Source organism: Cupriavidus sp. 01L415 (assembly GCF_056400065.1).
Genome location: NZ_JBFTSP010000002.1, coordinates 115,344 through 173,014, shown reverse-complemented (window position 1 = coordinate 173,014; position 57,671 = coordinate 115,344). Strand labels below are relative to the sequence as shown.

47 protein-coding genes and 1 tRNA gene (2 of these 48 cut by a window edge) are annotated in these 57,671 nt (G+C 64.1%); 8 read left to right on the top strand and 40 right to left on the bottom strand.

The genetic code is table 11. The features are described from left to right. The 12 genes from ccoN to ugpB form a co-directional block, all read right to left on the bottom strand. Nucleotides 1-604, bottom strand: partial view of a cytochrome-c oxidase, cbb3-type subunit I gene (gene ccoN, locus AC1DOX_RS06070; RefSeq protein ID WP_441621689.1) — the start only. It extends 845 nt beyond the left edge of the window; 604 of the gene's 1,449 nt are visible here — the first part of the coding sequence; the start codon lies at nt 602-604; the stop codon falls past the left edge of the window. 171 nt (nt 605-775) lie between these two features. Further along, nucleotides 776-922, bottom strand: a complete 147-nt coding sequence (ccoS, locus tag AC1DOX_RS06065) for a cbb3-type cytochrome oxidase assembly protein CcoS (RefSeq protein ID WP_441621687.1) — start codon at nt 920-922, stop codon at nt 776-778. Further along, the gene (locus AC1DOX_RS06060) at nt 923-3,589 is read right to left on the bottom strand and encodes a heavy metal translocating P-type ATPase (RefSeq protein WP_441621685.1); all 2,667 of its coding nucleotides are present in this window, start codon (nt 3,587-3,589) and stop codon (nt 923-925) included. A 137-nt stretch (nt 3,590-3,726) separates the two neighbouring features. Continuing rightward, nucleotides 3,727-4,824, bottom strand: a complete 1,098-nt coding sequence (gene zapE / locus AC1DOX_RS06055; RefSeq protein ID WP_092134211.1) for a cell division protein ZapE — start codon at nt 4,822-4,824, stop codon at nt 3,727-3,729. Nucleotides 4,825-4,938: 114 nt separating this feature from the next. Next, complete coding sequence (gene lpdA, locus AC1DOX_RS06050) at nt 4,939-6,363, bottom strand: dihydrolipoyl dehydrogenase (protein ID WP_441621682.1); 1,425 nt, start codon at nt 6,361-6,363, stop codon at nt 4,939-4,941. A gap of 93 nt (nt 6,364-6,456) precedes the next feature. Further along, nucleotides 6,457-7,716: a 2-oxoglutarate dehydrogenase complex dihydrolipoyllysine-residue succinyltransferase gene (odhB, locus tag AC1DOX_RS06045; RefSeq protein ID WP_441621680.1), complete on the bottom strand. Its 1,260-nt coding sequence runs from the start codon at nt 7,714-7,716 to the stop codon at nt 6,457-6,459. A gap of 87 nt (nt 7,717-7,803) precedes the next feature. Next, a complete protein-coding gene (locus AC1DOX_RS06040; RefSeq protein ID WP_092134216.1) occupies nt 7,804-10,656 on the bottom strand; it encodes a 2-oxoglutarate dehydrogenase E1 component in 2,853 nt (950 codons plus the stop codon). A gap of 281 nt (nt 10,657-10,937) precedes the next feature. Beyond that, the gene (ugpQ, locus tag AC1DOX_RS06035) at nt 10,938-11,675 is read right to left on the bottom strand and encodes a glycerophosphodiester phosphodiesterase (RefSeq protein ID WP_441621711.1); all 738 of its coding nucleotides are present in this window, start codon (nt 11,673-11,675) and stop codon (nt 10,938-10,940) included. A 32-nt stretch (nt 11,676-11,707) separates the two neighbouring features. Further along, nucleotides 11,708-12,826 (bottom strand): sn-glycerol-3-phosphate import ATP-binding protein UgpC, encoded by a 1,119-nt coding sequence (locus tag AC1DOX_RS06030; RefSeq protein WP_441621677.1) that lies wholly within the window; start codon nt 12,824-12,826, stop codon nt 11,708-11,710. Nucleotides 12,827-12,843: 17 nt separating this feature from the next. Continuing rightward, the gene (gene ugpE, locus AC1DOX_RS06025) at nt 12,844-13,692 is read right to left on the bottom strand and encodes a sn-glycerol-3-phosphate ABC transporter permease UgpE (protein ID WP_092134218.1); all 849 of its coding nucleotides are present in this window, start codon (nt 13,690-13,692) and stop codon (nt 12,844-12,846) included. Between the two features lie 12 nt (nt 13,693-13,704). Beyond that, the gene (gene ugpA, locus AC1DOX_RS06020; protein ID WP_092134220.1) at nt 13,705-14,586 is read right to left on the bottom strand and encodes a sn-glycerol-3-phosphate ABC transporter permease UgpA; all 882 of its coding nucleotides are present in this window, start codon (nt 14,584-14,586) and stop codon (nt 13,705-13,707) included. Between the two features lie 151 nt (nt 14,587-14,737). Next, nucleotides 14,738-16,048, bottom strand: a complete 1,311-nt coding sequence (gene ugpB, locus AC1DOX_RS06015; protein ID WP_092134221.1) for a sn-glycerol-3-phosphate ABC transporter substrate-binding protein UgpB — start codon at nt 16,046-16,048, stop codon at nt 14,738-14,740. A gap of 214 nt (nt 16,049-16,262) precedes the next feature. Between ugpB and AC1DOX_RS06010 the strand changes: the two genes are divergently transcribed. Continuing rightward, nucleotides 16,263-17,066 (top strand): HAD-IIB family hydrolase, encoded by an 804-nt coding sequence (locus AC1DOX_RS06010; RefSeq protein WP_441621674.1) that lies wholly within the window; start codon nt 16,263-16,265, stop codon nt 17,064-17,066. A 177-nt stretch (nt 17,067-17,243) separates the two neighbouring features. Here the strand turns inward: AC1DOX_RS06010 and ntrC are convergent, their stop codons facing one another. From ntrC to AC1DOX_RS05990, 4 genes are all read right to left on the bottom strand, one after another. After that, nucleotides 17,244-18,815 (bottom strand): nitrogen regulation protein NR(I), encoded by a 1,572-nt coding sequence (gene ntrC, locus AC1DOX_RS06005; RefSeq protein ID WP_092134225.1) that lies wholly within the window; start codon nt 18,813-18,815, stop codon nt 17,244-17,246. Nucleotides 18,816-18,906: 91 nt separating this feature from the next. Then, entirely contained in the window at nt 18,907-20,088 is a 1,182-nt protein-coding gene (glnL, locus tag AC1DOX_RS06000; protein ID WP_092134226.1) for a nitrogen regulation protein NR(II), read from the bottom strand. A 4-nt stretch (nt 20,089-20,092) separates the two neighbouring features. Further along, nucleotides 20,093-20,617, bottom strand: coding sequence for a DUF4124 domain-containing protein (locus AC1DOX_RS05995; RefSeq protein ID WP_441621672.1), 525 nt, complete (start codon nt 20,615-20,617; stop codon nt 20,093-20,095). Nucleotides 20,618-20,797: 180 nt separating this feature from the next. Continuing rightward, on the bottom strand, nt 20,798-22,213 hold the full coding sequence (locus tag AC1DOX_RS05990) for a 3-hydroxylaminophenol mutase (protein ID WP_092134228.1): 1,416 nt from the start codon (nt 22,211-22,213) through the stop codon (nt 20,798-20,800). Nucleotides 22,214-22,739: 526 nt separating this feature from the next. On the opposite strand from AC1DOX_RS05990, the gene AC1DOX_RS05985 reads away from it, so the two are divergent. Then, on the top strand, nt 22,740-23,204 hold the full coding sequence (locus AC1DOX_RS05985) for a rhodanese-like domain-containing protein (protein WP_441621670.1): 465 nt from the start codon (nt 22,740-22,742) through the stop codon (nt 23,202-23,204). Between the two features lie 153 nt (nt 23,205-23,357). Here the strand turns inward: AC1DOX_RS05985 and AC1DOX_RS05980 are convergent, their stop codons facing one another. From AC1DOX_RS05980 to hrpA, 6 genes are all read right to left on the bottom strand, one after another. Beyond that, a complete protein-coding gene (locus AC1DOX_RS05980) occupies nt 23,358-24,158 on the bottom strand; it encodes a competence/damage-inducible protein A (protein WP_441621668.1) in 801 nt (266 codons plus the stop codon). A gap of 11 nt (nt 24,159-24,169) precedes the next feature. Further along, complete coding sequence (locus tag AC1DOX_RS05975; RefSeq protein ID WP_092134232.1) at nt 24,170-25,045, bottom strand: EI24 domain-containing protein; 876 nt, start codon at nt 25,043-25,045, stop codon at nt 24,170-24,172. A 57-nt stretch (nt 25,046-25,102) separates the two neighbouring features. Further along, nucleotides 25,103-26,098 carry a sterol desaturase family protein gene (locus AC1DOX_RS05970; protein WP_441621665.1) on the bottom strand — a complete coding sequence of 332 codons (996 nt, stop codon included), beginning with the start codon at nt 26,096-26,098 and terminating at the stop codon, nt 25,103-25,105. Beyond that, a complete protein-coding gene (locus AC1DOX_RS05965) occupies nt 26,098-26,958 on the bottom strand; it encodes a polysaccharide deacetylase family protein (protein WP_441621663.1) in 861 nt (286 codons plus the stop codon). The genes AC1DOX_RS05970 and AC1DOX_RS05965 overlap by 1 nt, the downstream gene beginning before the upstream one ends. A 14-nt stretch (nt 26,959-26,972) precedes the next feature. After that, the gene (locus tag AC1DOX_RS05960; protein ID WP_092134237.1) at nt 26,973-27,959 is read right to left on the bottom strand and encodes a YVTN family beta-propeller repeat protein; all 987 of its coding nucleotides are present in this window, start codon (nt 27,957-27,959) and stop codon (nt 26,973-26,975) included. 152 nt (nt 27,960-28,111) lie between these two features. Next, the gene (hrpA, locus tag AC1DOX_RS05955; RefSeq protein ID WP_441621661.1) at nt 28,112-32,395 is read right to left on the bottom strand and encodes an ATP-dependent RNA helicase HrpA; all 4,284 of its coding nucleotides are present in this window, start codon (nt 32,393-32,395) and stop codon (nt 28,112-28,114) included. Nucleotides 32,396-32,418: 23 nt separating this feature from the next. On the opposite strand from hrpA, the gene argA reads away from it, so the two are divergent. Beyond that, nucleotides 32,419-33,879: an amino-acid N-acetyltransferase gene (gene argA / locus AC1DOX_RS05950; protein WP_441621659.1), complete on the top strand. Its 1,461-nt coding sequence runs from the start codon at nt 32,419-32,421 to the stop codon at nt 33,877-33,879. Between the two features lie 70 nt (nt 33,880-33,949). Continuing rightward, nucleotides 33,950-34,222 (top strand): oxidative damage protection protein, encoded by a 273-nt coding sequence (locus tag AC1DOX_RS05945; protein WP_092134241.1) that lies wholly within the window; start codon nt 33,950-33,952, stop codon nt 34,220-34,222. Nucleotides 34,223-34,331: 109 nt separating this feature from the next. Here the strand turns inward: AC1DOX_RS05945 and rpiA are convergent, their stop codons facing one another. Continuing rightward, the gene (gene rpiA / locus AC1DOX_RS05940) at nt 34,332-35,018 is read right to left on the bottom strand and encodes a ribose-5-phosphate isomerase RpiA (protein WP_092134242.1); all 687 of its coding nucleotides are present in this window, start codon (nt 35,016-35,018) and stop codon (nt 34,332-34,334) included. Between the two features lie 139 nt (nt 35,019-35,157). Here rpiA and tal point away from each other — a divergent pair, with 139 nt between their 5' ends. Further along, nucleotides 35,158-36,114 (top strand): transaldolase, encoded by a 957-nt coding sequence (gene tal / locus AC1DOX_RS05935; protein WP_441621656.1) that lies wholly within the window; start codon nt 35,158-35,160, stop codon nt 36,112-36,114. 20 nt (nt 36,115-36,134) lie between these two features. Here tal and AC1DOX_RS05930 read toward each other — a convergent pair whose 3' ends face one another. The 3 genes from AC1DOX_RS05930 to rnr form a co-directional block, all read right to left on the bottom strand. Then, nucleotides 36,135-36,920 carry an SIR2 family NAD-dependent protein deacylase gene (locus AC1DOX_RS05930; RefSeq protein WP_441621654.1) on the bottom strand — a complete coding sequence of 262 codons (786 nt, stop codon included), beginning with the start codon at nt 36,918-36,920 and terminating at the stop codon, nt 36,135-36,137. A gap of 2 nt (nt 36,921-36,922) precedes the next feature. Next, nucleotides 36,923-37,666, bottom strand: a complete 744-nt coding sequence (gene rlmB / locus AC1DOX_RS05925; RefSeq protein WP_092134247.1) for a 23S rRNA (guanosine(2251)-2'-O)-methyltransferase RlmB — start codon at nt 37,664-37,666, stop codon at nt 36,923-36,925. A gap of 95 nt (nt 37,667-37,761) precedes the next feature. Further along, a complete protein-coding gene (rnr, locus tag AC1DOX_RS05920; RefSeq protein WP_441621652.1) occupies nt 37,762-40,386 on the bottom strand; it encodes a ribonuclease R in 2,625 nt (874 codons plus the stop codon). 69 nt (nt 40,387-40,455) lie between these two features. On the opposite strand from rnr, the gene AC1DOX_RS05915 reads away from it, so the two are divergent. The 3 genes from AC1DOX_RS05915 (at nt 40,456) to AC1DOX_RS05905 (ending at nt 42,032) form a co-directional block, all read left to right on the top strand. After that, nucleotides 40,456-40,542: transfer RNA gene (locus tag AC1DOX_RS05915), tRNA-Leu, on the top strand. A gap of 373 nt (nt 40,543-40,915) precedes the next feature. Then, nucleotides 40,916-41,350 carry an Rrf2 family transcriptional regulator gene (locus AC1DOX_RS05910; protein WP_441621650.1) on the top strand — a complete coding sequence of 145 codons (435 nt, stop codon included), beginning with the start codon at nt 40,916-40,918 and terminating at the stop codon, nt 41,348-41,350. A 70-nt stretch (nt 41,351-41,420) separates the two neighbouring features. After that, a complete protein-coding gene (locus tag AC1DOX_RS05905) occupies nt 41,421-42,032 on the top strand; it encodes an NAD(P)-dependent oxidoreductase (protein WP_441621648.1) in 612 nt (203 codons plus the stop codon). Nucleotides 42,033-42,090: 58 nt separating this feature from the next. Here the strand turns inward: AC1DOX_RS05905 and AC1DOX_RS05900 are convergent, their stop codons facing one another. The 14 genes from AC1DOX_RS05900 to pilW form a co-directional block, all read right to left on the bottom strand. Beyond that, the gene (locus tag AC1DOX_RS05900) at nt 42,091-42,660 is read right to left on the bottom strand and encodes a phosphoribosyltransferase (protein ID WP_092135382.1); all 570 of its coding nucleotides are present in this window, start codon (nt 42,658-42,660) and stop codon (nt 42,091-42,093) included. Between the two features lie 140 nt (nt 42,661-42,800). Continuing rightward, complete coding sequence (locus AC1DOX_RS05895; protein ID WP_441621646.1) at nt 42,801-44,156, bottom strand: adenylosuccinate synthase; 1,356 nt, start codon at nt 44,154-44,156, stop codon at nt 42,801-42,803. Nucleotides 44,157-44,335: 179 nt separating this feature from the next. Beyond that, nucleotides 44,336-45,487, bottom strand: a complete 1,152-nt coding sequence (locus tag AC1DOX_RS05890; protein WP_441621644.1) for an ATP phosphoribosyltransferase regulatory subunit — start codon at nt 45,485-45,487, stop codon at nt 44,336-44,338. 155 nt (nt 45,488-45,642) lie between these two features. Next, on the bottom strand, nt 45,643-46,545 hold the full coding sequence (gene hflC / locus AC1DOX_RS05885) for a protease modulator HflC (protein WP_092134256.1): 903 nt from the start codon (nt 46,543-46,545) through the stop codon (nt 45,643-45,645). An 11-nt stretch (nt 46,546-46,556) separates the two neighbouring features. Next, a complete protein-coding gene (hflK, locus tag AC1DOX_RS05880) occupies nt 46,557-47,906 on the bottom strand; it encodes an FtsH protease activity modulator HflK (RefSeq protein ID WP_441621641.1) in 1,350 nt (449 codons plus the stop codon). A 120-nt stretch (nt 47,907-48,026) separates the two neighbouring features. Continuing rightward, nucleotides 48,027-49,304, bottom strand: coding sequence for a GTPase HflX (hflX, locus tag AC1DOX_RS05875; protein WP_441621639.1), 1,278 nt, complete (start codon nt 49,302-49,304; stop codon nt 48,027-48,029). 220 nt (nt 49,305-49,524) lie between these two features. After that, on the bottom strand, nt 49,525-49,764 hold the full coding sequence (hfq, locus tag AC1DOX_RS05870) for an RNA chaperone Hfq (RefSeq protein WP_012353158.1): 240 nt from the start codon (nt 49,762-49,764) through the stop codon (nt 49,525-49,527). A 210-nt stretch (nt 49,765-49,974) separates the two neighbouring features. Next, complete coding sequence (gene der, locus AC1DOX_RS05865) at nt 49,975-51,318, bottom strand: ribosome biogenesis GTPase Der (RefSeq protein WP_092134260.1); 1,344 nt, start codon at nt 51,316-51,318, stop codon at nt 49,975-49,977. Nucleotides 51,319-51,541: 223 nt separating this feature from the next. Then, on the bottom strand, nt 51,542-52,717 hold the full coding sequence (bamB, locus tag AC1DOX_RS05860) for an outer membrane protein assembly factor BamB (protein ID WP_441621636.1): 1,176 nt from the start codon (nt 52,715-52,717) through the stop codon (nt 51,542-51,544). A 33-nt stretch (nt 52,718-52,750) separates the two neighbouring features. After that, the gene (locus tag AC1DOX_RS05855) at nt 52,751-53,383 is read right to left on the bottom strand and encodes a tetratricopeptide repeat protein (protein WP_441621634.1); all 633 of its coding nucleotides are present in this window, start codon (nt 53,381-53,383) and stop codon (nt 52,751-52,753) included. Between the two features lie 75 nt (nt 53,384-53,458). Beyond that, on the bottom strand, nt 53,459-54,814 hold the full coding sequence (gene hisS / locus AC1DOX_RS05850) for a histidine--tRNA ligase (RefSeq protein ID WP_441621632.1): 1,356 nt from the start codon (nt 54,812-54,814) through the stop codon (nt 53,459-53,461). A gap of 49 nt (nt 54,815-54,863) precedes the next feature. Further along, nucleotides 54,864-56,156 (bottom strand): flavodoxin-dependent (E)-4-hydroxy-3-methylbut-2-enyl-diphosphate synthase, encoded by a 1,293-nt coding sequence (gene ispG / locus AC1DOX_RS05845; protein ID WP_092134266.1) that lies wholly within the window; start codon nt 56,154-56,156, stop codon nt 54,864-54,866. Between the two features lie 47 nt (nt 56,157-56,203). Continuing rightward, complete coding sequence (locus AC1DOX_RS05840; protein WP_441621628.1) at nt 56,204-57,283, bottom strand: helix-turn-helix domain-containing protein; 1,080 nt, start codon at nt 57,281-57,283, stop codon at nt 56,204-56,206. Then, a protein-coding gene (gene pilW / locus AC1DOX_RS05835) for a type IV pilus biogenesis/stability protein PilW (protein ID WP_441621626.1) crosses the window boundary here: on the bottom strand, nt 57,276-57,671 show its 3' portion. It continues 384 nt past the right edge of the window; only the last 396 of its 780 coding nucleotides appear in the window; its start codon lies off the right edge, out of view; it ends in the stop codon at nt 57,276-57,278. Before pilW ends, AC1DOX_RS05840 begins: the two co-directional genes overlap by 8 nt.

Below are 57,671 nucleotides of genomic sequence, written 5' to 3'. Positions count from 1 at the left end.
CCTGCACGCCGGCATAGGCGGAGTAAGATTTCCAGAGCGATGCCGGCATCTCAATGTTGTTGACGATATGCAGGATGGCGATCGTGAGAATGTACGCACCAAAGAACCAGTTCGCGACGTAGATATGGCGGGTCTTGCGCTTGATGATGGTGCCGAAGAAAACAACGGCGTATGCGACCCAGACCAGAGTGATCAGAATGTCGATCGGCCATTCGAGCTCCGCGTACTCCTTGGAGGACGTAATGCCCATGGGCAGCGTGATCGCGGCGGCCAGAATGACCGCCTGCCAGCCCCAGAATGTGAATGCCGCGAGCGGGCCACAGAACAGCCGCGCCTGGCACGTCCGCTGCACCACGTAGTAGGACGTGCAAAACAGCGCGCTACCGCCGAAAGCAAAGATCACTGCGTTGGTATGCAGTGGCCGCAGGCGGCCAAACGACAGCCACGGCGTATTGAAGTTGAGCTCCGGCCAGATCAGTTGCGCCGCCAGCAGAACGCCGACGGCCATGCCGACGATCCCCCATACCACGGTCATGACGGCAAACTGCCGTACGACTCCGTAATTGAAGGTGTCGACGCGTTGAGACGCGGTGGTGACATCCATTCAGACCCCCAAGCAAAGTAAGAATAAACCTATTGACAGTGTGACTTTAGGGAATCGCTGCGCGCGTCGTTTTGATATCAGTCAAGTTGCGAACCCCACTTCGGAACCGTCCCCAAACTGACCTGTCAATGCGCCCAACTGCAACGCGGACGACGCACTCTGCGGCTGACCTCATGGCTTGTCGTTGTCGAGCAGGATGGCTTCGCCAGGACGATCGAGGTCGTCATACTGGCCCGCATGCAAGGCCCACCACAGCACGCCGGCGATCAGCGCTACGAGCACGAGGCTCATCGGCACCAGCAGGTACAGCGTTTCCATTCAGGACTCCCTCTCGGGCCATTCGCGCGGCATGCGAAGCAGCCGCCAGGCATTGGCCACGACCAGCAGTGACGATACCGACATCCCAATGCCGGCCATCCACGCCGTGACGTGACCGGTCGCCGCCAACGGAATGGCCACGACGTTGTACAGAAATGCCCAGCCAAGGTTCTGACGCACCACGCGGCGTGCATGACGGGCCGTCGCAATGGCCGTGGCGATTTCGGCGACACCTCCATGGGTGAGCACGGCGTCTGCGCCTGCCTGCGCAAGCGGTGCGCCACCGCCAATCGCAATCGATACCTGGGCCTGGGCCAGTACCGGAGCGTCGTTGATCCCGTCTCCCACCGCCAGCACCATCGCGCCTCGGCGCTGCAGGTTCGTGACATAGTCGCGCTTGCCTTCGGGAGTGACGGCGCCGATGGCCGTCTCCATGCCGAAATGGTTTGCCCACCAGCGCACCGAATGCCTGCTGTCACCCGACACGAGGTGGCAGCGCACGCCAAGTTCGCGTAGCGCGCGAAGTAGCGATGAGGTCTGTGCGCGCGCAACATCGGCCAGAAGAAAGCGCGCCAGCATGCCGTCCGTGCCCCCTAGCCACACCTCGGTCGCGCCCGGGTGCGCGTCTCCCGCTTCAGGACCTTCCGCGGTTTCATCGCCGGCCCAGACACTGGATGCCAGAGCGAGCCCGCTCACGAAATCACGTCGGCCAAGCCTGACGATCCGCCCGCCGACATGGGCCTCCAGCCCGTGCCCAGGCAAATTGCGCAGGCCACTGATTTGGAGCGGTTCGGCGATGCCGCCAGCTTCGATAAATGCGCGTGCGATGGGATGTTCCCCACCCCGCTCCATCGCCGCGGCGATGCAGAGGCAGGCGTGTTCGTCGAGATCCCCCCTCAGGTCCGTCGATACCACGGCGAAGCGCCCTTCCGTCAGCGTCCCCGTCTTGTCGAGAACCACATCGGTGACGCCCGCAAGCGTCTCCAGAGCATGGGCCCGCGTCAGCAGCACACCGCGCCGTGACAGCGCAGCACCGGCGGCGGCAAGCGCGGCAGGCGTTGCCAGCGACAACGCGCAGGGGCAACTGACCACCAACACCGCCACAGTCACCAGCAAGGCCCGTGACGGATCGATCCAGAGCGCCCAGACCAGGCCCGTGACCGCCGCCATGGCCAGCAGCGTGCCCACAAACCAGCCCGCCACACGATCTGCAAGCAGCGCAAGGCGCGGCTTCTCCGCCAGCGCCCGGTCCAGCACGGCGACTATTTCCGCCAGTCGTGTATTCGCTCCGATACGGTGGACCGTTAGTTCCAGCGGGCTGGACGTATTGAAGCAGCCTGCCAGCACCAAATCGCCTGCCTCGCGCCGCACGGGACGCGCCTCGCCTGTCAGCATGGATTCGTCGACTTCACTCGCACCATCCGTGACCACGCCGTCGGCCGGAACGATCTCGCCAGCCTTCACACGGATACGGTCGCCCGCGCGCAACCGCGCCACGGGCACCCGCTCGGCGATGCCCCCTGCCTGCGTCAAACGCTCGCAAGTCGCCGGCAACTGCCGCGCGAGCATCTCCGCGCCGCTGCGCGAGGCCTGGCGTACGCGCAACTCCAGATAGCGTGCCAGCAAAAGGAAGGCGACGAACATCGTCACCGAATCGAAATAGACCTCACCTACGCCACGAACGGTGGCTATCGCACTGGCGACAAAGCCGGCGGCCACACCGATGCCCACGGGCACATCCATGCCCATATGGCGTTGACGCAAGCCGCGCCAGGCGCCGGCAAAGATAGGAAAAGCAGAATAGAAAACGACAGGAACCGTCAGCGCAAAGCTCGCCCAGCGCATCAACTGGAGCTGGCCGGGTTCGATCGTGGCCTCGTGTGTATAGAGCGGCCACGCATACATCATCACCTGCATCATGCCGAGCATTGCCACGGCCATGCGCATCAGCAGACTGCGGCGTTCGCGGCGATCCTGCTGATCGGTACGGGAGACCTCGAACGGCCATGCCATGTAGCCGATGTCGGCCAGTGTGGCCAGCAGCCCGGAAACGCTTTGCTGCGCCTCTTGCCATCGCACTACGACGCGGCGCGTGGCGACATTGGCGACTGCGGATTCCACTCCCGGCAGCTGCCCCAGTTGCTGCTCGATCAACCAGGCACAGGCGGCGCACCTGATGTTCTCCGGTGCCAGCGTGGTCTCGACACGGCCATCGCCCAGCGCCCGGACAAACTGACTACGCAGTTCCGGCGTGTCGTAAGCTGCCCAGACAGGTTCGACCTCGCGACGTGCCTCGGCATCGATCGGCCGCGCAAAGCGAGTGACGTCGCCGTAAAGATGACCGAATCCAGCTGCATGAAGCGTCAGCGCCAGCGTCTGACAACCACCGCAACAAAATGTGCGTGCGGTGCCGTCGATATCGGCAACGAATGCTGTGTCGCCCCGCTCCAGGCGCTGGCCGCAATGAAAACAATGATCGGTAGAGGAATGGGAAAGCGATACCGCCGACTGCAATGCGGTAGCGGCCCGCGCACCCGAATCGCGATCCGGACCGTAAGTGCGAGCCGGGGCGGATGGGACTGAAAACGGGACTGACAGCGGAGTGGCTGTCGGAGTGACCGCCAGACTGCCGGCGGGCGCGAGGGGGCTAGTAGGTATGGACGGCATGGCGCGCTTTTATTACCTAGCGAATACTAGGTAACGCGCACGCCATACACCTTGATGCAAATCAAGTCTGCCCGAACGGACTCAGGTTCGTTCCCGGCAGACAACACACCTGACCAGGATCAGGGCCAGCTCCCCATTCAGGTGAGCGTCGTGTCCATCGTCCGGCGCTCGGACTCCAGGTATTCGCGCGACTGCATTTCGATGATCCGCGAGACGGTCCGATGGAACTCGTTGGCCATCTGGCCCTCGGTGTACAGCTCGTCGGCCGGCACCTCGGCGGACATCAGCAGCTTGACCTTATGGTCATAGAACACGTCGATCAGCCACGTGAACCGGCGTGCCTCCGACGACATCCGCGGCGTCATCTTCGGCACGTCCGACAAGATCACCGTATGGAACTGCGAAGCCAGTTCAAGGTAGTCGTTCTGCGAACGCGGACCGCCGCACAGCGTGGCGAAGTCGAACCAGACTACGCCATTGGCCTTGCGCAGGGCCTTCAGCTCACGGTGCTCGATATGAAGGATCGGCGATTCGTCTGCTGTCCCCGCGATCCCCACAAACGCATCGCGCAGCGCCGCACTGGCCTCGCGGTTCAGGGGCGTGTGGTACGCCTGCACCTGCTCCAGCGCGCGTTTCCGGTAGTCGATTCCAGCGTCGACGTTCAGCACGTCGAGCTTCTGCTGCAGCAGTTCGATGGCCGGCAGCACGCGGTCCCGGTGCAGGCCGTCCGGATACAGCAGGTCCGGGCGATAGTTGGACGTCATCACGAACTGCACGCCGTTTTCGAACAACTGCTGCAGCAAGCGATGCAGGATCATCGCGTCCGCCACGTCGTTCACGTGGAATTCGTCGAAGCAGATCAGGCGGAAGCGTCGCGCGATGCGTTTGGCCAGCTCATCGAGCGGGTCCGGCCGGCCGCGCAGCTCTTCCAGCTGGCGATGCACCTCGCGCATGAATTCGTGGAAATGGAGTCGCGTCTTGCGCACCACCGGCACGCAGGAATAAAAGCTGTCCATCAGGAACGACTTGCCGCGCCCTACCCCGCCCCACATGTAGACGCCCTTGGGCACATCCGGGTGTACCAGCAACTTCTTCAGCGCATTGTTGCGCCGATTCTTGTAGGCCACCCATTCGTCGTAGCATTGCTGCAGGCGCGCCACGGCGCGCAATTGCGCCTCATCGGACTGGTAGCCGCGCTGCTTCAGTTCCTGCTCGTAATACTCGGTGACGTTCATGCTCTGGGTTCACACTGGGACGGCAACGGAAGTTATCCGCGCCGGCGCTGCAAGTGAAAACGGCGCGCCGCTGTTTGCGGCGCGCCGATGCTCACGCATTGTGAGGCAAAAGCCTTACATGTTGAGCTGACGCTTGTCGACAGCCAGCGCGGCTTCGCGCATGACTTCCGACATCGACGGGTGCGGGTGACACACGCGGCCGATATCCTCGCTGGCGGCTTTGAACTCCATTGCCACTACGGCTTCGGCGATCAGGTCCGACGCGTTGGCGGCCACGACGTGCACGCCCAGGATTTCGTCCGTCTTGGCATCCGCAAGCATCTTGACGAAGCCGTCCGAGGCACCCATGCCCAGTGCACGGCCATTGGCCATGAACGGGAACTGACCCGACTTGTACGCGCGGCCTTCAGCCTTCAGCTGCTGCTCGGTCTTGCCAACCCATGCGATTTCCGGGAACGTGTAGATGACCCACGGTACCGTATTGAAGTCGATGTGCGGCTTCTGGCCAACGATACGTTCGGCCACTGCCACGCCTTCGTCCTCGGCCTTGTGTGCCAGCATCGGGCCGCGCACCACGTCGCCGATGGCCCACAGGCCCGGGACCTTGGTCTGGCAGTGGTCGTCCACCTCGATGAAACCCCGTGCATCCGCCGCCAGGCCCACGGCTTCGAGGCCGAGGTTGTCGGTGTTGGGCACGCGGCCCACGGACACGATCAGACGATCCACTTCCAGGGTCTGGGCGTTGCCATCCTTGTCCGTGTAGCTGACCGAGACGTTGTCCTTGCCGGTCTTCACTTCGTTGACCTTCACGCCCAGGCTGAACTTCAGGCCCTGCTTGGTCAGCAGCTTCTGCGCTTCCTTGGCCACGCCTTCGTCGGCGGCGCCCAGGAATGCGGGCAGCGCTTCCAGCACGGTCACGTCCGCACCCAGACGGCGCCACACGGAGCCCAGTTCCAGGCCGATCACGCCAGCGCCGATCACGCCCAGCTTCTTCGGCACGGTCGGGTACTTCAGCGCACCTTCGTTATCGCTGATGAGGTTGTTGTCCACCGGCACGCCCGGCAGGTGACGGGCCTTCGAGCCCGTGGCGATGATGACCTGCTTGGCGGTCACGACCTCGCCAGCCACGTCGACCCGGAAGCCCTCGGCGGCCTTGCCGATGAACTTGCCGTAGCCCTTGAACAGCGTCACCTTGTTCTTGCGGAACAGGAACTCGATGCCCTTGGTCATCTTGCCGACGATGTCGTCCTTGCGCTTGAGCATCTTGGCCACGTCCACCTTGACGTCACCCACGGTGATGCCGTGGTCGGCCAGGTGATGCGCGGCGTTCTCGAACTCCTCCGAGGAAGCCAGCAGTGCCTTGGACGGGATGCAGCCCACGTTCAGGCAGGTGCCCCCCAGGCGCGGCTCACCCTTGGGATCGTCGTAGGCGTTGCCTTCGCAGCAGGCCACGTTCAGGCCCAACTGGGCGGCGCGGATCGCTGCGATATAGCCGCCAGGGCCGGCGCCGATCACCAGCACGTCGAATTGTTTGCTCATGGAAATTCCTTTTAGACGACGCGCTCCCACCCGCCCGGCTCAGCGGGCGGCGGGAGACACGAGGTCCTTCAACTCAGGGGAAAGACGGACGGCTTACAGGTCCAGCAGCAGGCGAGCCGGATCTTCCAGCGCTTCCTTCATCGCCACCAGGCCCAGCACTGCCTCGCGACCATCGATGATGCGGTGGTCGTAGGACATGGCCAGGTAGTTCATCGGGCGAATCACGATCTGACCGTCTTCCACCACGGCGCGGTCCTTGGTGGCGTGCACGCCCAGGATGGCCGATTGCGGCGGGTTGATGATGGGGGTCGACAGCATCGAGCCGAACGTACCGCCGTTCGAGATCGAGAACGTACCGCCCGTCAGCTCTTCCAGCGACAGCTTGCCGTCACGAGCCTTGGCACCGAACTCGGCAATCTTCTTCTCGATATCGGCCAGGCTCATCTGGTCGGCGTTGCGCAGGATCGGCACCACCAGGCCACGCGGCGAGCCCACGGCGATACCGATGTCGAAGTAGCCGTGATACAGGATGTCGTTGCCATCCACCGACGCGTTGATGATCGGGTACTTCTTCAGGGCGTGCACGGCAGCCTTCACGAAGAACGACATGAAGCCCAGCTTCACGCCGTGTTCCTTCTCGAAGCGGTCCTTGTACTTGCCACGCAGATCCATCACCGGCTTCATGTTCACTTCGTTGAACGTGGTGAGGATGGCGTTGGTCGATTGCGACTGGATCAGGCGCTCGGCGATACGGGCGCGCAGACGGCTCATCGGCACACGCTCTTCCGGACGGTCACCCAGGGCAGCGAAGTCCACCTGGGCCGACACTTGCTGCAGCGCGGGCTTGGCGGCGGCCGGAGCCGGGGCAGCCTTGGCGGCCGGGGCCGGGGCGGAGCCGGCGGCCAGCACGTCACCCTTGGTGATGCGGCCATCCTTGCCCGTGCCGGCTACCTGACCGGCGGTCAGGCCACCTTCGGCCATCAGCTTGGCAGCCGACGGCATGGCGATGCCGCTTGCGCCGGTAGCGGCAGCAGCGGGGGCAGCGGCAACCGGCGCCGGTGCGGCGGCCGGAGCCGGCGCGGCAGCTGCGGGGGCAGCGGCGCCAGCAGTGGCTTCGGTGTCGATCTTGGCGATCAGCTCGTCTGCCACGACGGTATCACCGTCGTTCTTGACGATCTGCGACAGCACGCCGGCGGCGGGGGCCGGCACTTCCAGCACGACCTTGTCGGTCTCGATCTCGATCAGGATCTCGTCCTGGGCAACGGCTTCGCCCGGCTTCTTCTTCCAGTTCAGCATGGTCGCTTCGGCGACCGATTCAGACAGTTGCGGAACCTTGACGTCAACAATAGCCATGGTTTGGAATTTCCTCGATGTATGCGTGTATGGTCAGGCAGGCCCCCACGGCGCGCGCCCTTGCGCGTCGTCGTGGGGGTCGTCTAATTACTTGGTCAGAACAAAGCCCTTGAGCTTGGAGAACGCAGCGTCCAGCAGCGCCTTCTGTTGCTCGTTGTGCTTTGCGTAGTAGCCCACCGCCGGCGAAGCCGAGGCGGGACGACCGGCATAACCGAGCTTCTGGCCTTCCGTCATGTTTTCCATGATGTAGTGCTGCACGAAGAACCAGGCACCCTGGTTCTGCGGCTCATCCTGGCACCACACGATTTCGGTCGCGCCAGGATACTTCTTGAGTTCCGCGGCCACGGCCTTGTGCGGGAACGGGTACAGCTGCTCCAGGCGGACGATCGCCGTGTCGGTGGCACCACGCTCCTTGCGGGTGTTGACCAGGTCGTAGTAGACCTTGCCCGAGCACATGATCACGCGCTTGACCTTGCTGGCGTTCAGTTCTTCGTGATCGGGGATGACCGTCTCGAAGTGACCCTTGGCCAGGTCGGACAGCGGCGACACCGCATCCTTGTTACGCAGCAGCGACTTCGGCGTCATGATCACCAGCGGCTTGCGGAACAGACGGATCATCTGGCGACGCAGCAGGTGGAAGATCTGGGCCGGCGTGGTCGGCTGGCAAACCTGGATGTTGTGGTCCGCGCAGAGTTGCAGGAAACGCTCGATACGGGCCGAGCTGTGTTCCGGACCCTGGCCTTCGTAGCCGTGCGGCAGCATCAGCGTCAGACCCGAGGCACGGCCCCACTTCACTTCACCCGACGAGATGAACTGGTCGATCACCACCTGGGCGCCGTTCACGAAGTCGCCGAACTGGGCTTCCCAGATCACCAGCGCATTCGGTTCCGCGGTCGAGTAGCCGTATTCGAAGCCGAGCACGGCTTCTTCGGACAGCACCGAGTCGATCACGGTGAACGGGGCCTGATTCTCGGATACGTTCTGCAGCGGCACATAGGAGCCGGCATCCCAGCGCTCGCGGGCCTGGTCGTGCAGCACGGCGTGACGATGCGTGAAGGTACCGCGGCCGGCGTCCTGGCCGGTGATGCGCACCGGGTAGCCCGATGCCACCAGCGAGGCGAAGGCCAGGTGCTCACCCATGCCCCAGTCCAGCAGCTGGTCGCCACGACCCATGTTGGCGCGGTCCTTGACGACCTTGTCCACCAACGGATGCAGCTTCAGGTGCTCGGGAATCGCGGTGATCCGCTCGGCCAGGCGCTTCAGTTCCGTCACCGGCACTGCGGTGTCGGCGGCGTCCGTCCACTTGCGATTCAGGAACGGCATCCAGTCCACGGCGAACTTGTTCTTGAAGTTCGACAGGACCGGGTCAACCGTGTGCTTGCCCGCGTCCATGGCGTTGCGGTATTCCTTGACCAGCTCGTCGCCGAAGTCTGCGCCGACCAGGTTCTGGGCCGCCAGCTTGTCGGCGTACAGCTTGCGCGTGCCGGGGTGCTGGGAAATCTTCTTGTACATCAGCGGCTGGGTCATAGCCGGGGTGTCTTGCTCGTTGTGACCCAGCTTGCGGAAGCAGATGACGTCGACCACGACGTCCTTCTTGAATTCCATGCGGAAATCCACCGCGAGCTGCATGGCGTACACCACGGCCTCGGGATCRTCGCCGTTCACGTGCAGCACCGGCGCCTCGATCATCTTGACCACGTCCGTGCAATACAGCGTCGAACGCGCGTCACGCGGGTCGGAGGTGGTGAAACCGATCTGGTTATTGATGACGATGTGCATCGTGCCGCCCGTGCCGTAGCCACGGGTCTGCGCGAGGTTCAGCGTCTCCATCACCACGCCCTGGCCGGCAAAGGCGGCGTCGCCGTGCACCTGCACCGGCAGCACTTCCTTGTGACCGGCTTCGCCACGGCGTTCCTGGCGGGCCTTCGACGAACCCTCGACCACCGGATTGACGATTTCCAGGTGGGACGGGTTGAAGGCGAGCGACAGGTGAACCGGGCCGCCTTCGGTCGAGACATCGCTCGAGAAGCCCTTGTGGTACTTCACGTCGCCTGCCGGCAGGTCGTCAACGTGCTTGCCTTCGAATTCGGCGAACAGGTCCGCCGGCATCTTGCCCAGCGTGTTGACCAGCACGTTCAGACGGCCACGGTGGGCCATGCCGATCACGATTTCCTGCACACCCTTGCTACCGGAGTGCTGGATCAGTTCGTCCATCGCGGCGATGAAGCTTTCGCCGCCTTCCAGCGAGAAACGCTTCTGGCCAACGTACTTGGTGTGGAGGAAGCGCTCCAGGCCTTCGGCCGCGGTCAGGCGGTCGAGGATGTGCTTCTTCTTCTCCAGCGTGAACACCGGCTTGGAGCGCGTGGTTTCCAGGCGCTCCTGCCACCAGCGCTTCTGCGCCTGGTCGCTCACGTACATGAACTCGGCGCCGATGGTGCCGCAGTAGGTCTCGCGCAGGTTGTTGAGCAGCTCGCGCAGGCTCATCGACTCCTTGCCGAAATACGTGTTGCTGGCATTGAAGACGATGTCGAGGTCGGCCTCGGAGAAACCGTAGAATGCCGGATCCAGGTCAGGCAGGGGCGGACGCTCCTGGCGCTTGAGGGGATCGAGGTCGGCCCAGTGCGTGCCAATGTTGCGGTAGGCGGCGATCAGCTGGGTGGCAGCGACGCGCTTTCGGCCCATATCGGAATCGGCCGAGGCAACAATAGTCTTGATGGGGCCCTGCTTGGCGCGCTCGGCAAACGAGGCGACGATCGGTGCGTGGGGGATATCGCGGGCGTTGGAACCATCCACAGCCGGGACATTCTGCATCGCGTCGAAATACGAGCGCCAGTTGTCGGGAACCGAGCTGGGATTCTGGAGATAGGCCTCGTACAGCTCTTCCACATAGGGGGCGTTGCCGCCGAAGAGGTACGAATTGCTCTGATACTGCTGCATCATGGGGCGCTCACTATTCTCCGGGAATGCCGGAGTTAAGCGGGTTCATCAACCTTCCGCGACACGGCTTGACCGGTTAGCGGATTGCAAACAACTCTTGGGAGCCACGACAGCGCTACCTTAAACGGACGGCGCCTTGGGCGCCGCCTGTTTTTGGGTCTCACCGCCGGGCCCGAAAGGGCAAGTTGTGCGGGGAAGGACCTAAGTCTTCACTCGCGAAAGCATAGCACGTTTGCCTAGAAATCGTGGGGACTTTTCGTGATGCAAAATCAAGACACAACAGGTCAAGGCTGCGCGGCAATCTGGTCAACGGCATCGGTGATCAGGCCGTCCAACCCCCAGGACAGCAAGTCCGCGGCGCGCGTCACGTCATTCACCGTGTAGCACAAGACCTTGAATCCAGCCTGGTGTGCCCGGGCGATGACCGCCGCGTCGAGTTCGCGGTGATTCGAATCCAGCGCGACGCAGTCAAGCCTGCGCAGGCGGTCCAGCCAATCGGCGGGCAGCTTGTCCAGCAGCAGCGCACGTGGCACGGTCGGCGCCACCTTGCGAGCGGCCTCCAGCGCCTCCTCGGAAAACGACGACAGCAGCGGTGGGACATCGGCACCCCGCCAGAGCGAAAGTGCATCAAGCGCCACGGCCGCACCCGTCCGATATTCGTGACCGGGTACCGGCTTGATCTCGATATTGACGAGGAAACCGTTGGCACGGGTGTAGCGGGCGATGGCCGCCAGCGTCGGAATCGGCTCCCCCGCATAGCCCGGGCTGTGCCAAGCGCCGGCATCCAGCCCAGCCAGTTCACCCAGCGTCAGCGCATCGACGCGCCCCGTGCCAGACGTCGTGCGATCCAGCGTGGCGTCGTGCATCAGCACCGCCCTGCCATCGCCAGACAGCTTCACGTCGAATTCGAACATCCGGTAGCCGAACGACGCACCGTGCCGGAACGCGGCGAGCGTATTCTCCGGCGCCAACTTGCCGGCACCGCGGTGGGCAATATGGCTCGGATACGGCCAGTTGACCATATCCACCGTCGGGAATGTTGCGGCCGCCTGGCTCATGCGTGCGCCTCGATCCGCTTGCCGGAGCTCACATCGAAGAAGTGCAGATGCTCGGGCGATGCCGTGATCGGCAGGCGATCGCCACTGCGCACGTGCATCTGGCTGTCCAGCCGCACCACAACCGGCTGGCCACCGAGCGCTCCGTACGCGAACGAGTCCGCGCCGAGCGCCTCCACCACGCGCACATCGACCTCCGCGATGGCATCGTGGGCCGCGCACGGCTCGATATGCTCAGGACGCAGACCCATCAGCGCCTGCTCGGGCAGATGCAAACCCATCGGCAGATGGCCCAGCGTCGCGGTGCCGCCCTGCCCGTCCTTGGGCACCACGCGCATCTGCGCACTACCCTGTCCCGCTGCCTGCCCGGCCCCGTTTCGTGCCACCGGCACCAGGTTCATCGGCGGCGAGCCGATGAAACCCGCCACGAACGTGCTGGCCGGCCGCGCATACACCTCCAGCGGCGTGCCGATCTGCTCCACGCGGCCACCATTGAGCACCATCATGCGGTCAGCCAGCGTCATGGCCTCCACCTGGTCGTGCGTCACATACAGGCTGGTGGTACCCAGGCGGCGATGGAGATCCTTTAGTTCCAGACGCATTTGCACACGCAGCTTGGCGTCGAGGTTCGAAAGCGGTTCGTCGAACAGGAACACGGCAGGCTCCCGCACGATCGCACGCCCCATGGCCACGCGCTGGCGCTGGCCGCCGGAGAGCTGACGCGGCTTGCGGTCGAGCAGCGACGCCAGTTCCAGGATGCCCGCGGCATGCTTCACGCGCTGCTCGATCTCGGGCTTCGGCATGCCACGAATCTTGAGCCCATAGGCCATGTTGTCGTACACGCTCATGTGCGGATACAACGCGTAATTCTGGAACACCATCGCGATGTCGCGCTCGGCCGGTTCCAGGTCGTTCACCACCTTGTCGCCAATATGGATCTCGCCGCCGGTAATGGTTTCCAGGCCGGCGACCATGCGCAGCAGCGTGGACTTGCCGCAACCCGACGGGCCGACGATGACGATGAATTCACCGTCGGCGATTTCCATATCGATGCCGTGCACGACCTGCGTGCCGCCGGCGTAGGTTTTCTGTACGTTGCGAAGTGACAGTTTTGCCATGGCTAGTTTTCTCTGCCTTATTTTTCCGTTTCCACCAGGCCCTTGACGAACCATCGTTGCATCAGCACCACCACCACGGCCGGCGGGATCATCGCCAGCATCACAGTAGCCATCACCAGGTTCCAGTCCGTGGCGGCATCGCCCGAACGGGAGATCATCTGCGTCACGCCCACCACCACCGGCGTCATCGACTTCTGCGTCGTGATCAGCAGCGGCCAGAGGTACTGGTTCCAGCCATAGATAAACTGGATCACGAACAGCGCGGCGATGCTGGTGCGCGACAGCGGCAGCACCACGTCCCAGAAGAAACGCAGCGGGCCGGCACCGTCGATGCGCGCTGCCTCGGCCAGTTCGTCCGGAATGGTCAGGAAGAACTGGCGGAACAGGAACGTGGCGGTGGCCGACGCGATGATCGGAATCGTCAGGCCGAAGTAGCTGTCCAGCAAGCCCAGATCCGACACCACCTTGTAGGTCGGCAGGATCCGCACTTCCACCGGCAGCATCAGCGTGATGAAGATCAGCCAGAAGAATGTCTTGCGCAGCGGAAAGCGAAAATAGACGATCGCAAAGGCCGAGATGATCGAGATGGCGATCTTGCCGAGGGCAATGCCCAGCGCCATGATCAGGCTGTTCTTCATCATGGTGGCGACCGGCGATGCGGCCTCACCCACACCCCGGAACAGCACCGTGCGATAGTTTTCGAACAGGTGGCCACCCGGAATCATCGTCATCGGCGCATCCAGCACCTGCTCGGCCGTCAGCGTGGACGCCACGAAGGTCAGATACACCGGAAAGGCCACGACAACGATGCCGAGAATCAGCACCAGGTGCGTAATGAAATCAAGTATTGGTCGACGTTCTACCATTGCGTGCCTCTGTCAGTACTGGACCTTGCGTTCCACGAAACGGAACTGCACCACGGTCAGCGCGATCACGATCACCATCAGCACGACGGACTGCGCCGCCGAACCGCCGATATCCATGCCGCGGAAGCCGTCGTGAAAGACCTTGTAGACGAGCGTGTTGGTGGAATTGAAAGGGCCGCCATGCGTCACGGCGTCGATGATGGCGAAGGTGTCGAAGAACGCGTAGACGACGTTGATCACCAGCAGGAAGAACGTGGTCGGCGACAGCAGCGGGAACACGATCGACCAGAAGCGCCTCCACGGACCCGCGCCGTCAATGGCCGCGGCCTCGATCAGGGATTTCGGAATGCTCTGCAACCCGGCCAGGAAGAACAGGAAGTTGTAGCTGATCTGCTTCCATGCCGCGGCCAGCACCACCAGCGCCAGCGCCTGATTGCCGTTGAGCAGGAAGTTCCAGTCCACGCCCATCTTGCGCAGCGCGTAGGCCACCACGCCGAGCGTCGGATTGAACATGAACATCCACAGCACGCCCGCCACGGCGGGTGCCACGGCGTACGGCCAGATCAGCAGGGTCTTGTAGCCCGTGGCCGCGCGCACCACGCGATCGGCAAAGTAGGCCAGCAAGAGCGCCACGGACAAGCCCACCACGGTCACGCCAATGGCGAAGATCGCTGTGGTCTGGAAGGACTCCACATACTGCGTATCCTTCAACAGCGCAGCAAAGTTTTCGAGGCCGACGAACTCCAGGTTGATGCCGAAGGCATCCTGCTGCAGCATCGACTGGTACAGCGCCTGGCCCGCAGGCAGGAAGAAGAAGATCAGCGTGATAGCGATCTGCGGCAAGACCAGCAGATACGGCAGCCACGGCGAGCGAAAAACGACGCGTTTTTCCATCGTTAACTATCCGGCAAACGCCGCGGGGTCGCGGCTCCCTGACAAGACACCCGAGGCGAGTCAGCCCGGATATCCATAAAGCAAGCGGGCGACGGATTCGCCGCCGCCCGCTCTCGGTGCGCCCTGCCCGGTCGCGCCGGGCAATCGCGCCTTACTCCTTGGCCGTCTTCTGGAAGCGTTCCAGCAGTTCGTTACCGCGGGCAACGGCTGTGTCCAGCGCCGCCTTCGGTTCCTTCTTGCCGGCCCAGACGGCTTCCAGTTCCTCGTCCACCACCGTGCGAATCTGCACCAGGTTGCCTAGGCGCACGCCGCGCGACTTCTCGGTAGTCTTCACGACCATCTGTTCCACGGACACTTCGGCGCCCGGGTTCTTGTCGTAGTAGCCCGACTTCTTGGTCAGCTCATACGAAGCCATCGTGACCGGCAGGTAGCCGGTGGCCTGGTGCCAGTCCGACTGGATTTCCGGACGCGAGAGGAACGTGAAGAACTTGGCCACGCCCTTGTACTCTTCCGCCTTCTTGCCGCCCATTACCCACAGCGACGCGCCGCCAATGATCGTGTTCTGCGGGGCGCCCTGCACGTCCGGGTAGTAAGGCAGTTGCGACACGCCGAACTGGAACTTGGCGTTCTTGCGGATGTTGGCCAACGACGCCGAAGAACCCGTGAACATCGCGCATTCGCCGTTGTAGAACTTGGCCTGCGACTCCGCCTTGCGGCCGCCGTAGCTGAAATAGCCCTTCTTGACCATTTCCTGCAGGTTCGTGATGTGCTTCACGTGCAGCGGGCTGTTGAATACCAGGCGGGCGTCCGTGCCGCCAAAGCCGTTGTTCTTGGTCGCGAACAGCGTGTTGTGCCAGGCCGAGAAGCTCTCGAGGTGCACCCAGCCCTGCCAGTCGGTGGTATAGGCGCAGTTAGTGCCGGAAGCCTTCAGCTTGGCCGAATACTGCATCACTTCGGGCCACGTCTTGGGGGGCGCGGAGAGGCCGGCCTTCTTGAAGGCGTCCTTGTTGTAATAGAAGACCGTCGTCGAGCTGTTGAACGGGAACGACAGCATTTCGCCCTTCGACGACGTGTAGTACCCGGCGACAGCCGGAATATAGGCCTTCTGGTCGAATTTCTCGCCGGCGTCCTTCATCACGGTGGAAACCGGCTTGATGGCGCCCTTGGCACTCATCATCGTCGCGGTACCGACTTCGAACACCTGCAGGATGGCCGGCGCGCCGCCCGCACGGAAGGCCGCGATACCGGCCGCCATGGTTTCGTCGTAGTTGCCCTTGTTGACCGGCACGATCTTGTAGTCGGTCTGGCTCGCGTTGAACTTGTCGGCAATTTCGTTGACTTTGTCGTTCAGCGCGCCCTGCATGGCGTGCCACCATTGGATTTCAACGGCGGCGTGAGCCGTGCCGGCCATGGCCAGGGTGGCGACGGCGGCCAGTTTCAATACGGTACGTGGAAAAGACATCGGCATCTCTCCTGAGGCTGTTATGAGTCGGGCAAAAATGTGAAAAAGCGACCGACTGTATGCATTTTTTGTGACAGCCGGATGTTACGCCGGTCTCACCCCAACGAAAACCGGGCAAACCCGCCTTGCAGAGAGATTGTTGCGGCATTTTGACGACACAAAGGTGTCACGGTCGGTGATATGCGCGGGTGCCAGTTGCGTAAAATGCCCGGCCATGACGACCATGCAACCCTTCTCCGCCCTGCCCGATGCCGCCTTGCGCCGTGTGCGCGGCATCCTGACCGATATCGACGGCACGCTGACCACCGACGGCCGGTTGCCCGCCCCCACCTATCTGGCGCTGGACCGGCTGGCACGGGCCGGCCTGCACGTGATTCCGGTAACGGGGCGCTGCATCGCCTGGGCCGAAATCCTCACGCGCCTATGGCCAGTCGACGCCATCATCGGTGAAAACGGCGCCTTTTACTCACATTTGCACAGCAACAAGCTCGTCACTCGTTTCCTGGACGACGAAAAGACGCGCGCGGCAAACCTGGAGAGGATCCACGCGCTGGGCCAGGCCATCCTTCGCGAGGTCCCCGGAAGCGCGCTGGCATCCGATCAGGCCTGGCACGCCGCCGACCTGGCAATCGACCACGCGGAGGACGTCCCGCCATTGCCACAGCAGGCAGTTGACCGCATCGCAGCGATGATGCGGGAGGCAGGCATGACCGCAACGGTCAGTTCGATCCATGTAAATGGATGGTTCGGCAAGCACGACAAGCTGTCGATGAGCCGGCTTTGCGTGGCGGAGTTGCTCGGGGATGATGTGGACGCCAACCGCGATGAATGGCTGTTCATCGGCGATTCGGCAAACGACGTGGCGATGTTCGGCCACTTCCCGTTGTCGGTGGGCGTAGCGAACGTGCGGGAGATCCTGCACCTGCTGCCGGTGGCGCCGGCCTATGTCACGAATGCAGCGGGCGGCGAGGGATTCGCCGAGATGGCGGAGAGACTGCTGGTGGCGCGGGAAGGCTGAAGGCACCTGACCTGAAGGCGCCAGACTTGAAGGCATCGAATTGTGAAGGCGCCATGCCGGGACACCCGGCGGACACCGACCGGACGTCCGCCGGGCGCCCAGTGCGGCCGCCGGTCAGGCCCCTTCCCCCGCAAGCAAGAGAAGGGACAAGCCATCGGCCCGCACCGGAGCCAGACATTAGTCGAAGCCCAGCTCCTGCAACTTGCGGGTAATCGTGTTCCGACCGATCCCGAGTCGCGTCGCGGCTTCCACCCGGCGGCCACGCGTGACACCAAGGGCAGCCTCCAGCACGGCCTTCTCGAAGCGGCGCGTGAGTACGTCCATCACCTCAGGTTGCCCCGATTCGAGCATAGTCTTGGCCTCGCCAGCCAGCAGCGCTTCCCAGTTGGCGGAAACCGGACTCGCTGCGAACGCGGGCGTCGCCGCCACGCCCGGCGCGCTCGACACCATGGGCGGACGCGTCGCGACCATCATGTCGCCTTCGATGCCCGGCGCGCCCATGCCGTAGTCGGCGGTCTCCAACGCCTCGTACTCGCCGCCGCCCGCGCGGGCCTCGCCCGCATGCTGACGCACGGCCGCCGCACCGCTATCCTGGCCGGTTCCAATCATTTCACGCGGCAGGTCCTTGACCTCGATGGTCTGCGCCGGCGCCATCACGGTCAGCCAGTTGCAGAGGTTCTCGAGTTGCCGCACGTTGCCGGGGAAAGGCAGCGTGCTGACGTAGGTCAGCGCCTCGTCGGACATCCGCTTGGGCTCCACGCCCAGTTCCTTCGCACTTTTTTGCAGGAAATGGCGCGCCAGCAGCGTGATGTCTTCCGGCCGTTCGCGCAGCGGCGGCAGGCGCAGGCGGATTACGTTCAGTCGGTGGAACAAGTCCTCACGGAACAGCCCCTCCTTGACGCGCGTCTCCAGGTTCTGGTGCGTCGCGGCGATCACGCGCACGTTGGCGCGCAGCGGGTTGTGACCGCCGACCCGATAAAAGTTGCCGTCCGACAGCACGCGCAACAGGCGCGTCTGCAGGTCGAACGGCATGTCGCCGATTTCATCGAGGAACAGCGTGCCGCCCTCGGCCTGCTCGAACCGGCCCCGACGCATGGTCTGCGCCCCGGTGAACGCGCCACGTTCGTGACCGAACAGTTCCGACTCCAGCAGATCCTTGGGGATTGCCGCAGTGTTCAACGCGATGAACGGCCCATTGGCACGCGGACTGTGCTTGTGCAGCGCGCGCGCCACCAGTTCCTTGCCGGTACCGGACTCGCCGGTGATCATCACGGTGACATTCGATTGCGACAGCCGGCCGATCGCGCGGAACACATCCTGCATCGCCGGTGCCTGACCGAGAATCTCGGGCGCATCGACCAGCCGATCGTCCATCTCCTCTTCGCGCAGACTCTCTTCCAGCGCGCGGCGAATCAGTTCGACCGCCTTGTCCACGTCGAACGGCTTGGCCAGATATTCGAAGGCGCCGCCCTGGAATGCAGCCACCGCACTGTCGAGGTCCGAGTACGCAGTCATCACGATGACCGGCAGGCCCGGGTGGCGCGCCTTGATGGCCTGCAGCAGGTCCAGCCCAGACCCGCCAGGCATGCGGATATCGGAGATCAGGACTTGCGGCTCGTCCTCCTCCAACGCCGCCAGCACGTCGCGGACATTGGTAAAACTGCGGGAGAGCAGGCTTTCACGTGCGAGGGCCTTTTCCAGGACCCAGCGGATTGATTGATCGTCGTCGACTATCCAGATCGGCTTCATGTGCGTCGCTTGTCTGCTCGGTGTCATTTGGTCTCCCGTTCGCCCGCTGTTGGCAGGTCCGCACCGCTCGCACGATTCGCCGGAGAGGCGCCTAGTGGAGTGGCAGCAGGATACGGAAGTCGGTACAGCCCGGCCGGCTCTCGCATTCGATCAAGCCCTCGTGCTGCTGCACGAAGGTTTGAGCGAGTGTGAGACCGAGTCCGCTACCGCCATCCCTGCCCGATACCAATGGATAGAAGATGCGTTCGCGAATGTCCTCGGGGATGCCCGGGCCGTTATCGATGACATGCAAGTCCAATGCCAGCTTGAAAAGTCGCTTGGCAATGGTCACCTGGCGAGCCACCCGCGTGCGCAGCACGATCTGCGCGTCGCCACGGGCAATGCGCTCGTGCAGCGCCTGCGCGGCGTTGTGCACGATGTTCAGCACGGCCTGGATCAGTTGCTCCATGTCGCCGCGCAGGTCAGGCAGGCTCGCGTCGTAGTCGCGCACGATATCCAGCCCGTTGGGGAATTCCGCCAGGACCACGGATCGCACGCGCTCCAGCACCTCGTGGATATTGAGGTCGGAGACGATATGGGGATGCCGGTGCGGCTCCAGCAGACGGTCCACCAGCGTCTGCAGGCGGTCCGACTCCTTGATGATGACCTGTGTGTATTCGCGCAGGGAGCGCTCGGGCAGTTCGAATTCCAGCAACTGGGCCGCACCGCGGATGCCCCCCAGCGGATTCTTGATCTCATGGGCTAGATTGCGGATCAGCTCCTTGTTGGCCGAGGTCAGGTCGAGGATGCGTTCCTCGCGGTCGCTGCGGACCTTCTGCTCGTTCAGCAAGATCTCCACAAGCACGATGCCGGCGTGACCCTCCAGCGCGCCGATGACCACGTGCGCGTGGATCGCCTCCTGCAGCGGCGGCCGCAAGACCAGGTCCTGGCGGCGTACATCTACCTGCCGGGCGATAACCGACTCGATCATGGCGTCGAGTTCGTCGGACGCGCCAAACAGATCCGGCAGCGTCAGCTCCACCATGGCGCGGCGCGACAGCGCAAAGCTGGCCTCGGCGGCGGGGTTGGCGTAGACCACGTGCAGGCCGGGCTGGCGCACCAGCAGCACGGGATTGGCCACCACGTCCAGCCCCGGATGAAAGACCACGTCGCCCAACGGCAGGATGTCTGCATCGCTCGCCGCCGGATCGGCACTGTCTGGCGAGGTGGCTGGCTCCGACTTGCGATCGGCGCCAGTGACTTTGCGGGACACTCCGCGAATCAGGCGACGCATGCGATTAGTCCTTTAGGTTGGAAAGCTCGCGACGCAACGATGCAGCATTGGCCTCGCCGCGTGCGATGTCATCGCGCAGCCGGGCCGTGCGATCGAGGTACTTCTGGTAGTTGCGCTCATTGCCCTGGCGCTCGGGCTCGCCGTTGTTGTACTCGGCGCGCAGGCCGGACAGCTTGGCCTCTTCGCTCTGCAATTCCTGCTCCAGCACGGCGCGGCGTTCGCCGTCGCGGTTCTTCTGCGTGGCGCTGTCCACGCGCGGGAACGCGGTCGGCGAGGCGGCGGCCGTGGTGGCCTTGCCCGCGCCGCCCGATGTCGTCCGTCCGCCCGGCACGGTCACCACGTCGGGCAGGTTCAGCCGCTTGCAATCCTTGCTGTTGCCCGGATTGCCATTGCGATACTCGGGCACGCCATTGGCACCCTTGCACACGTAGACCTCCGACGATTGCGCCGGCGCCGGCTGACTCCACCCTCCCAGCACCAGCATCATGGCCGTCACCAGAATGGGGAGACCCACACGGATTTGGTGCATTCCGCCGTGGGCGGCACTGCTCGAGATCTTGTTCGAATTCGCGTCCATGAACACCGACATGATGGTTAGGGAAAGAGCCCCATTCTAGCGATCAACCCGCCAGCAAAACAAAAAGGGACAGCCGAAGCCGCCCCTTCCTGGTGCAACTGTTGCCCGGTGACAACCTGGCAACGGGATCGCTTACAGCGAGTAGTACATCTCGAACTCGATCGGGTGAGTCGTCATGCGGAAACGCGTGACTTCTTCCATCTTCAGTTCGATGTAAGCATCGATCATGGAGTTGGAGAACACACCGCCGCGGGTCAGGAACTCACGGTCGTTGTCGAGGTACTCCAGGGCCTGGTCGAGGCTCGAGCAGACGGTCGGGATCTTTGCATCCTCTTCCGGCGGCAGGTCGTACAGGTTCTTGTCGGCAGCTTCGCCCGGGTGGATCTTGTTCATCACGCCATCCAGACCGGCCATCAGCAGCGCCGAGAAGCCCAGGTACGGGTTCATCAGCGGATCCGGGAAGCGGGTTTCGATRCGRCGGCCCTTCGGGTTSGCCACGTAAGGAATACGGATCGAGGCCGAACGGTTGCGGGCCGAGTARGCCAGCTTCACCGGGGCTTCGAAGCCCGGCACCAGACGCTTGTACGAGTTCGTGCCCGGGTTGGTCAGGGCGTTCAGCGCGCGAGCGTGCTTGATGATGCCGCCGATGTAGTACAGCGCGAATTCCGACAGGCCGGCGTAGCCGTTGCCCGCGAACAGGTTCTGGCCGTCCTTCCACACGGACTGGTGAACGTGCATGCCCGAACCGTTGTCGCCCACGACCGGCTTCGGCATGAACGTGGCGGTCTTGCCATAGGTATGGGCCACGTTCTGGATCACGTACTTCTGCAACTGCGTCCAGTCGGCGCGTTGCACCAGCGTGCTGAAGCGCGTGCCGATTTCGTTCTGGCCCTGGCCGGCCACTTCGTGGTGGTGCACTTCCACGGGGATGCCCAGCGATTCAAGAATCAGGCACATTTCCGAACGGATGTCCTGGAACGTGTCGATCGGGGCAACCGGGAAATAGCCGCCCTTCTTGCCCGGACGGTGACCGCTGTTGCCGTGTTCGAATTCCTTGCCCGACGACCACGGGGCTTCTTCCGAGTTGATCTTGACCGAGCAACCCTGCATGTCGACGTTCCAGGTCACGCCGTCGAAAATGAAGAATTCGGGTTCCGGACCGAAGAAGGCGGTGTCGCCCAGGCCGGTGCTCTTCAGGTAGGCCTCGGCGCGCTTGGCGATGGAACGCGGGTCGCGGTCGTAGCCCTTGCCGTCCGACGGCTCGATCACGTCGCAAGTCAGCACCAGCGTCGGCTCTTCGTAGAACGGGTCGATGTGGGCCGTGTTCGAATCCGGCATCAGCAGCATGTCCGAAGCTTCGATACCCTTCCAGCCGGCGATCGACGAACCGTCGAAAGCGTGGCCGCTCTCGAACTTGTCATCGTCGAAGTGCGACACGGGCACAGACACGTGTTGCTCCTTGCCTTTGGTATCCGTGAAGCGGAAATCGACGAACTTGACGTCGTTTTCCTTCACGATCTTCATCACATCTGCAACGCTGTGGGCCATGCCTATCTCCTGGAAATTCGGGCTGAGTCTGGGAAAGCCATTGTTGGTTCGGTCACCGTTCCAGCCTGCCGCAGCACGACTGCGCGGCCGCCGGGAAACACCCGCGAAGACCGCCCCAAAAGGGACGAGGAATGTTAGCAGAAAGCATGCCAACTGAAGCCATCATTTGCCCTCGCCATCCCGAAAAATGTGCACCTGCTGGCGGTTCCGCACCGCCACGGGGGCCGCGGATTGCATACAACCTGGCTCGCCACGCGGGACGCGCCGGCAGACGCACTTGCATCATTGATGCCGCCGCACTTATCAAACACCATTACGGTGCACGATTCAAGGAATCGCACCATTCGAGTGCGTTCGCACCATGACGATGCATATTGCGGAGTGACGTTTTTCGAGCTGGCACATTGTCCACGCGCTAGAATAGCGCCGAAATGCTGCGCCATCCCCGGTACGGCGACGACGTGGTGGTCGACGTGCAGCCGAGGCCGCGCGTCTCCGCCCCTTCTTATTGATTCCGTCACAGAAGATGACTACCCGAGACGACCTCCTTCAGGCGGCGCGCGAGCGCCAGCAACAGAACCAGCTTGCCTACTTCGGCGCTCTCACCCCACAGGAAACCTATGCGCTGCTGCAGGCCGATCCAGCTGCCGTACTGGTGGACGTCCGCACTCAGGCCGAGCTGGACTGGGTGGGCGGCGTGGATCTGCCCGATGAGCAGTTCGCCCACGTGGAGTGGATGTCCTACCCGGGTGGCGCGCAGAATGCGAAGTTCGTCGAAGAACTGAAGGCGCGCGTGCCGACCGATGTGCCCGTGCTGTTCCTGTGCCGCAGCGCGGCGCGCTCCAAGCATGCTGCGCGCGTGGCCACGGAGGCCGGCTACCCGTTCGCGATGGACGTGCTGGAAGGCTTCGAAGGCAACCGTGACGAGCACCATCACCGCAAGACCGTGGAAGGCTGGTGCGTGCGCGGCCTGCCCTGGCACGGCGCCTGAGCGGAAACGCCAGACGCAACAAAGCGGCCCCGAGAGGCCGCTTTTTTTATGCGGGTTTCACTCCCCGCCTGTCTCGCTTCGGTGCACGCCTTTGCAGCCCTGTTGCAGGCCCGCCGCAGCCCTGTTGCGGAGTCGCTGCGGATTGCCGCGGCGCTACTGCTCCACGATTTCGAAGCCCATCGCACGCACGCCGTCCAGCAGCATGGAGTACGCCGGCGCCACCAGCTCGCCCGGGCCCTTCACGCCCAGGTCGATATGACGGCGCGCCAGGCGATCGCCACGGCTGACATCGCCCACGGACGGCAGGCTGAACACGCGGATGCCGGCGAAGGCCGCCTCCACTTGCTCCATCAGCGGCGTCAATGTGGACTCCGGCGCCTCGAACACATAGAACGCGCGCGATTGCTCGACTTCCCGGTGAAACAGTTGCGAGTAGTAGTGGTCGAGCACCCACTCCATCATCGGCCACGCCATGACCGGAAAACCCGGCATGAAATGGTGATCCGCCACGGAAAATCCGGGAATGCGGTTATAGCTGTTCGGAATGATCCGTGCACCGGCCGGAAACTCGCCCATCTTGAACCGATGCTGGTTCTCGGGCAGGTTCAGGTCGCCCTTGACTGGGTCGCCGTTGGCGGTTTCGGCGATGCGCAGCGCAATCTGCTCGCGCGCCTCGGGATGCAGGGCCAGTTCCACGCCCAGTGCCGCAGCCGCGCACTGCCGCGTGTGGTCATCCGGCGTGGCACCGATGCCGCCCGTGCAGAACACGATGTCCGGGCCGGCCAGCGTGCGGCGCAGCGCCGCGGTGATGCGGTCGCGCTCATCGCCGATGTACTCGGCCCAGTCCAGCGCCAGTCCGCGCGCGCCCAGCAGTTCGATGGCCCGGCGCATGTGCTTGTCCTCGCGTCGCCCGGACAGAATCTCGTCGCCGATGACAATCAAACCGAAACCCATGGTGCCCTCACTCAGGATTGTTCAATACGGCGCACGTCGGACGGCGCCAGGTCGATGACGTCAACGACGTCGTGCGGTGGCGGCGCAGCCGCCGCACGTTCGGCGCGCAAGTCGGCCAGGGCCCGCAGGCAAAAATGGCCGAACCACAGCGCCGAAAAAATGAAAATCAGCACATACAGCCACAGCGTGCCTGCCAGCACCACCGGAAACAAGAAGATGATGACAGCCGACCAAACCCACAGCAAGGTCGGCGCCGATCCCAGCAGCCCCACTGCCACGCCAATCATCAGCAACGACGTGCGGTGGCGTTTCATGATCGTCTTGCGCTCCTCGACTGTCGCATGTTCGGACAGCGCGTCGTAGGTCATCACGCGGTATGTCAGCCAGCCCCACAGCACCGGTGGAATCAGCGCGAAGAATGGCGGAATCAGCCACAGCGGCAGGGTCACCAGCACCAGCAGCAGGAACACCACGGTATTGCCGAGCGCCTGAAACACGCTGCCGGCGATGCTGCCGCCATGCGCCTTCGTCAGATTGGGATAGCTGCGCTCCAGGTGCCGCACCACGGCCGGCACCGAGAACAGGCTGATGAAGATCAGCATGGAGGCGATCACCAGCGGGATCACCATCGTCAGCACGAACAGTGGTGCCACCACGGCGCGCAGCGACTGCAGGCCGACCCAGTCCAGCGCGCCGTAGATCCAGCTGGTGAAGACCGACCCCTGGAGAATGGCGCTGGCCGTGCCGATGACTGGGTCCCAGGCCAGGTAGATCAGGCCACCCCACAGCACGGTAGCCAGGACAAACGGCAGCACTGTCAGCATCAGCATGCGCGGATGAAACTGACTGGCCAGGGCGCGACCAAACGAGCGGAAGATATCGTTCATGCGGGAATGAGATCGGGAAAGCCCTCAGAGCCTAGCATAGGCTGAGGGCGCCGCCGATTAACCCAGGCGCAGCAACCGTTTGATGCCAAGCCACTGCTGGGCGAGGAAACCGGCGCCGTAGTCGCGGCCGCGGCCTGCGGGCGGCGGCATCTGGTCGCGGATGCCGGTCGGGTAGTAGGCGTCGGTGAACACGGCGGTGCGGAACAACATGTCCCACCACGGGAAGATCACGCCGAAATTGCACCCGCCCAGACGCTTCGGCTTGTCGCCGGCGCCCTGCCGTTCATGGCCCAGCCCGACGGCATGGTGCGTACGATGGAAGCGCGGCGATACCAGCAGCCGCTCGCCGAGCCAGCCGAAGTGCAGCCGCAGATTGGCGTGCTGCAGGCTCTGCAGGAGTTGCGACAGCGCCACCAGCAACACGTACTGCGACGGCTCCACGCCGACGGCCAGCGCCACAGTCGCAAACACCAGGTCGCGCAGGATGTCGTCGGCCAGATGATTGCGGTTGTCGCTCCAGAGCGTCATCTGGCGCTGGCTGTGGTGCACCGCGTGCAGGCTCCACCACCAGCGGTAGGTGTGCGACAGCCGGTGATACCAGTAGTCCAGCAGGTCAAACAGCAACAGGTAGACGAAAAAGCTCACCAGCGGGACCGACGTCACGCCCGGCCACCAGTCCTCGACGTTGATCCGCTGCCAGCCCAGCAGTCGCAGGTGCCCTTCCAGACCGTCAGTGAGCGGTGCCAGCATGAAGAACATCGCCAGCCGGAACAGGCCGAGCCGATGAATCAGCGTGTAGAGAATATCCGTGCGGATCGCCGAGCGATCGGTGACCGGCTCCACGGGCCGCAGCTTTTCCAGCGGACCCAGGATCAGTATCATCACGGCAATCTGGACCAGGCCAACCAGCAGCCATTCGGTGCCGGTGAAGGCGTCTTCGGCATAGCCACCGAAGCCCAGGTTGTAGACCACCGGCAGCACCACGTCCTGGAAGACCGTGGCCTCCACCTGACCCACCCAGAGACTGAGCCAGTTACTGAACGTGTCCCACATTACCGCCTGCCCTCCGGCCCGGTTTCAGATACTTCCCATTTTGCGCCCGATCGCGCAACGGTGTGCCGCGCGATCCAGTCCTTGTACAAGGGATGCTCGCGCAGCGTGGCAAAACAGAATCCCTTCTGCTCCAGACCGCTGATCAGCGGCTCCAGCACGCCCGGCGCCCACGGGTCCTTGCGCGACCAGATGCCCAGGTGCGCCATCGCGATATCGCCATTGCGAAGGTCGCGCAACGCGCGGTCGAGCAATACCTGGTTCGGGAAGCGTTCCGACGACAGCTCGTCGCCGAGGAACCCCGCCGGCGCCCAGCCGACATGCCTGAATCCGCATTGCTCGGCCCACGCCAGCGTCTGCGGTGCGGTACGGCCACCCGGGGCGCGCCACAACGGCACCATCGGCTGGCCGGTCATCGACTGGAACGCCTGCGCGCTGCGGCGCAGTTCCGTGCAAAACGTCTCGGCTGTCATGGTCACGTCGCGCCCAGCCTGCGCGCCGAACTGCGGACGCATCGTCACCTTGTCTCCCCGCGTGCTGCGCAGGTAGACGTGATCGAAAGTGTGCGTGCCAAATGCGTGACCGTCGGCGGCCAGCGACTTCCAGTACGGCGCCCATGTCGGATCGAGCGAACTGTCCTTGTTGACGGTCGGCTCGTTGGCGAGGAAGAACGTGGCGCGAATATGGTGGCGGCGCAGCGTGCGCGCGATCAACTCGGCCTGGCTCATGCTGCCCGTGTCGAACGTCAGGTACAGCGTGCCGGCGCGGCACGCACCGGCATTCGCCTCCGCGGCGGCGGCGGCGGACAAACCCGCCGCGGCCAGCGCCAGCGCGGCGGAGATCCGGGTCATCATCCTGCGCATGACAGCTCCGACTTTCAGTACAGCGGTGCGCGCGTGCGGAAGTAGATGCCGTGCGGCGACTTGCCCACGCGGATCGTCTTGACCATCTTGCGGCTGGCCACATCGATCAGGCCCACCGAACGGGCCCAGCGGAAGGTCACCCAGAGCGTCTTGCCGTCGGCGGTCAGCTCCATATCGTCCGGACCTGGCAGCAGGCCGGTGATATCACCGACCTTGGACAGCGTCTGCTGGTCGATGATGCTGATCGACCCCGACACGCGGTTGGTCAGGAACAGATGGCGCTTGTCGCCGACCGCGCGGAAGTTGTGCGCGCCCTTGCCGGTCTGGATCTGCTTGACGACGGTCCGCGTGCGCCAGTCGATCACGGCCACGTAGTCAGCCCCCGTCATCCCCACCAGCAGATACTTCTGGTCCGGCGTGACCCAGACGCCAGCCGGCGCGGAGCCCGCTTCCATCGTCCAGAGCACGGTCAGCGTGGTCAGGTCGATGGCGGCGATCTGGTCGGAATCCTGCAGCGTGATAAAGGCGATCTTGCTATCCGCCGTGAAGGCGATATGGCTCGGCGTCTTGGCCAGTGGGAACTGTTTGGCGATCTTCAGTTGGTGGCCGTCCCAGCGGTACACGTCCACGCGGTCCAGCCGGTTGCCGGTGGCAACGAACCATTTCTGGTCGGGCGAGAAGCCCACCTGGTAGGGGTCGTCGATATTCGGCACGCGCTGCTGCACCTTCCCGGTGACGGGATCGAGGAAGACCAGGTCGTTGCCGACGGCGTTGGCCACGATCAGCGACTTCTCATCCGGGGTAGCAATCAGGTGATGCGGCTCCTTCCCGATCGGAAAGGTTTCCAGCACCTTCTGGGTGTCCTTGTCGATCAGGGTGACGGTGGCGTCACCCGAATTCAGGATCACCACCACTTCCGCTGACGCGGGGGCCGACACCATTGCCAATGCCAAGGCGCCGACCGATACCACGCCAGCCACAACGCGACGCAATGCGAGCATAAGACCGTTAAATCATGACGAATCGGGCATTCTAACGTTTCACCGCACCGATTCGATGACGCCGCAGCAGAAACTTAAGCGGCGCTCACATTTAGTTTCAAATCGTCGTATCCGGCACGAAAGTCCCCGCCGCGACGATCCGCAGCGGCGCCCTACCGCTGCATCGATTCCCAGACCTTCTGGAGCCGCTTGACGGACATCGGCACCGGCGTGCGTAGCTCCTGGGCAAACAACGCCACACGCAACTCCTCGAGCATCCAGCGGAATTCGTCCAGGCGGGCGTCCTCCGCGCCGCGACCCTGCGTGCGCAACTGCTTTTCCGCGCGCTGCCATTGCTGGACCAGTGGCGCCATTTCCTGGATCCGCTGGCTGTCGCGCCCCGGGTCGCCCTTGAGCTTGTCCACGCGCATCGCGATGCCCTTCAGGTAACGCGGGTAGTGGACAAGCTGGGTGTACGGCGTGTCGATGACAAACGACTTGGTCATCAGCCGGGCCAGTTGCCCTTCCATGTCCTGATAGGCCGATCCAAACGGTTTGGCCTGCAGCAGCTTGCGCGGCAGGCTGGCAAACTCGGCCAGGATCGTGCCGACCAGCCGGGCGATTTCCTGCGCGAGCAGCGACAACCGCGCGCGGCCCTCGTCCTTGCGGGCATTGAATTCCGCCTCGTTGCGCGGCAGCGGGGCCTGCAGGCAGGCGCGTTCCAGCGCCATCATGACGATCTGGTTGCGCAACTCCTCCTGCGTGCCGAGCGTCATGTACTGCATCGCCATCTGCTGCAGATTCGGAATGTTCTTCTCGATGAACTTCACCTGGTCGCGCAGCTGCAGCGCAAACAGCCTCCGCAGGCCTGCATGGTGTACGCGCACAGCCTCCTGCGGATCGTCGAAGACCTCCACGTCGCAGTGATCGCCATGATCGACCAGCGCGGGGTAGCCAAACAGCGTCTGGCTGCCCTTGCGGATCTCCAGCAATTCCGGCAGCTCACCAAACGACCATGACGTGAGGTTTTCGTACTGGCCGGCCTCGGCCGCCGGCACATCGCGGGCGGCGATGCTCTGGAACGACTGCTGGGCCTGTCCGCCGAACTCCGCGCGCAACTGCGCCAGGTTACGGCCCATGTCCAGCTGGCGCCCGTGCTCGTCGATCACCTTGAAGTTCATGGAATGGTGCGCGGGCAATGTCTCCAGCTTGAAATCGGCCCGCTTGACCATCGTCCCGGTCTGCTCGCGGATATCGGCGATGAGCACATCCACGAGTTCGCCCTCGCCGAATGGCTGGCGATCGACAAACCCGGCGGCGTACTCCGGCAGCGGCACGCAATGGCGGCGCAGCTTCTGCGGCAGCGACTTCAGCAGCAGATGCACCTTCTCCTTGATCATCCCGGGCACGAGCCATTCCGTGCGCTCCGGCCGGACCTGATTGAGCGCGTAGAGCGGCACCGTCAGCGTGACACCGTCCCGATGGCTGCCCGGCTCGAAGTGGTACGACATGCCCATATCCACGCCGGCAACCGGCAGGATCTTCGGGAACAGGTCGGTCGTGATGCCGGCGGCCTCGTGCCGCATCAGCTCGTCACGATTCAGGTACAGCAGCTTGCGGTCCTGGGCGGACGCCGCCTCGTACCACGTCTCAAAGGCCACCTGGTTGTGGATCTCGGCCGGAACGGCGCGATCGTAGAACGCGTAGATCAGCGCGTCATCCACCAGCACGTCCTGCCGGCGCGACTTGTGCTCGAGGTTCTCGATTTCACGCACAAGCCGCTGGTTGTGCGCGTAGAACGGCAGGCGGGTGTCGAACTCGCCCTCCACCAGCGCGCTACGAATAAATATCTCGCGCGCCTCGGCGGGGTTCATCGGACCATAGTGCACGCGGCGATGCTGGTAGACCAGCAGCCCGTACAGCGTGGCGCGTTCCAGCGCCAACACCTGCCCGGCCTTCTTTTCCCAGTGCGGTTCGCTCCAGCTGATCTTCAGCAGGTGGCGCCCCACCTGCTCCAGCCATTCCGGCTCGATCCGGGCCAGCGTCCGGGCGAACAACCGGCTGGTTTCGATCAGTTCGGCAGCGATGATCCAACGGCCCACCTTACGCGCGATCAACGATCCCGGCCACAAGTGGAACTTGATGCCGCGCGCGCCCAGGTATTCGCGGCCCTTGCCGTCGGCCTCGTCCAGCTTGCAGCCGACGTTGCCAAGCAAGCCCGTCAGCAGCGCCTTGTGCACCTGTTCGTAGGTCGGCTCCGACTCGTTCAGGCGCCATCCCTGCTCGGTTACCGTGGTCAGCAGTTGCGAATGCACATCGCGCCATTCGCGCAGCCGCACATGCGACAGGAAGTTGGCGCGGCACTGGTCCTGCAGTTGCCGGTTGGTCTTCTTGTGCGCGACGGCTTCCTCGAACCATTTCCACAGCTTGACCCAGCCGAGGAACTCGGACTTCTCGTCCATGAACTTGCGGTGGGCCTGGTCGGCAGCTTCCTGCGCCTCCTGCGGACGGTCGCGCGGATCCTGCACGGACAGCGCACTGGCGATGATCAGCACCTCGCGCAGGCACTGCTGCTCGCGCGCGGCCAGGATCATCCGGGCGACGCGTGGGTCCAGCGGCAGCTTGGCGAGCTGGCGGCCGATGCCGGTCAGCTGGTTCGCATCGTCCACGGCGCCCAGTTCCTGCAGGAGCTGATAGCCGTCGGCGATGGCGCGGCCCAGCGGTGGCTCGATGAACGGGAACGATTCGATATCGGTCAGCCGCAGCGCCTTCATCCGCAGGATGACGGCCGCCAGCGACGAACGCAGGATTTCCGGGTCGGTGAAGCGCACCCGACCGACGAAATCGGATTCTTCGTATAGACGGACGCAAACGCCGTCGGCCACCCGGCCGCACCGGCCTGCGCGCTGGTTGGCCGCCGCCTGCGAGATCGATTCGATCTGCAGTTGCTCCACCTTGTTGCGGTATGAGTAGCGCTTGACCCGCGCCAGGCCCGTGTCGACCACATAGCGGATACCCGGCACCGTCAGCGAGGTCTCGGCCACGTTGGTCGCCAGCACGATCCGACGCGCGTTGGATGGCTTGAAGACGCGTTCCTGCTCCTGCACGGACAGCCGCGCGAACAGCGGGAGAATCTCCGTGTGCGGCGGATGGTGCTTGCGCAACGCCTCGGCGGCCTCGCGGATCTCGCGTTCGCCGGGCAGGAAGACTAGCACATCGCCCGGCCCCAGGCGGCAGAGTTCGTCGACCGCATCGACAATGCCGTCGAACAGATCGCGCTCCCTGGCCTGCGCGGACTTCGGCGCGCCGTCGGCCGGGGCATCGGACTGGATCGGGCGATAACGGATCTCGACGGGATACAGGCGGCCGCTGACCTCGATCACGGGCGCAGGCTTGCCGTCCTGCGCGAAATGCTCGGCAAAGCGCTGGGCGTCGATGGTCGCGGAGGTGATGATCACCTTCAGGTCCGGCCGCTTCGGCAGGACCTGGCGCAGGTAGCCAATCAGGAAGTCGATGTTCAGGCTGCGTTCGTGCGCCTCATCGATGATGATCGTGTCGTAGGCGCGCAGCAGCGGATCGTTCTGCGTCTCGGCCAGCAAGATGCCGTCGGTCATCAGCTTGACCGAGGCCCCGGGCGACATCGTGTCGTTGAATCGCACCTGATAGCCGACGTGCTCGCCGAGCGGCGTGCCGAGCTCCTGGGCAATCCGCTTGGCCGTGGAGGTGGCCGCGATCCGCCGCGGCTGGGTGTGGCCGATCAGGCCGCCGCCCTCCTTGCCCTCCCGCGCGGGACCGCGTCCGATCGACAGCGCGATCTTGGGCAACTGCGTGGTCTTGCCGGACCCGGTCTCGCCGGAAACGATCACCACCTGGTTGGCCAGCATCGCTGCGGCGATCTCGTCGCGGCGCGCGGAAACCGGCAACGCTTCCGGAAACGTGATCTCGGGCAGCGGATTCGCCAGGCGAGGCGGACGCAGCTCGCGCGGCGGACGCGCCTCCCGTGGCGGACGCGGCTCACGCGCTTCGCGTGGCTGGTCCGCTTGATTCGGCTGACCCGATTGATTTGGCTGACCCGGCCTGACCGGCCGGTTCGGCTGGCTTGCCTTGCCCGACGACCCCGCCTGGGCAGGCCGCCCGCCGGCTTGCGGGTTCCGCAGCGATCCGGGCGAGCCGGGTGGCGCGGGAGATCGGGCGGGACGCTGGGCGGGGCGCTGCGGCCGGCCCTCCTGCGTGGATTGGGTTGCCGGCGGCTTCACAGGCGGCCTTACAGGCTGCTTTACAGGCTGGTTTGCGGGCTGATTCGCAGGCTGGTTCGCCGATTTGGCCGGCGCTTGCGCAGGGCGTGCAGGCCGTGCGTTGGCGCCCGGCTGGCGCGGGGCGGCGTTCGACGGAGCCGGGGAAGACTGAGCCTGGGCAGGCTGGACCGGAGAGGGCTTGACGGGGCGTTGTGCTGACATTGGCCGGGATTATAATCCGCGGGATGAACGCCCGAACCGACACACCGCCGCAAGCCTCCGAGCCTGCCGCCGCCGTCGCGGAGTCCGCCGAACCGCGACCCGCGCCCCTTTCCATTTCTGCCGCCCCGGCCGCGCCAACGTTGCCGGCCGCCTCGGAGCTTGCCGAGAACAGCGGCCCGGACCAGCAGCAGTTTGTCGACTGGCTGCGCGCCGTCGCCCCCTATATCCACGCGTTCCGCGGCAAGACCTTCGTGATTGCCTTTAGTGGCGAACTGGTCAAGGCCGGCGTGCTCAACGCGCTGGTCAATGACGTGGCGCTATTGCACGCGATGGGGATGCAGATCGTGCTGGTATTCGGCTCCCGCCCGCAGGTGGAAGAGCAACTGGCGCTGCGACACGTCGAATCGCAGTACGCGGACGGCGTGCGGATCACTGACAATGCTGCGCTCGAATGCGCCAAGGAAGCGGCCGGCGAACTGCGCCTCGATATCGAGGCCGCGTTCAGCCAGGGCTTGCCGAATACGCCGATGGCCGGCGCGCAACTGTCCGTCGTCTCCGGCAACTTCATCACGGCGCGCCCGGTAGGCATCGTCAACGGCGTGGATTACCAGCACACCGGCCTGGTGCGCAAGCTCGACGGCGAATCGATGCGCATGTCGCTGTCGCACGGCAAGGTGGTGCTGCTGTCGCCGCTGGGCTTCTCGCCGACGGGCCAGGCATTCAACCTCTCCATGGAAGACGTGGCCAGCGCCACCGCCAGTGCGCTGAAGGCCGACAAGCTGATTTTCATCACCGAAGTGCCCGGCGTGCCGGACCCGGTGGGCAAGCTGATGAAGGAGATGTCGCTGCGCACCGCCGTGGAGCGCCTCCAGAACAACCACCTGCCGCCGGATGTCGCCTATTACCTTGAGCACCTGGTCAAGGCGCTCAGGGGCGGTGTGCCGCGCGCTCACCTGATTCCCTACTCGCTCGACGGCTCCGTGCTGCTGGAGCTGTTCCTGCACGACGGGGTGGGCACGATGGTGTCCGACACCGACCTGGAAAGCCTGCGTGAAGCCACGCTCGACGACGTCGGCGGCATCCTCCAGCTGATTGCGCCGCTGGAGGCCGATGGCACGCTGGTCCCGCGCGGCCGCCACCTCATCGAGCGCGATATTGGCAATTTCTCGGTGATCGAGCACGACGGCGTGCTGTTCGGTTGCGCGGCATTGTATGAATTCCCCCGCGAGAACATGGGCGAAATGGCGTGCCTGACCGTATCGCAGGAAGCCCAGGGCACCGGCGACGGCGAGCGGCTGCTCAAGCGAATCGAGCGCCGGGCCCGGGCCCTGGGCCTGGAGCGCCTCTTTGTGCTCACCACGCGCACGGAACACTGGTTCCTCAAGCGTGGCTTTGTACACGCCACCGTGGATGACCTGCCGGAAGACAAGCGCAAGCTGTACAACTGGCAGCGCAAGTCCATGGTACTGATGAAGAAACTGTAAAGGTTGCAGGGGCAAGTCCGGCCCCGCCCAGGCTTGGCTACAATAGCGCCACACGAACAAGGAGTCCCTCATGGCCCGCATGGTCCATTGCATCAAGCTGAACAAGGAAGCCGAAGGTCTCGACTTCCCGCCGCTGCCGGGTGAACTCGGCAAGAAGATCTGGCAAAGCGTGTCGAAGGAAGCCTGGGCTGGCTGGCTCAAGCACCAGACCATGCTGATCAACGAGAACCGCCTGAACATGGCCGACACCCGCGCGCGCCAGTACCTGCTCAAGCAGACCGAGAAGTATTTCTTCGGTGAAGGCGCCGATGCCGCCGCCGGCTACGTGCCGCCGTCCGCCTGATTCAGGCTGGAACCAAGCAAAAAGGGGTGCAGTTCACTGGCACCCCTTTTTGCTTGGTCTCGTACTTGAACTCGTACTTGGGCTCGTCCTGGACGGGCCCCGATCCGGATCAGTAATCCGTGCGCTGTACGCCCTTTTCGGTGCCCAGCAGCAACACATCCGCGCCGCGCAGTGCAAACAGCCCCACGGTCACCACGCCGGGCAGCTGGTTGATGCGCTGCTCCAGTTCCTTCGGATGCTGGATGCGCAGCCCGGACACGTCCAGGATCACATTGCCGTTGTCGGTCTTGTAGATGCCGCCTTCCTTGGTCATCCGCAGTTTGGGCTGGCCGCCGAGGGCGGCGAGCTTGCGGGCCACCGCCGCACGTGCCATCGGGATCACCTCGACCGGCAGCGGGAATGCACCCAGCGACGGGACGAGCTTGCTGCCGTCGGCGATGCAGACAAAGCGGCCGGCCACGGCGGCAACAATCTTCTCGCGCGTCAGCGCGCCGCCACCGCCCTTGATCATGGCACCCGAGTTGTCGATCTCGTCGGCGCCGTCCACGTAGACGGGAATCTCGTCCACTTCATTGAGATCCAGCACCTGGAAGCCATGCTGCTGCAGACGGCGGGTGGACGCCTCGGAGCTCGATACCGCACCCACGAAGCGTTCCTTGAACGCCGCGACGGCGTCGATGAAAAGATTGGCGGTGGAGCCAGTGCCGACGCCGAGCACGGCGCCTTCGGGCACTTCCTGCCTCACGTAGTCCGCGGCAGCTTGCGCGACCAGCGCCTTGAGTTCATCCTGAGTCATGACAACAGCCAGATTGCGTTGGGGGAAACGCGTAGTGTAGCGGATTGAAGCCACGCGCCGACGTTTCCAACCGCCACGCGGCCGTTACAATGATCCATTCTTCCCACCTCCACGCTTGCAGCGCAGACGGAACCAGATCATGAACGAGCTTGAACAACTGAGGCAGTTCACCACGGTGGTGGCCGATACCGGCGACTTCCAGCTGATGCGGCAGTACACCCCGCAGGATGCGACGACCAATCCGTCGCTGATTCTCAAGGCGGTGCAGAAGCCGGAATACCGGCCCCTCCTGGAACAAGCCGTACTCGACCACCATGGCACGGCGGGGCTGGACGCCGTGATGGACCAGTTGCTGATTGCCTTCGGCTGCGAAATCCTGGCAATCGTGCCGGGCCGCGTATCGACCGAAGTCGACGCCCGCCTGTCATTCGACACGCAGGCCACCGTGGACAAGGCGCGTCATCTGATCGGCCTGTACGAGCAACGCGGCGTGGCGCGCGAGCGCGTGCTGATCAAGATCGCCTCCACCTGGGAAGGCATCAAGGCGGCGGAGATCCTGCAGCGCGAAAACATCCGCTGCAACATGACCCTGCTGTTCTCGCTGGTGCAGGCCGTAGCCTGCGCCGAAGCAGGCGCGCAACTGATTTCGCCGTTCGTCGGCCGGATCCTGGACTGGTACAAGAAACAGGCCGGCGACAAATGGGACGTCGCCGCGAATGCGGGTGACAACGACCCGGGCGTACGCTCGGTGCGTCAGATCTACGACTACTACAAGAAGTTCGGCCACGCGACCGAGGTGATGGGCGCCAGCTTCCGCGGCACGGGTCAGATCCTGGCGCTGGCGGGTTGCGACCTGCTGACGATCAGCCCGGAACTGCTGGAGCAACTGGCGGCGGGCAATGCGACGGTCGAGCGCAAGCTGTCGGTCGACCAGGCCCAGGCAGGCAACGTGGCGCGCATCACGGCGGACGAACCCGCGTTCCGCTGGCAACTCAACGAAGATGCGATGGCGACCGAGAAGCTGGCGGAAGGCATCCGCCTGTTCGCGGCGGATGCGGTCAAGCTGGAAAAGCTGGTGGGAGAGCTGGTCGCGTAATCCGCAGCCAGCGACGAGGACTACGAAGCCTGGGAAGGCTTCGTAGATCCGGAGGATGACGACGCGGCAGGTGCCTGCGGCCATAGCAGCGGCAGGCACGCGCCCGCCGGTGCGGCAATGACCAGATCGGCGGTGGCATCCAGCGCGGACGGCTCCGTGTTGACCACGATGACTTTCGCGCCGTGCTCCTTCGCCAGGCCGGGCAGCGCCGCCGCCGGATATACCAGTCCCGACGTTCCCACGACCAGGCACAAGTCGCAGTTTTCCGCCGCGTGATCGGCGCGATAACGTGCGACACGCGGCAGATCTTCGCCGAACCACACCACGCCAGGACGCATCATCGCGCCGCACAACGCGCAGAGCGGCGGCTCGCCGGGCACGGGCGGCACCGTGTGGCAACGACCGCAGCCATCAAGCCACTTGTTGGCGAACAGGTTGCCGTGAAGCTCGATCACGTGCTGGCTGCCCGCCAGCTGATGCAGGCCATCGATGTTCTGCGTCACCAGCGTGACTGGCTTCTGCGCGGCCAACGTCACCAGCGCATGGTGCGCCGGATTCGGTCTGGCCGCCGACACCAGCTCGCGCCGGTGCTGATACCACTGCCACACCAGCGCAGGCTGGCGGCGAAACGCGGCCTCGGTGGCCAGGTCCTCGGGATCGAACTGCGACCAGAGGCCCGTCAGCGCATCGCGGAACGTCGGTACACCCGACTCGGCCGAGATCCCCGCGCCGGTCAGCACGAAGAGCTTGCGTGCGGCCGCGATCCATCCGCGCGCCTGGTCCACGCCGGCCGTGTCCCGCGTCATTGTCAGCGCGGCAGGCGGCGCTGGCGCACCGCTTCATACAGGCACACGCCGCTGGCCACCGATACGTTCAGGCTTTCCACGCCGCCCGCCATCGGGATACCGACCAGTTCGTCGCACGTTTCGCGCGTCAGGCGGCGCATACCCTCGCCTTCCGCGCCCATGACGATTGCCATCGGGCCCTTCAGATCCACGTCGTAGAGCGTCTTTTCCGAGCCGTCGGCCGTGCCAACCACCCAGATGCCGCGTTCCTGCAACTCGCGCAGCGTGCGGGCCAGGTTGGTCACGGTGATGTACGGAACGGTCTCGGCCGCGCCGCTGGCGACCTTGGCCACGGTGGTATTCAGCCCCACGCTGCGGTCCTTGGGTGCGATCACCGCGTGGGCGCCGGCACCATCGGCCACGCGCAGGCAAGCGCCGAGGTTGTGCGGATCGGTGACGCCGTCCAGCACCAGCAGCAGTGGCGTGCCTTCGATACCGTCGAGCAGTTCGTCGAGATTCAGCGCCAGCGCGATGTCATCGGCGCGGGCGACCACGCCCTGGTGGCGGTCCGTCCCGGCCATGCCACGCAGGCGATCGGCGTCGACGGGATGCAGGCGCACGTTGAGACTTTCCGCCAGGCGGATGAAGTCCTGCATGCGGCGGTCACGCCGGTTGGATTCAACATAGATATCGGAAACGCTCTTCGCGTCCTGGCGAAGGCGAGCATTGACGGCATGAAAGCCGATCAGGAGTTTGTGTTTGGCCATGGCGGGATTGTACCCGCCATGGCCGCACTCAAACGGTCCTATGCCGCCGCATGGGCGCTACCGCCACCATTGGCACCATCGGCACCGCTGGCAACTCAGCGCTTGCGCGTAGCCCGGCTGCTCTTGGTGGCCGGCTTGGCCGCGTGCTTGGACGCAGTCTTGCGCGGCTTTTCGAGGTGCGCCGGCTTGGGCTTGGCGGCTCGCCTGCCCGACTTGCCCGCGGGTGTCTTCGACGCTGGCTTGCCGCCATGCGGCGCATGACCGACATGCGGCTTGAGCGGCGTGATGACAGCCTCGAACACCGGTTGCTCCTCGATCACGCGATCGAGCGTCTCGTCGAACGATTCCTCGGGCTTGGACGTACCACCGAGCAGTGCCGCGAGCTGCCGTCCCTTCTTGCGGGCCGGCACTGCGTGGGCGGCGGGCACGCGCGGCTGCGTCTCGGGCCCCGTCACGCGGGCACGCAACGTCTTGGCCGACGGTTCCTGCACCAGGCGGAAGTCGATCTTGCGCGCATCAAGGTCCACGCGCGACACCTGCACGCGCACGCGGTCGGTCAGACGATAGCGGATGCCGGTGCGCTCGCCGCGCAGCTCATTGCGCGCCTCGTCGTACTGGAAGTAATCGCTACCCAGTTCGGTGACGTGCACAAGGCCTTCCACATACAGTTCGTCCAGCTGCACGAAGATGCCGAAGGACGTGACCGCGCTGATCGTGCCGGCGAAGTCACTGCCGAGCTTGTCACGCATGAAATAGCACTTGAGCCACGCTTCCACGTCCCGCGACGCCTCGTCGGCACGACGCTCGTTGGCCGAGCAATGCAGGCCGAGTTCGTCCCAGATTGCCTCGTTGCGCTTGGCGCGGGCGGCGGTGTTCTCGGCACGCTTCTCGGCGTCCGCGGCGTTCATGCGGCGCGCCTTGGGCGAAATCGCCGTATTGAGCTCGGTGCCATGGGCGAATGCCGGCTGGTACTTGGTATGGGCCAGCACGGCCTTGATCGCGCGGTGGACCAGCAGGTCCGGGTAGCGGCGGATCGGACTCGTGAAGTGCGCGTAGGCCTCGAAGGCCAGGCCGAAGTGGCCGATGTTATCGGGGCTGTAGACCGCTTGCTGCATCGAGCGCAGCAGCATCGTCTGCAGCATCGGCGCATCGGGGCGGGACTTGATCTTGTCCATCACCTCGGCGTAGTCCGAAGCCTGCGGCTTGTCGCCGCCGCCCAGCGAAAGACCGGCCGTCCTCAGGAATTCACGCAGGTTCTTGAGCTTTTCCTCGTTCGGGCCCGCGTGGATGCGATAGAGCGTGGGATGCTTGAATCGTTCGAGGAAATCGGCCGCGCAGACGTTGGCCGTCAGCATGCACTCCTCGATCAGCCGGTGTGCATCGTTGCGAGTGCGCGGCAGGATCTGTTCGATCTTGCCCTGCGCGTTGCAGACGATGTAGGTCTCGGTGGTATCGAAATCGATCGCTCCGCGTTCGCGTCGCGCCTTGAGCAGGACCTGGAACAGTTCGTACAGGTTCTGCAGGTGCGGCACCAGATCAGCGCGCTTGTGTGCCTCCGGACCCTTGGTGTTCGACAGTACCGACCAGACCTCGTTGTAGGTCAGGCGCGCCGACGAATGCATCACCGCCGGGTAGAACTGGTAACCCTTGAGCTCGCCCTTCGCCGTGATCACGGCGTCGCACACCATGCACAGTCGATCCACTTGAGGATTCAGCGAGCACAGGCCGTTGGACAGCTTTTCCGGCAGCATCGGAATCACGCGGCGCGGGAAATAGACCGAAGTCGCCCGGTCAAGCGCATCCGCATCCAGCGGCGTGCCGGGGCGCACGTAGTGCGAAACGTCGGCGATCGCCACGATCAGGCGCCAGCCCTTGGCGCGGCCGATCTTGACCGGCTCGCAATACACGGCATCATCGAAGTCGCGCGCGTCCTCCCCGTCGATCGTGACCAGGGGCACGTCGCGCAGATCGATGCGGTGATCCAGGTCGGCCTGGCGGACCTCATCGGGCAGCGCCTGCGCTTCCTTGGCCGCTGCGGGCGAAAACGCATGGGGCACGCCGTACTTGCGCACAGCGATCTCGATTTCCATGCCGGGATCGTCGATATCGCCCAGGATCTCCACCACGCGGCCCACGGGCTGCACATAGCGGTCGGGCCACTCGATGAGCTCCACGCTCACCACCTGCCCCACGCGAGCCTTGCCCTGCGCCTTGGGTGGAATGAGGATGTCCTGGCCGATGCGCTTGTCCTCGGGCGCCACCACCAGCACGCCGTTCTCCGACAGCAGACGGCCAATCACATAACGGTTGGCGCGCTCGACGATCTCGACGATCTGGCCCTCGGGACGGCCACGGCGGTCATAGCCAACCACGCGCACCTGGGCGCGGTCGTTGTGCATGGCCTTCTGCAGCTCTCGCTCGGGCAGGAAGACATCGTCCTCGCCATCGTCGCGGATCAGGAAGCCGAAGCCGTCGCGATGGCCCTGCACGCGGCCAAGCACGAAGTTCGGCTGATGGGCCAGCTCATAGCGGCCCTTGCGGTTCAGTTCGATCTGGCCGTCGCGCTCCATGGCGGCGAGACGTTTCTGGAAGCCGTCGTGCTCCTTGCGCGTGACGGCCAGGGTCTTGGCGATGTCACCGGCCGACAGGGGCGACCCCGAAGTTCTCAGCACGCCGAGGATTTCTTCCCGGCTAGGGATCGGATAGTTGTTCTGATTCAATTTTTCTCGGAACTATTTGACAAACGTTTTACGGTCGCTATAATGGGCGCTTCGGTTGTTTCGACACCTGCCCAGGTGGCGGAATTGGTAGACGCACTAGGTTCAGGTCCTAGCGGTGGCAACACTGTGGAGGTTCGAGTCCTCTCCTGGGCACCAGGATTCAGCGAGAAACCCGCAACGTTTGTTGCGGGTTTTTTGTTTTCCGAAGGCATTATCTTGAATCCTCCGCGCTGACCTGTCACAACTGCCAAATCGTACACCCCTCTCCTGGATCGCCAGCAGTCACTATGACTGCGCGAACCTTTCTGTTATCTGGCTGTTCTTCCCGATTTTTCTTACCGAAGCACAACTGCAACCGACTACTGGCATTACGCCGTGGTTGAGTGTATCAGCTTCAGTGGCGATTCCGGCATTATCTCGCCAGGTTTTACCGGCCTATCGCGAGAAATGCACAACCACCTTCACTCACTTCCGCCGTTGACAGTTTAACCATCTGTAACTACTATGGTTTCACATTGAGATTTCCCGCATGACTACCAGCAGCCGGTTTGCCGTCGCCGTCCATATCCTCACCCTGCTCGCGCAAGCGGACGGCCCCGTGCCGTCGTCGATGATCGCTGGTAGCGTGGGCACCAATCCTGCGTTGATCCGTCGCCTGGTCGGGGCACTGATCGAGGCGGGCTTCGTGACCACGACGATGGGCAGCACCGGCGGCGCCATGCTCGCTCGCCCCGCAACGGATATTACGCTGCTGGAGGTGTTTCGCAGCGTGGAGACCACCGCGCTGATCGCGCTACACCAGAGCGCGCCCAATCCGGCCTGCATGGTAGGCCGCGAGATTACCGGCGCGCTGCGGCACGTCGCGGATCGCGCGCAGGCAGCGATGGATGCCACGCTCGCGGAAATCACAATTGCCGGCATGCTCGCCGACGTCGAACACGCAGCCCAGCGCCGCAAGCGCTGATTTTTTTATCCTGATATGTAACCACTACGGTTTCATATCGATCCATGTGAATCAAAACAAAGGAACGACCATGAAGATCGCCATCATCGGCGCCACGGGTAACGTGGGCTCCCGCCTGACCGACGAAGCCTTGCGCCGCGGCCACACCGTAACCGCTCTCGCCCGCCACGCGAGCCAATTGCCGGCAAGGGATGGTCTGATCCCTCGCGACGTGGATGCGGCGGACACCAAGTCGCTGACCGAAGCACTGGCCGGTCATGACGCCGTAATCAGCACCGTGCGGTTCCTGCAGACCACGGCTCCCCAGATCGCCGGCGCCGTCAAGACGGCCGGGGTGAAGCGCCTGCTGGTGGTGGGTGGGGCCGGCAGTCTGTACGTGGGGCCTGGCGTGCAACTGGTGGATACGCCGGGATTCCCGGCGCAGTACAAGGACGAGGCAGCTGCTGGCCGCGATTTCCTGAATGCGCTGCGCGGCGAATCGGAGCTGGAATGGACCTTCCTGTCGCCCTCCGCGCTGTTCATACCTGGCGAGCGCACCGGCACATTCCGCGTGGGCGAGGAAAACCTGCTTTCGGACGCCGCAGGCAAAAGCTGGATTTCGATGGAAGACTATGCCATCGCCATGCTTGATGAAATTGAGAAACCGGCGCACGTGCGCCAGCGTTACACCGTCGGTTACTGATCTCGATGTGCCGAGGCGACAGCGATGCCGTCTCGGCCCGGCAGACCCTTTCGGCAGCTCAAGCGGCCGAATCGTCTTCCAGCAGGCTGGCGCGCTTGCCGCGCTTGAGCCAGGCGGTCAGGTTATGCGGACGCAGCGTGTCATATTCCTCGAACGGCTGGTGGATCCAGGGGTTCGACGGCAGGAACGTCACGTGGTAGTCCGGCTCCACCTTGGAGCAGGCCTTGTACCACAGCACGGCGGAGCGAACGTCCGTCACCGCCGGATAGCGCTCCTTCAGATGGCGGCCCACGCGTTCGAGCGTGACGCCCGAATCCACCAGGTCATCCACCAGCAGGATCTTGCCCGACAGCTCGCCGCGCGTCATCGTGATGTACTGCGCGATATCGAGGTCGCCCTGCTGCGTGCCGGCGGCTTCGCGATAGGAACTCGTCGCCAGGATCGCCAGCGGTACGTCGAAAATGCGCGACATCTGGTCGCCAACGCGCAAGCCGCCCCGGGCCAGGCACAGGATCTTGTCGAACTTCCAGCCGGACTCATGCACGTTCAGCGCGAGGCGTGCGATCAGGCGATGGTAGTCATCCCACGAGACCCACAGGTTCTCGTCGTCATTGGTAGGCAGGTTCATGGTGTCTTCTTCTCTCTGGTCGGTGACCGACAGATAAAGCATCGGCCCGCATCTCGCGGGCCGAATGGCTTTGTGAGGTCGTGGCGCTCATGACGCCACGATCATACTCAGCGGGCAAACTCGCAGCGTAATCCGCGATATCAAGCAGCTGCGCAGGCTACCTGGTACGGGTGGCGCAGCAGGATCGTCTCATCGCGATCCGGACCGGTCGAGATCATGTCGATCGGAATGCCGACCACTTCCTCGATCCGCTTCAGGTAGACACGTGCCGCTTCCGGCAGTGCGTCCCAGTTCTTCACACCGAACGTCGATTCGTTCCAGCCCGGGAATTCCTCGTAGACCGGCACGCAGTTGGCTACGGCATCGGAGCCACGCGGCAGGATGTCCACGGTCTTGCCATCGAGCTGGTAGCCCACGCACAGCTTGATCGTTTCCAGGCCATCCAACACATCCAGCTTCGTCATGCACAGGCCGGACACGCCGTTGATCTGCACCGAGCGCTTCAGCGCGGCGGCATCGAGCCAGCCGGTGCGGCGCGGACGACCCGTCACCGAACCGAATTCCTTGCCGACGTTGGCCAGGCGCACACCTACGGCGTCCTGACGGGCCGGATTGTCGTTGTCATACAGCTCGCTCGGGAACGGACCGGCGCCCACGCGCGTGCAGTAAGCCTTGGTGATGCCGAGGATGTAGTTCAGACGGCCCGGGCCTACGCCGGCGCCCGCAGCGGCCGCACCGGCCACGCAGTTGCTCGACGTAACGAACGGATAGGTGCCATGGTCGACATCCAGCAGCGTGCCCTGCGCACCTTCGAACATCAGATTGCCGCCAGCAGCGTTGACCGCGTACAGCTCGGCCGACACGTCCGCCACCATCGGCTTCAGGCGCGACGCATAGGCCAGCGTTTCGTCCAGGATCTGCTGATAGTCCACGGCTTCGGCGCCGAGGTACTGGGTCAGCATGAAATTATGGAACTCGACATTCTCGCGCAGGCGTTCGGCGAAATGCTTCGGATCGAACAGGTCCTGCACGCGCAGCGCGCGGCGCGCCACCTTGTCTTCGTATGCCGGACCAATACCGCGACCGGTGGTGCCAATCTTGGCGGCGCCACGGCGGGCTTCACGTGCCTTGTCGATGGCAACGTGGTACGGCAGGATCAGCGTGGTGGCTTCGGAAATGCGCAGGCGGTTCTGCACCTGCAGGCCGGCGGCTTCCAGTTCCTCGATCTCGCGGAACAGCGCCTCGGGCGAGAGCACGACGCCATTGCCGATGTAGCAGACGGTGCCTTCGCGCATGATTCCCGACGGAATCAGTCGCAGAATGGTTTTCTTGCCGCCGATGATGAGGGTGTGGCCGGCGTTGTGGCCACCCTGGAACCGCACCACGCCTTTTGCATGATCGGTAAGCCAATCGACGATTTTTCCTTTGCCTTCGTCACCCCACTGGGTTCCGATCACGACGACATTGCGTCCCTGGCCTACTGCGGATGCGGACATGTTGAATTGGTCAGAAGGTTAAAAACGTATTCTACTCTCGTTGCCGAACGGTTCCCGGTTTTCGGGCACCCGTATGACACACCTTTGCCGCCGAATCCGGGACCCGGATCGGCAGAAAGGCGCTAAAAGGCCACATGGAGAGCGGGAAACCGGACCGGCGCGAACTGCCGGTCCGGGGTTTAGCGCGGCACCACCACCCAGCTGTTACCCTGGCGCAGCAGTTGCCGGTCGCAGTTAAATTCGTCGAGCTCATGAGTATGGCCCGGCAGCGACTGAATCACGATCTCGCCTGCCGCGCGCAACGACGCGATGGCCGCACGCAGGTCCGGATCGGCGCCCCACGGGGCGAAGATGGCCTGCGCGCGAACCTCCACGGGCGACAACGCGGCCACCTCACGCAGATCCAGCGAGAACCCGGTTGCAGGACGCGCACGACCGAAGGCCTCGCCCACCTTGTCGTAACGGCCGCCACGAGCCACATAGTTGGGCAGCCCAGACACGTAAGCCGTGAACATCACCCCGCTGTGATAGTGGTAACCGCGCAAATCCGACAGATCGATATTCACGCTGGCACCACGGACCTGCGCGGCCAGTGCCGCCAGTTCATCCAGCGCGCGGCCGATGGCCGGGCTGCCCGGCAGCGTGGCGCGAGCGCGCTCGATCACGTCGATGCCACCGTACAGCGTGGGCAGCGCCAGCAGTGCATCGCGCTCGGTCTGTGGCAGGCCAACGGTCAGCTCGCGCAACGCCGGCACATCCTTGGTTTCGAGCGCGGCGAACATGGCGTCCTCGATCTTGCGGATCGACGGCAGGCCATCGAGCAGCGCCTCGAGAATCCCGGCATGGCACAGGTCCAGCCGAACGTCGGTCAGGCCGGCGACCTGCAGCGCAGCCAGCATCAGCTCCTGGATTTCCACATCCGCTTCCAGGCCGGCATGGCCGTAGATCTCGGCGCCGATCTGAATCGGCTCGCGCGTGGCGTGGAAACCCGCCGGACGCGCGTGCAGTACGTTACCGGCGTAGCACAGGCGCGTCACGCCGGGACGGTTCAGCAAGTGGGCGTCGATGCGGGCGACCTGCGGCGTGATGTCCGCGCGCAGGCCGAGCGTACGGCCAGACAGTTGGTCCACCAGCTTCAGCGTGCGCAGGTCCAGGTCATGACCAGTCCCCGTCAGGAGCGACTCCAGGTACTCCAGCATCGGGGGCATGACCAGCTCGTAGCCATACGTGCGGAACAGGTCGAGCATGCGGCGGCGCAGTTCTTCGATCTTGCGCGCTTCCGACGGCAGGACGTCGGCAATGTTTTCGGGCAGGAGCCAGTGGTTGGACATGGCAAATCTCTTCTTTCAAAAACGGTTGCAGGCCGGCATGGCCAGCCTGGCGTCCGGCGAGGCGCGCGCCGCACTTGGACACGCCGCCTCCAGCCGGACAAAACCCCGGACGGACCGGGGTTTTGTCGAAACTCACGCGAACTGCGCGCTTCGCTCTATTTTTTGCCTCCGGCGGCAGCCGGGGCATTCGCACCACCGGACGAGCGCATATAGCGGAAGAAGTCCGAGTTCGGCTCCAGCACCATTACGTCACGCTTGTCGCGGAAGGTGTTGCGGTAGGCTTCCATGCTGCGCCAGAACTGGGCGAAGCTGGGATCCTTGCCGAACGCGTCGGCGTAGATCTGCGATGCCTTGGCGTCGCCTTCGCCCTTGACCACCTGCGCATCGCGGTAGGCCTCGGCCAGCACCACTTCGCGCTGACGGTCGGCATCGGCGCGAATTTTCTCACCTTCGGCGGCGCCCGTCGAACGCAACTCGTTAGCCACGCGCTTGCGCTCCGCTTCCATGCGGCGATACACGGATTCGCTGATCGCCGGCAGCAGGTCCACGCGCTTCAGGCGCACATCCAGGATTTCCACGCCCACGGACTGCGCATACTCGGCCATGCCGGTACGGATGCTCTGCATGACCTTCTCGCGCTCACCCGCCACCACATCGGCGACCGTGCGCTTGCCGAATTCTTCACGCGCCACGGCATCGATCCGCTGCGTCATGCGATCCTGCGCGCCGCGCACGTTGCCACTGAAGGCCACGAAGAACTTGCGCGGATCGGTGATGCGCCACTTGACGAACCAGTCCACCACCATCGACTTCTTCTCGGCGGTCAGAAAGCGCTCGCTGGCGGCCACGTCGATCGTCTGAAGGCGGCGATCCATGAACACCACGTTCTGCAACGGCGGCGGCAGTTTGAAATGCAGGCCGGGCTCGCGCACCACCTGCTTGATCTCGCCGAAGGCGAACACGACGGCGTACTGACGCTGGTCGACGACGAACAGCATCGACGACGCGATGGCCAGCACGATGAAAAGGCCAATGACAAAGGAAATCAGTCGGTTCATGACGGGTCTCCTCAGCGCGAGTCGCGGTCGCGGTTACGCATCGACTCGCGCGACCGGATGTCCGTCGACGAATCCGGCACGGCCGGCGCATTGGTACCCGGCGCAACCGCCGCGGGCGTCGGACTGCCCCCCTGCACCTGCGTCATCAGCTTGTCCAGCGGCAGGTACAGCAGGTTGTTCCCCGACTTGGCATCCACAAGGATCTTGTTCGAATTGGCGTAAATCTGCTGCATGGTTTCGATATAGATGCGGTCGCGCGTGACCTGCGGCGCCTTGGCGTACTCCGTCTGCACCGAGCGGAAGCGGGCCGCGTCACCCTCGGCCTGCGCCACCACGCGGGAGCGATAGGCTTCGGATTCCTCCTTCAGGCGCGCCGCCGTACCCTTGGCGCGCGGCAGGATGTCGTTGGCATAGGCCTGGCCTTCGCTGATCGCGCGCTCGCGATCCTGGCTGGCCTTGTTCACGTCATCGAACGCCGCCTGCACCTGCTCGGGCGGCTGCACGCTCTGCACGTTCACGGAAATCACGCGAATGCCGGTCTTGTAGGCGGTCAGGATCGACTGGATCGACTTGGCCAGCGACTGGGCGATCTGCTCGCGGTTCTCGTACAGCACCGCATCCATCTTGTTGCGGCCGACGATCTCGCGCACGGAGGTCTCAGCGGCCTGCGTGACCAGTTCCTCGTCGCCACCGCGGTCGGTGCGATTGAAGAACAGGAATTCACCGGCGTCCTGGATGTCGTATTGCACCGTGAAGCGGACGTCGATGATGTTCTCGTCCTGCGTCAGCATCGACGAGTCCTTCAGGTTGCTATCCTTGATCGACGTGGCGCGACCCACTTCCACCGAGCGCACCGCCGACAGGTTCACCACCTCGGCCGACTGGATCGGCCAGGGCATGCGCCAGTTGATGCCGGGGCCCGTGGTGTACTTGAACTTGCCGAACTGCAGGATGACGGCGGTTTGCCCTTCCTGCACCATGAAGAAGCCGCTGGCGAGCCAGATGCCGATCACGGCCGCGATGATCACGCCCACGCTTACGTTCGAGCTCTTGCCGGGCACGCGCGGGCCACTGCCGAGGCCGGGGCCGCCGCCGTTGTCCTTGCGGCCCAGCAGGCCGTTCAGGCGGCGATTGAAATCACGCCAGAGCTCATCCAGGTCGGGCGGACCGTCCTGTGGACGCTGGTTCTGCTGGCGATTGTTGTCTTTGTCTTTGTCCTTGTCTTCATCGTCCTGACCGTTACGGCCCCAGCGAGGGTCGTTCAGAGAGAAGATGGCACGCAGGCGCGGCCAGCCCGCAAAACGCGGGGCGCGAGTGCCTGTCATAAAGCGCGAGTCAGGATTCCGGTGGAACAGGGGCATGAAGTGCACGGGTCCGGGAAGTTTGGAACAGGGGGATTCTAGCAGCCATCTTGATCACATTTGCTCAAAATCCCCAATCGGGCGGCGAATCTCGCCTAACGACGATCAGTTTGGGCGGTGTCAGGCCCGTCGATCCTCGTCTGAGGCCTTGTCGGCGCCATCATCGGCGCCGTCCGCCTGGTCCGCCGGATCGTCACCGGAGTCCCAGCCGTCATCGTCGCCGGCCAGCATCGGCACCTCGGCCAGCCGGGGGTCGTAAGGCTCTGGTGCTTCTGGCTGCGAGGCCAGCCATTGCGCCACATCAACGATCGACTGACGCAGCGCGTCGAGCCCCAACCCCTCGCGGGCGCTGACGAAGACGCGGGTCGGCACACCGTCTTCATTACGCTCCACGCGCGGGCCCTGCTCCATCAGCTCGGACGCTGCATCGATCTTGTTCATCACGACGATCTGCGGGATATCGATCGCATCGATTTCCGCCAGTACGCGATTGACCTGCTCGATCTGCTCGTGCCGGACGGGACTCGATGCGTCCACCACATGCAGCAGCAGGTCGGCGTGCACGGTTTCGTCCAGCGTCGCGCGGAAAGCCGCCACGAGTTGCGTCGGCAGGTCGCGAATGAAACCCACGGTGTCCGACAGCACCACGTTGCCCAGTCCGTCCAGAAACAGCCTGCGGGACGTGGTGTCGAGCGTGGCGAACAGCTGGTCAGCCGCATAGGCGCGCGCCTTGGTCAGCGCGTTGAACAGCGTCGACTTGCCCGCGTTGGTATAGCCGACCAGCGAGATGCTTAGCGTGTCATTGCGCGCGCGCGCACGGCGTTGCGTATGGTGCTGGCGTTGCAGGCGCGACAGGTCGGCTTTGAGCCGCTTGGCTCGGTCATCAAGCATCCGTCGGTCCAGCTCGAGCTGGCGCTCGCCAGGGCCGCCGCGCATGCCGATACCACCCTTCTGCCGCTCCAGGTGGCTCCATGCGCGGACCAGGCGCGAGGCCTGGTATTGCACCTGCGCAAGCTCCACTTGCACCTTGCCGACATGGCTCTGCGCGCGCTGGCCAAAGATATCGAGGATCAGGCCGGTGCGATCGATCACGTGGCGCTGCAGAAAACGCTCCAGGTTCCGTTGCTGGGCCGGGCTCAATGCGTGATTGAACACGACCACATCCGCGTCCAGCGCATCAGCCGCTTCCTTGAGTTCATCCGCCTTGCCCGAGCCGATAAACAACGCCGGATCGGGACGCGAACGCTTGCCCGTCAGCGTATGCACGGGCACGGAGCCAGCCGTGCTGGTCAGCAACGCCAGTTCGGACAGGCTTTCCTGGAAGTCATGCTTGCCGAAATCGACGCCGACCAGGATGGCGCGCGAGGGATCGGTATTGGAGGTAGCTCTGGGTTGCAAGCGGGGGGACGCGAAGCGCCGAAGGATGAAACGTTGTTAAGACAAGAAATGTCCGGACTGCGGCAACGTGCCGCGGCCGGGTGCCGCAAGACTCGGAGTCGGAAACAGATTCGGACGGGAAGTGGCGGCGGATAGTATCGCCCGCACGGGGCGGCACTGGAGGTGGGTCACGCAAGGCTGCGGCCGCAAGATGATGCGGCCGGCAGCGAAAGAGGAAAGTTCAGGCCTCGGCGGAGTCATCCACGCGGAAGTTGACCGCGCGCGCGGGCACGACGGTGGAAATCGCATGCTTGTAGACCATCTGCGTCACGGTGTTACGCAGCAGGACGACGTACTGGTCGAACGACTCGATATTGCCTTGCAGCTTGATGCCATTGACGAGGTAGATGGAAACCGGCACGTGCTCTTTGCGCAGCGCGTTCAGGAACGGGTCTTGTAGCAATTGCCCTTTGTTGCTCATGGCACACTCCAAAATTATAGATTTAGTGATGGATGATGGGGACGGAAATCCCCGGTTCAAGTCAGTTGGCGCAAAACCGCGCCAGAAAAAAGATCAAAACGGTACCAGGCTGGCATCAACGCGCAGGGCTCCCCCTGCTACCGTGAATTTAGCCGCAGTTCCAAACGAACGCAAACGAAAGTTGCCCACGAGGAAAGGCACCATTTGGGCTCATTCCTTCGAGTCGGCGTAGGGATTTTTGTTCGTACGAAATTCGATGCGCAGCGGTGTGCCCTTGAGCTTGAACGCCGTCCGGAAGCGATTTTCCAGGTAGCGCCGATAGGTCTCTGCCACACCGCTGAGCGCATTGCCGTGCACCACGATGATCGGCGGATTGGAACCGCCCTGGTGGGCATAGCGCAGCTTCGGCCGCGATGCTCCCACTCGCTTCGGCTGCTGGAATTCCACGGCTTCCTGCAGCACGCGCGTCAGTTGCGGCGTGGGCAGCTTGACCATCGCGGCGGCGTACGCATCGTCCACCGACCGCATCAACGCACCGATGCCCGTGCGCTCGCGCGCGGACACAAAGTGCACGTTGGCAAAGCTCAGGAATTGCAGCTTGCGCTCCAGGTCATGCTTGATGCGGTCGCGCGTGTGGCCATCCAGGCCATCCCACTTGTTCACGCCCACCACCAATGCCCGGCCCGATTCGACGATGAAGCCGGCGATGTGTGCATCCTGCTCGGAAATGTCCTGCTGGGCATCCAGCAGCAGCACCACCACGTTGGCATCGGCGATCGATTGCAGCGTCTTCACCACCGAGAACTTCTCGATGGCCTCGAACACCTTGCCACGCTTGCGCAGGCCAGCCGTGTCGATCAGCGTGTACGGCTTGCCGCCACGCTCGAACTCCACATAGATCGCATCGCGCGTGGTCCCCGGCATGTCGAACGCGATGACGCGCTCTTCGCCGATCAGTGTGTTCACGAGCGTGGACTTGCCCACGTTCGGACGGCCCACGATGGCGATCTTGACGCCGTGCTGGCCCGCATCGTCCTGCTCGGCCAACTCGGGCCGTTCCTGCACGGCCAACTCCAGCGCCTCGTCGACGAGTTCGCTCACGCCATCGCCATGCGTCGACGAAATGGCATAGGGATCGCCCATGCCCAGCTCGTAGAATTCGGCCGCCACCGAGGTGTACTTCATACCCTCGACTTTGTTGATCGCCAGCATGATGCGGCGGCCGGTCTTGCGCAGGTAATCGGCAATCACCCGATCCTGCGGCGCGAGGCCGAGGCGGCCATCGACGAGGAAGATGACGACATCGGCCTCGACCACGGCCTGACGGGTCTGCTTGGCCATTTCCGCCACGATCCCGTCCTTGGCCACGGGCTCGAAACCACCGGTGTCGATAGCGATAAATGGACGATCGCCGATGCGGCCCTCACCGTAGTGGCGGTCCCGCGTCAGACCCGGCAGGTCCGCGACAAGTGCGTCGCGCGAGCGGGTCATGCGATTGAATAGCGTCGACTTGCCCACATTGGGACGGCCGACGAGTGCGATAACTGGTTTCATGCAATAAATGGAAACAGGGGGAAGCTTGCGCCGTCCCCCAGCAACTCCGGAGTCATGTTGATCCGACAACCAACGCGCCTTATGCGCGGCTGGCCGCTCTTCCTGTCGGGCGGAACCGGGCGCCGGGCCCCATTCCAAGGTTGTTGGCACGACCAGGGATCATGCTACCGGATTGGCGCCGTCCGTGCGACAGGGGCACGGACGGGCTTGCGTGCGTTGGCGATCAGTTCGGCACGAAGCCGTAGACGTCGCCGTCGCGGGTCTGGACGATCAGCGTTTCGCCGGCCACCACGGGTGCCGCGCTGATGGCGCTGCCATCGGTCTTCATGCGTGCCACGATCTGCCCATCATCACGGGACAGGAAGTGCACAAAGCCTTCGAAATCCCCCATCACTATCGAGCGGCCCAGCGCCAACGGCGCGCCAAGGCCACGGTAGCGCAGCTGGTCGTTCTTCCAGCGCTCGTTGCCGTTCTGGCGGTCGAACGCGAAGACCGTCGACGTCTCGTCACTCGCGAACAGCGAGGTGTCGTCCTGCGCGAGACCGGTCGGCGACGAGAAATCCTTGCCCCACTGCGGCTGGCCGTTGGCCAGTTCCAGGCACGAGACACGGCCCTGGAACGTGGTGGCGCACACCTGGCGGCCATAGATCACGGGCACGCCGGTCACATCGTTCAGGCGTTCGATCTCGGACACGCCCTTCGGATACGACACCGTGCTTTCCCAGCGCAGCACGCCGTTAGCCGGCGCGAGCACGCCAATCTTGCCGCCCGGGAAGCCCGTGATGATGCCGTCGCCGGCAAACACCATGCCCATGGCCGCGCGCAGGTTCAGCGGGGTCTGGGAACGCTGATAGATCCAGCGGCGTTCACCCGTCTGGGCATCCAGCCCGATCACGCGGGTATCGGTCGTACGCACCACCACCAGGCCGTTGCCAACCAGCGGCGCCGACAGCACCTCACCGTTGACCTGCTTCTTCCAGATCTGCTTGCCGCTACTGTCGAACGCGTAAACCGCGCCCTTCTCGCCGGCCACGGACGTCACAGAACCGTCGGAACCCGGGCCCGAAGTCAGGTCGATGTCCGTCTTGGCCTTCCACACCGTACGCCCGGTGTTGCCCTCGAGGGCCAGCACCGTGCCGTTCCTGGCCGATACGTACACGTTGTTGCCGGCCGCCATGGGCGCCATCACGTAGGCGCCGCTCTTACCGACATCGGCCTTCCAGGCCTGCTTGACCGACAGCGTCGCCGAAACCGGCTTCAGTTCCGTCGGCGGATGCTTGTTTTCCTTGCTGAACAGCGAGCAGCCTGCCAGCACGCCCAGGCAGGTGCCGGCGACGAGCGCGCGGGCGACACGGCGGGACGACGGGCGGGAGACAGCTGCACGAAGCAATGACGTCATAGAGATACGATCCTAGATGGAATGAAGGTCCGCTCAGGCCGTGCCCAGCGCGTCGAGCTTGAACTGAATGATCTGGCGCATTCCGGCTTCGCCGGTGCCGAGCTTGTCCAGCGCGCGGCGATAGGCGGTACGGGCGTCGTCGCGCTTCTCCTGCGCGGCCAGCAGATCGCCGCGGCGATCTGCAAACAGGGCTTCGTACTGTGCGGGCGGCTCGTCCTTGAGCAACGCCAGACCCTGATCGTAGGCTTTCTCATCGAGCAGGACACCAGCCAGACGCACGCGCGCCAGCGGGGCGTAGTCTTCGCCGCCATGGTCGATGGCCCACTGCAGCTGCGACTTGGTGCCAGCCAGGTCGCCGGCGTCGTACAGCACCTTGGCCGCGACCAGCGCGCTCATCGGGCCATAGGCCGTGCGACCGAACTTGTCTTCCAGGTCGGTGGCCGCCCGCTTGACGCGATCGGCGTCACGGCTTTCGGCGGCCTTCGTGACCTGCTCGTACAGCAGCGCCGCATCGCGCGCCTGCACGCGTTGCCAGTAGTTCCAGCCGCTCCAGGCCGCAAACGCGAGCAAGGCGGCAATCAGGATCCAGGTGATGATGTTGCCGTACTGGTTCCACCAGGCCTTGAGGCTCTCAAGCTGTTCCTGTTCTTCTAGATCGTAAGCCATGTCGAGGCAGTTACCCGCATAGGTTGAAAAGTGCGGCCGCACCCGGGGCGGCCACGCTGCTTGCTGTTGCTTTGCTTATTGCTCGTCGTCGGCGCCGTCGTCGGATTCGATGGCATTGACCATCGCGTCGATGACATAGTCGACCACGCTACCAGCCGGCACGCTGGCTTGCGGGCCACCTTCGCCCGCGCTGCCGCCGCGCAGCTGCTTGACTTGCACCACATCGGCGGCCACTTCATCGTCGCCAATAATAACGGCAAAGGATGCGCCACTCGCGTCGGCACGCTTCATCTGCGACTTGAAGCTGCCGCTCTTGCCGTCCGGCGTGGCGTGCAGCACGACGTCCAGGCCGGCATCCCGCAACCGCTCCGCCGCGATCATCGCCTGCTGGCTGGCAGCCTCGCCCTGGTGAACCATGTAGACGTCGCAACCGGAAGCCTCCGGCACCAGATTTTCTTCGCGAATCAGTTCGATGATCCGCTCGACGCCCATCGCCCAGCCGCAAGCCGGGGCCGGCTTGCCGCCCATCTGCTGGATCAGCGGATCGTAGCGGCCACCGCCGGCGATGGTGCCCTGTGCGCCGAGCTTGTCCGTGATCCACTCGAACACGGTCAGGTTGTAGTAGTCCAGGCCGCGCACCAGGCGAGGATTGATCTTGAACGGGATGTTGTTGGCCTTCAGCAGGCGTTGCACGCCTTCGAAGTGAGCCAGCGATTCCTCGCCCAGGAAATCGATCAACTTCGGTGCGTTGGCCGCCATCTCCTGCAGCGCCGGATTCTTCGTATCCAGCACCCGCAGCGGATTGGTGTACAGACGGCGCTTGCTGTCGTCGTCCAGGATGTCCTGGAAGCCTTCCAGATACTTGACCAGCTGCTCGCGGTGCGCGGCGCGCTCATGCGCCTGGCCCAGAGAATTGAGCTCCAGCCGGACGTTGGTCAGCCCCAGGTCGTCCCACAGCCGCTGGCACATGAGAATGATCTCGGCATCCACGTCCGGGCCAGCAAAGCCCAGCGCCTCGGCGCCGAGCTGGTGGAACTGACGATATCGCCCACGCTGCGGACGCTCGTGGCGGAACATCGGTCCTGCGTACCAGAGCCGCTTGGGGCCGTCGTACAGCAGGTTGTGCTCGATCGTCGCACGCACAGCCGCTGCCGTGCCCTCCGGGCGCAGCGTCAGGTTTTCGCCGTTTAGCGCGTCGGTGAAGGAATACATCTCCTTCTCGACAATGTCCGTCACCTCGCCGATGCCGCGGATAAACAGCTGCGTATGTTCGACGATCGGCGTGCGGATCTGCTGATAGCCGTAGGCGCGAAGCATGCTGCGCGCGGCGTTCTCGAACATTTCCCACAGCGGGGCGTCGGCGGGCAGCATGTCGTTCATGCCCTTCACGCCCTGCAGTGCCTTGGCGGCCTTCGTCTTGTCTTCGCTCATGTCTGATTCGTTGCTCGCAGTGATGCCCTACCCTGACCGGTTCAGGATCTCAGGCCACCGCTTCCTGTTTTGCTTGCGTGGCGCCGGGGCCATAGTGCGTGCGGACGTACTCGTCGACGATCGCCTGGAATTCCTCGGCGATGCGCTCGCCGCGCAGCGTCTTTACCTTCACGCCGTCCACGAAGACCGGTGCCGCCGGCGATTCGCCGGAGCCCGGCAGCGAGATGCCAATGTTGGCATGCTTGCTTTCGCCCGGACCATTGACGATGCAGCCCATCACCGCCACGTCCATCTCTTCCACGCCCGGATAGGTGGTCTTCCAGGTTGGCATCTGCTCGCGCAGGTAAGCCTGGATGCTGGCAGCCAGTTCCTGGAACGTGGTGCTGGTGGTACGGCCACAGCCGGGGCATGCAATCACCATCGGCGTGAAATTGCGCAGCCCCATCGTCTGCAGGATTTCCTGGCCGACGTAGACTTCCTTCTCGCGTGGCGCGCCGGGTTCCGGCGTCAGCGAGATACGGATCGTGTCGCCGATGCCTTCCTGAAGCAGCACCGACAGCGCAGCGGTCGACGCCACAATACCCTTGCTGCCCATGCCGGCTTCGGTCAGGCCCAGATGCAGCGCATAGTCGCAGCGGCGGCCTAGCTCGCGATAGACCGCGACCAGTTCCTGCACCTGCGACACCTTGCATGACAAAATGATCTGGCTGCCAGGCAGGCCAATCTCCTCGGCCTTCTGCGCGGATTCGATCGCCGACGTGATCAGTGCCTCGACCATCACGCTTTGCGCCGGCCACGGCTCGGCGCGCTGGGCGTTCTCATCCATGACACGCGCCAGCAATGCCTGATCCAGGCTGCCCCAGTTCACGCCGATGCGCACCGGCTTGTTATAGCGGCACGCCATTTCGATCATTTGCGCGAACTGCGTGTCGCGCTTGGCGCCCTTGCCCACGTTGCCGGGGTTGATGCGGTACTTCGAGAGCGCCTGGGCACACTCGGGATAGTCGTGCAGCAGCGTGTGGCCGTTGTAGTGGAAGTCGCCGACCAGCGGCACGTTCACACCCATGCGATCCAGTTGCTCGCGAATGGCCGGCACCGCAGCAGCGGCCTCAGGCGTATTGACGGTGATCCGGACAATTTCCGAACCGGCGCGGGCCAGTTCCTTGATCTGGATAGCCGTGCCGATCGCATCGACCGTATCGGTATTCGTCATCGACTGCACGCGCACCGGCGCACCACCGCCGATCGTGACGATATTGTCGCCCCACGCGACGCTCGCCTGGCGCGATTGCCGACGCGGCAGCGGACCGGGAACGACCGGCTGGAAGGCCTTCTGGTTCATAGCATTACCACCTTCTTGCATGGCTGACTGCGCCACCTACATCCGCATTACTGCAGCGTCAGGCGCGCCACATTGTTTCGGTTGGCCGACTGGAAATCGACGGGCGCGCCATTGCGCGTCATCGACTCCACGCCTTTCACATTACCAAGTATGACTTTGTAGGGTCCGCCCGCGCCGGTGCCGCTCACGGCATCGCCGGCCTTGGCCGTACCCCCGAGAATGACCTTGCCGCTGCGGTCGCGAACCTCGTACCAGGAATCGGCCGAGAAACGGATCTGCACCTGGCCATCACCCTTGGCCACGACAGGTGCTGCGGGCATGGCGGCCGGTGCCGCGGAAGCCGGCACGACCTTGGCGACCGGCGCCGCAGGAGCCGACGCTGCCTTGATGACCGGCGCCTCGGGCGCGGCGGGCGCGCCCTCGGACGGACCCAGGGCACCACCAGTGGCGAGCGGCATGCCGGCCACGCTCGCTGGCGGGGCTTCGGACGGGGCAGGAGAATCATTGCCCGCCATCACCGGAGGCAGCGCCGCGGTCACGGTGCCGTCATTGTTGCTTTGCGGGGCGGCTTCATGCTCCTCGGCCACGGCCGGCGCCTCCGCTGCGGCCTTGTTTCGGGCTTCCAGCCATGCCTTGGCATGGTCGAAACCGAAATAGCCGCCCGCTGCCAGCCCAGCCACCACGAGGAACAGCCAGACCAGACGGCCGCCCGATCCACCCGCGCTGCGGGTCCCGAAGCGCTTGCGGTCATCGAAGGTCTGGTTGAGCGCCCCTTCGTGTCGGCGCGTGATCTCAGCCACGGGCGTTGCCTGGGCCTGCGCATGGTAGCGGCCCAACAGCATATCGATATCGACATGGAGCGAGCGTGCATACGCGCGCATCACGCCCTTCGCGAACGTCACGTCAAGCAGGCTCGACACATTGCCCGACTCGATCGCTGCCAGCTTGGCCGAGGCCACCTTCAGGCGGGCGCTGACGTCTTCCAGGGACATGCGCTGCGTTTCGCGCGCTTCTTTCAGCTGCGCCCCGATTTCGCGAGCCACGGCCTCACGATCGGAGACTGTCGCGCCGCCGCCGACGTGTGCCGTCGTTGCAGCCTGGCTTTCGGCGCGCTCTTGTTCACTCATCCCAAGCTCCTCTCTCGAATGCGGTCAGCTCGCGCGAGTCTGGGAAACGGCTGCGCAATTGCGCCACCATGGCGCTCTGCGTCTCGGCGTCGCCCTGGCGACGAGCAATGCGCGCACCCAGCCAGAGGGACTGCGCGCTGACGAATCGGCTATTGTTGACGCGGCCAACGAACTGCCTGGCCTGCGCCATATCCCCGCGCTGGAAGTTCAGCAGCGCCAGGTTGGTGTTAACTGACGGATCGTTGCGATCATATCCGTAGGCCGTTTGCAAATTTTTTTCAGCCGATGCCAGGTCGCCATTGCGCAACTCACAGGCGCCCAGGTTGGTCAGCGGCTTGACCGGCCCATTGACCGACGGTGCCTGTACCGCGCGCAGCAGCATCGATTT

Bases quoted from the DNA above. Each gene is read 5' to 3' on its own strand.
- AC1DOX_RS05945 (WP_092134241.1), top strand. From the start codon at position 33,950: ATGGCCCGCATGGTCCATTGCATCAAGCTGAACAAGGAAGCCGAAGGT.
- AC1DOX_RS05980 (WP_441621668.1), bottom strand. From the start codon at position 24,158: ATGGGTTTCGGTTTGATTGTCATCGGCGACGAGATTCTGTCCGGGCGA.
- ugpQ (WP_441621711.1), bottom strand. From the start codon at position 11,675: ATGGTCAACTGGCCGTATCCGAGCCATATTGCCCACCGCGGTGCCGGC.
- AC1DOX_RS05975 (WP_092134232.1), bottom strand. From the start codon at position 25,045: ATGAACGATATCTTCCGCTCGTTTGGTCGCGCCCTGGCCAGTCAGTTT.
- glnL (WP_092134226.1), bottom strand. From the start codon at position 20,088: ATGCGTCGCCTGATTCGCGGAGTGTCCCGCAAAGTCACTGGCGCCGAT.
- rlmB (WP_092134247.1), bottom strand. From the start codon at position 37,666: ATGGCCAAACACAAACTCCTGATCGGCTTTCATGCCGTCAATGCTCGC.
- hfq (WP_012353158.1), bottom strand. From the start codon at position 49,764: ATGAGCAACAAAGGGCAATTGCTACAAGACCCGTTCCTGAACGCGCTG.
- AC1DOX_RS05910 (WP_441621650.1), top strand. From the start codon at position 40,916: ATGACTACCAGCAGCCGGTTTGCCGTCGCCGTCCATATCCTCACCCTG.
- AC1DOX_RS05900 (WP_092135382.1), bottom strand. From the start codon at position 42,660: ATGAACCTGCCTACCAATGACGACGAGAACCTGTGGGTCTCGTGGGAT.
- AC1DOX_RS05930 (WP_441621654.1), bottom strand. From the start codon at position 36,920: ATGACGCGGGACACGGCCGGCGTGGACCAGGCGCGCGGATGGATCGCG.
- AC1DOX_RS06030 (WP_441621677.1), bottom strand. From the start codon at position 12,826: ATGGCAAAACTGTCACTTCGCAACGTACAGAAAACCTACGCCGGCGGC.
- AC1DOX_RS05970 (WP_441621665.1), bottom strand. From the start codon at position 26,098: ATGTGGGACACGTTCAGTAACTGGCTCAGTCTCTGGGTGGGTCAGGTG.
- ispG (WP_092134266.1), bottom strand. From the start codon at position 56,156: ATGAACCAGAAGGCCTTCCAGCCGGTCGTTCCCGGTCCGCTGCCGCGT.
- ugpB (WP_092134221.1), bottom strand. From the start codon at position 16,048: ATGTCTTTTCCACGTACCGTATTGAAACTGGCCGCCGTCGCCACCCTG.
- AC1DOX_RS06010 (WP_441621674.1), top strand. From the start codon at position 16,263: ATGACGACCATGCAACCCTTCTCCGCCCTGCCCGATGCCGCCTTGCGC.
- odhB (WP_441621680.1), bottom strand. From the start codon at position 7,716: ATGGCTATTGTTGACGTCAAGGTTCCGCAACTGTCTGAATCGGTCGCC.
- der (WP_092134260.1), bottom strand. From the start codon at position 51,318: ATGAAACCAGTTATCGCACTCGTCGGCCGTCCCAATGTGGGCAAGTCG.
- AC1DOX_RS05890 (WP_441621644.1), bottom strand. From the start codon at position 45,487: ATGTCCAACCACTGGCTCCTGCCCGAAAACATTGCCGACGTCCTGCCG.
- zapE (WP_092134211.1), bottom strand. From the start codon at position 4,824: ATGAACGTCACCGAGTATTACGAGCAGGAACTGAAGCAGCGCGGCTAC.
- AC1DOX_RS05960 (WP_092134237.1), bottom strand. From the start codon at position 27,959: ATGCTCGCATTGCGTCGCGTTGTGGCTGGCGTGGTATCGGTCGGCGCC.
- ugpA (WP_092134220.1), bottom strand. From the start codon at position 14,586: ATGGAAAAACGCGTCGTTTTTCGCTCGCCGTGGCTGCCGTATCTGCTG.
- AC1DOX_RS05995 (WP_441621672.1), bottom strand. From the start codon at position 20,617: ATGCACCAAATCCGTGTGGGTCTCCCCATTCTGGTGACGGCCATGATG.
- rpiA (WP_092134242.1), bottom strand. From the start codon at position 35,018: ATGACTCAGGATGAACTCAAGGCGCTGGTCGCGCAAGCTGCCGCGGAC.
- ugpE (WP_092134218.1), bottom strand. From the start codon at position 13,692: ATGGTAGAACGTCGACCAATACTTGATTTCATTACGCACCTGGTGCTG.
- lpdA (WP_441621682.1), bottom strand. From the start codon at position 6,363: ATGAGCAAACAATTCGACGTGCTGGTGATCGGCGCCGGCCCTGGCGGC.
- ntrC (WP_092134225.1), bottom strand. From the start codon at position 18,815: ATGAAGCCGATCTGGATAGTCGACGACGATCAATCAATCCGCTGGGTC.
- AC1DOX_RS06060 (WP_441621685.1), bottom strand. From the start codon at position 3,589: ATGCCGTCCATACCTACTAGCCCCCTCGCGCCCGCCGGCAGTCTGGCG.
- AC1DOX_RS05985 (WP_441621670.1), top strand. From the start codon at position 22,740: ATGACTACCCGAGACGACCTCCTTCAGGCGGCGCGCGAGCGCCAGCAA.
- tal (WP_441621656.1), top strand. From the start codon at position 35,158: ATGAACGAGCTTGAACAACTGAGGCAGTTCACCACGGTGGTGGCCGAT.
- hrpA (WP_441621661.1), bottom strand. From the start codon at position 32,395: ATGTCAGCACAACGCCCCGTCAAGCCCTCTCCGGTCCAGCCTGCCCAG.
- AC1DOX_RS05905 (WP_441621648.1), top strand. From the start codon at position 41,421: ATGAAGATCGCCATCATCGGCGCCACGGGTAACGTGGGCTCCCGCCTG.
- AC1DOX_RS05855 (WP_441621634.1), bottom strand. From the start codon at position 53,383: ATGGCTTACGATCTAGAAGAACAGGAACAGCTTGAGAGCCTCAAGGCC.
- argA (WP_441621659.1), top strand. From the start codon at position 32,419: ATGAACGCCCGAACCGACACACCGCCGCAAGCCTCCGAGCCTGCCGCC.
- bamB (WP_441621636.1), bottom strand. From the start codon at position 52,717: ATGACGTCATTGCTTCGTGCAGCTGTCTCCCGCCCGTCGTCCCGCCGT.
- AC1DOX_RS05965 (WP_441621663.1), bottom strand. From the start codon at position 26,958: ATGCGCAGGATGATGACCCGGATCTCCGCCGCGCTGGCGCTGGCCGCG.
- AC1DOX_RS05840 (WP_441621628.1), bottom strand. From the start codon at position 57,283: ATGAGTGAACAAGAGCGCGCCGAAAGCCAGGCTGCAACGACGGCACAC.
- AC1DOX_RS05895 (WP_441621646.1), bottom strand. From the start codon at position 44,156: ATGTCCGCATCCGCAGTAGGCCAGGGACGCAATGTCGTCGTGATCGGA.
- hisS (WP_441621632.1), bottom strand. From the start codon at position 54,814: ATGAGCGAAGACAAGACGAAGGCCGCCAAGGCACTGCAGGGCGTGAAG.
- hflC (WP_092134256.1), bottom strand. From the start codon at position 46,545: ATGAACCGACTGATTTCCTTTGTCATTGGCCTTTTCATCGTGCTGGCC.
- hflK (WP_441621641.1), bottom strand. From the start codon at position 47,906: ATGCCCCTGTTCCACCGGAATCCTGACTCGCGCTTTATGACAGGCACT.
- ccoS (WP_441621687.1), bottom strand. From the start codon at position 922: ATGGAAACGCTGTACCTGCTGGTGCCGATGAGCCTCGTGCTCGTAGCG.